Source organism: Natrinema salsiterrestre, assembly GCF_029502005.1.
Taxonomy (GTDB): domain Archaea; phylum Halobacteriota; class Halobacteria; order Halobacteriales; family Natrialbaceae; genus Natrinema; species Natrinema salsiterrestre.
In genome coordinates this window covers 1-55,402 of record NZ_JAMQOT010000012.1, presented here as the reverse complement: position 1 = coordinate 55,402, position 55,402 = coordinate 1, and the positions used below count along the sequence as shown (strand labels likewise).

Genomic DNA, 55,402 nt, shown 5'->3' with positions numbered 1-55,402 from the left:
CGGCGTACTCCCGATGAGCCAGATACCGAGCGAGATGACGGCGTACTGGACCCAGGTCTCCTTTACTGGGTGTTTGAGCATCATCTCGCCCGGCCGCATCGAGTCGCCGTCGTCGCCGTTTCCGTCGCCACCGTCGTTTCCGCCGCTCCCGTTCGAGCCGTCCGCTCCGCTTCCGTCGCCGCCGTCGGGTCGCGAACGGCGCTCTCGCGCGTCGGTCAGTTCGTCGGTCGTGTCGTGGTCTGTGTCGCTCATTGTCTGTCTCTCACTCGTTGTCGTTCGGCTGACGGACGATCTCTGTGCTCGAGTCGATTCCGGCGGCTCCGTCGGTTCCGAGCGGCGCCGGCGACGCGTCGCTCGAGCCGTCCGCGTCGGACAGATAGAGTGCGCTGTTGAGTAGGCCGACATGGCTATACGCCTGCGGGAAATTACCACGCTGTTCACCGGTCTCTGGATCGACTGCCTCGGCCAGTAAGCCGAGTGGATTAGTGCGTTTGAGGACGGATTCGAAGCGGCCAATCGCTTCATCGATTCGCCCCGAGAGTGCAAGCGCAGTGACGAGCCAGAACGAGCAGACGGTAAACGGACTCGCCTTTCCGGGGAGTCCATCATCACCATGGTACCGATAGACGAGTCCGTCGTCGGTGGCCAAGCGATCGATCGTCGCATCAATTGTACCCTGCACGCGGTCGTCATTTGGTGGGAGAAGGCCAACGACTGGAACGAGAAGATTTGCTGCGTCAAGTGCATCGTCGTCGCCGAATGACCGTACGAAGCTGTTTGCGCTCTCGCTCCATCCGCGTTCAAGAATCGCCTCACGAATATCCTCGCGGCATGTCTTCCAGCGCTCGGACGGGGCTGGCACAGCATCCGCCGCGTTAGCGAGCTTGATTCCGCGATCCAGTGCCGCCCAGCACATGACTTTCGAGTAGACGTACTGCCGAGGGTCGTCTCGAGTCTCCCAGATACTGGCATCAGGCTCGTCCCATCCGTCGCAGACGTAGTCGATGAGGTCGCACATCACCGTCCAGTCGTCAGCCGTCACTGGCTCACCATAGCGGACGCTCTCGTATATCGCGAGAACTAGTTCGCCGTAGACATCGAGTTGATGTTGTTCTCGGGCTGAATTGCCGATACGAACAGGGGCTGATCCGCAATATCCCTCAAGGTGATCGAGGACCTGCTCCTCAAGGTCACCACCACCATGGAGACCGTAAACCGGCGGAAGCGCAGCGGGGTCGTGATGCCGGCAGTGGTCGAGACACAACTCGAAGTATGAGCGGGCCTCTTCGAGATGCCCGAGTTCAGACAGCGCTCGAACGGTAAAGGCCGCATCGCGGATCCAGTTGTACCGGTAGTCCCAATTGCGGACGCCGCCGAGGTCCTCGGGCAATGAGGTTGTCGGAGCTGCACATACCGCACCCGTTTCCCGGTGGATGAGGAGTTTAAGGACAAGTGAGGATCGGACTGCGAGATCATGCCATCGATCGTCGACGGGACACTCTGTCCCGTCGCAGTCATGTGCCCACTTCCGCCAGTAGTCGGTGACAGCTGCGAGCGTCTCCTGGTGCTGCGACGGCTTGAGGGGGATCGCCTCGTCATAGCCGAGCACCAACCAGCGCGTTTCGCCTCCCTCGAGCGTCGCCGTCGCATTCACTCCGTGGCCATCGGCTGATGGCGTAAGCGGTAGATCACTTGAGAGGATAGCCTGTTCGTCGCTACCGGCCGCGACGACGCCGTCAGGCGTCGGTTCGATCTCGGGTATGTCTCGCGCATAGTCAAAGCGCGGCTCGAATTCGACATCGAACTCAAGCGGGCCATCCTCGCAATCCACCTTTCGATATACCGCAGGGGGTTGGTCGCCTGATTCGGCAACCTCGGCAACGGGCATGAAATCCGTCACTGTCGCCGCGCCGCTGCCGGTCTGGAACGTCGTCTCGAGGATGTTCGTCCGGTCGCGATACCGCTGCGCTGATTCATACGTCCCCGTCGGCTGAACAGTGAAACGGCCGCCACGGTCAGCATCTAATAGCGCGGCGAAGACACTCGGCGATTCGACGTGGGGCAGCGGACACCAGTCGATCGAGCCGTCACGACCGACGAGGGCAACCGTATTTCCATCACCGATTGCACCGTACTCCTTGAGAGATTTGTACTGCATATCGAGTTAGTCTCGTGATCGCTTGTGTCAGCGGTTGTCGGACGATCCGTTAGTCATCGCCGTATCGAGTTCTCTATTTAGCCGTCATACGAAAGGTCGAGGACGACCAGCAGCAGCTTACGACGCACGTAATGCGACTCCTAAAGCTTGGTACGAGAGCTCTCCGGACGATGTCGTACCTAAACCAAGGCCGAGGATACGTAGTTCCAACAGCCAACTGCCGGTATACCAAGGGCGAATAGAGCCACGACCAGCTGGTAGCCGATCGTACCGTTACAGTCGGTCGTTGCTTTGTCATCGTGTCCCTGATTCGACCTCCGCAAGTCGATCCAGCCAAGAGAAGTCAACGCTCAAGGCTACGAATCGCAGTGAACGAGACCTCAGGCCGAAGCCATGTTTCGGCAGGTCTCTGCACATTCACGGAGGACATCTGCACAGACCTGACAGTGCTCTTCGTCGTGTTGCTCGCATTCGTCGGCACACTCCTCGCAAGCGTCAGCGGTGATCGCAGCGATGTCCGTTCTGTACCCCGAATCGCGGGCCATGAACCGAGCGTGCATAGTCACAAGATCAGCGACATCTCGACAGAGTCGCAGACAGGTAGCCATCTCTTCACCTTCGCCAGCACACTCATCCGCACACCACTCACAGGCCTGGGCGCATTCAAAGCAGCTATCGATACACTTCTGCATTTCCTCATTCTCGCTGACGTGGTCGATTTCTGTTAGTGCCATTTGCAGCCGGTCGCTTGCTGCCGATCCGTTTTGTTATCCACATCCATTGCTAAACCGGCGAAATAGTGAGGTCCAAAACTCCGTTCGGGTATGGCAGGATGTCTAATCGGTGAGGCTCAGTTTGCAGCATATTACTGCTATTGAGAGATGGTTGGTCAACACGAGCTAACTGCCTCCGGACCGTAATACGGGATTGGGTTCGTTCTCGACGGGCCGATCACTGTATCGGTGATATCTCATGCCATGGATTGAGGAGGAGCAGACGTGGAGCTAATAGCATGATCCACTCGGTCGTTCAGATGCTTAGCATTCCGCTTGTGATTATCGCCAGTACTGGGGCGGGGATATTTGCACTTCTCTCGTGGAGCATCTTCCGAAACTCGCCGTTTGGGACGGCGGTCGCCCTCCTCTCGGTCGGATTAGTAGTTTTGGCAGTATATCACGTTATGCTGTTCGCCACAGACCTTGACCCCATGGCCCTCCACGTGCTCCGAAGCGGAGCAAACACGGTTATTGCGATATTCCTCGGTCTGCTCGCACTCCGTCATCGTCAACTCCGACAGGATCGACTGACAGGTGGAAAACCATGAACGGACCTACCACCTTTGTTTGGTATAATTTGGCAGTCGGGATCATCGTTGTTCTTGAATTATACTACCTTCTTTACTTCGAGACGGCAGCGACGGCATACCGGCAGTTCGTACTCACCACTATCAGCGGGTTAGGCCTTGCAGTGATCGGCGGACCGATCACCGAACTGATCGCCCCGTCGCAGGTCCACCTTGTCCATGGGGTCGCCGCATTACTGGTCATCTTCGGACTCTATAACCCTATAACAAATGATGTTCGTACAGGAGATTGGTCTCGAGTATTACTGAATGATCCATCCCGGGTTCGCCAGCAAACTGAATGGATGGCGCCGATGGATGATGAAATTCTCAGTGTGTTCTACGACGCAAATTTGGTTCTCACCCCGTCCATTATCGCGTTCAATATTGGTTTCAGTCAGAAGGAGGTGAATCGTCGTCTGCTCGAATTAGAGGAACACGGCCTCATTGAGCGGGTCAAACGGGGCAAATATCAACTGACGGAACGCGGTGAGCAGTATCTTCATGGCCGACTTCACACTACTGCTTCAAAGCCGAATGATGAAAGTAGGATACACCATTAGCATAAGAAGAATATGGTGTTTCTAGTGTTCTGCGCTACGATTGACGCCGTCGAACTGGGAGAACGCGCGAGCGCGGTCAGGTTCCGGAATACAAGCACGTAATAGACATCTTGAACTTAGTCGAGCAGCGCTCATCCTTGAGCACCTCGAGCGATTCGCATATGGCAGTCGGGAGCCCGCCATTATCTATATATCCTACCATATCGAGATCCGATCGGGTATACTACTGCCGTTTGATGTTGATGACTTCGATCAGAAGGCAGCGTATCTTGATAATGTGACCTTCGATGAGCGTCTGGAATGCGATGTGTGTTACTCGTCGAGTTTGTAGCCGCGCGTCAGAGATTCAGTTCGATTTAGATGCTCCAAACTGACCAGGGGTTCTTGAGGAAAATACGACCACTGGATTTGTCTCTCCAATCCCATCGACCTATTTTCACCAGTCATCGGTTATGATGATGTAGAAGGAAGAAACAGCAACTAGTATACCGCCGAGTAAAGCCGTCATATCTAGTGCTACTGTGTATGCAGCGGTCATGAGCCCAAGGCCGTATCCTGTGAGTAAGATCGCTAGTACGGTGGGAGTCATTGTCCTGTCTGCCCGAACTGGTAGTTTGCTCTAGAAGGGGGATCTCGGAGACACAGATCCCCCACAGTATGCTGGCTCCGGCGAGTCAACTGTTCGAAGACCTCCCTGACCGACAGCTAGCGGCACTCCAATTAGCACTGGAACGCGGCTACTACAAACAACCGCGGAAGACCTCCCTCCGGGACCTGGCCGAACAGACAGCCGTCGCTCGTTCGACCTACGAAGAACACCTCCGGAAGGCCGAGAACAAACTCCTCACGAACGCGGGCCAGTTCTTGCGACTGGTCACTGCAACATCGACAGCTGACCCACTGGACGTAGCTAAGACTCAACAGGCCGAACACGCTGCCGACTAATCTACTAGATTACTCGGGTGGACGTTTGATATCCGAATGAGAACGTTCTAGAACGCATCAAACTATTCGTGTTCACCGCAGAGATCGGTAGATAGAGAGTATGTGGTGAGCAGATGGTGCACCAGTTTGGAATGAAACAAACAGCACTGTCTAGTTTAGCACCTCCGCTGGTGTCTGTCCGTTAAGTGATTGGTGTGGTACTTTGATTTTTCACTTGCTATACTACTGCCCTGGTTCATGATACAGAGTAGAGATGTGACGGGGTCACGAACCGTTGCAAAAGGTGGTTCATGCTACATTCAAATGAGAGTGAAGAAACAACTGTGGCGTCTGCGATTGTACGTGGCTGTATGAGTCTCTTCGAATTGACCCTCCCGCTAATCGTGCTTTTCGTTGTGTTCGGCTTGACCGTCGGTATTCTCTTCGGGTTTTTTGGGATGGGTGGCAGCTTCTTTGTCACTCCTGCGCTTCTCGTTCTTGGTCATTCTGCCCCAACTGCCGTCGGGACTGGACTCGCCTTCGTCTTTTGGACATCCCTTATTGCGACTCTCACTCACCGTGATCTCGGTCATATCGACTATCGACTCGGTCTGCTGTTGATCGTCGGGATGACAGTCGGCATTGAAATCGGGAAACGAGTACTACTGGCACTAGTCGGTTTGGGACTCGCTGATCTCGTAGTGAGCGTATTGTATGTCATACTGCTTGCAGCAGTTGGCGTGTTCGTCATCCATGACGGGCGACATCCCGCACTCGAAGAAGAGAGAACTATCGTGAGCCCATCCTCGAGAGTCCTCGAGCAAATTTCCATACCTCCGACTATTTCTTTTCGAGGAGGCACAGAGATCTCAATCTGGGTCGTGTTACTACTCGCAGTGCTCATTGGAGGCCTCTCTGGATTTCTTGGTGTCGGTGGCGGATTCTTAATGATGCCAGCACTCATGTATGGGTTAGCATTGCCAGGGGCTGTCGCCGTTGGCACAGATATCTTTCAAATCACCATTTCGAGCGCCTATGGGGCGTTCGCATACGGACAACGGGGCGCAATTCATTTCGCCATGTTGCTCCCCCTGCTTATCGGTAGTACAGTCGGAACCCAGCTCGGAGCGACGCTTACTGATCATATCGATGATACAGAACTCAGAGCGGCCTTCGGAATCATGCTACTCATAGGCAGTATTTCGGTTGCAAGTAAGACCATCAGCCATACGTACGGCATTGGACTACTGCATGATCTCAGCCTAACTCTGCTCCTCGGCGGTGCACTGGTGATGAGCATGGCAATTCTCTATTTGGGGGTACAAAACATACGCGAAGAGCGGTCGGCTGCGAGACGATAAGAGTAAATATCGATGCCAAGATAGCTATCGAGAACTTCAGCCGGATGGAACGCTAGGTACGTGACTCGTAGATGTAGCTGGGGAAGGGTAGATTCCGACGTAAATCGTCTCGTCGACGCTACCGCCACTGCCCGGAAGATTCCCAACACATCCAGTGAGACTTGCGATTCCGGCTCCGAGCGCAGTCAAGAATCTCCGACACTGTACCAATGGAGATATGATCGTGCTATGGATACTTCTCGCGGCTTAGGTTCGCACACCGCTCCTCGAACTCCTCATCGGAGAGATCGCCACGGGCGTACGCAGTGCGAACCTCCATCGCGGGATTCCGCGACGACTGCGATTCCGTCACCCGGTGGAAGACGAGGTATCCCCCACCGAGCAGAACGAGGAGGAAGACCAACTGGACGAGCATCCCAACGAGTGGCCACCAGCCACTAGTCGTACCGTACCCCCCCATCATGCCTCCGTACCCCATCATCCCGCCGAATCCCATCCCCATCGTGAGTATCGGCAGGACGATAATCACCCCGAGGATGAGGAAAACGATGGTCGTGGTGTCAATTTGATTCAATGACGACATCTATCTCAGGCCTCCGATGGGGGAGTCGAATTCGTCAGCGACGCTAGCGAGGACGTGCTCGAACCTATCGTGGACCTTGTTCGTGATCGAGCCGAGCGCCTCGTTGTCGGCGATACCGACGAGCTGTCGCGGATCGACTGCACTCACCATGACCTCGCCATCATCGGTTTCGTAGACGATAACGTTACACGGGAGGAGCGCACCGAGTTCGATCTCTTCGTTCAAGCCCTCGTGGGCCAGTCCCGGATTGCACGCCCCGAGGATGCGGTACTGTCGGAACTCCTCGCCGACCTTCTCCTTGAGCGTCGCCTACACGTCGATGTCACAGAGGACGCCGAATTCTTCGCCTTTGAGTGCGTCGATTGTCGTCTCGACTACCTGGTCGAAGTCACCGGATACTGGCTCTTGAATTGTGTACGTCATCCAATATAGTACGCTATTAGCAGACTTAAGAATGGGGCCTGGAGCGGTCGTGGCGGGTGGGTTCACCTGTGCTGGAACGGATTCCCGAAGCGTCATCCGGCCCGTTCCAGTTGCTCGCGCCACCGTTCAAACTCGTCGTCCGAGAGCTCACCGCGTGCGTAGCGGTCTCTGAGGACCGTCAGCGGCCGTTCATCGGTACCATCTCGGCCACGCCTTGCGAGCGCCAAGACGAGATAGAGCGGGATCGCGATGAGCAATTCCATCCAGAGGAGCCCCCAGAGACCCATCGTCCCGCCGAAGAGGCTCCAGCCGCCGCCCATCATGCCGCCGCCGTAGCTACCGCCACCGTGGGCGGCAGCTGTTCCGGTCGCCGCGACGAGCGGGGGGCAGCGAGTAGCGTAAGTCGACGTGCGGTGGCATCCAAGGGCCGTGTATCTCGGCGAGGATACCGCTCTCTTGACGATCAACGGCCTCGTCCACTGCGGGCGAAGTTCGAAACTCCTGCGGGATCTCGTCATCGCGCTCTATCTGTTCTACTGGCGCCGCGTGTATTGACAGGTCGACTGAACCCACCCCCATGGAGACCGCAAATGCCACGACGGCCCCACCGCGAGACGCCGTGAGCCTTTTGGTCGCATGGTTGCAACAGTAATGTGTGGAACATGCAATTGGGGGCGTGACGGTGAGCCGCAACTGGGTCGTCGGCCTCCTGACGCTCGGTGGTGGTCTCGCGGCTGCGGGGTCGAACAGCGCCTGGTTCTGGCTTCTCCCCGCGTTCGTCGTCGGGGCCGGGGCAGTGTGGGCACTGGCCGACAGTGAATCGAACGACCCCTCCGAGGCGTACGGTGATACCTCGAGCGGTTCGACGGACGAATCGGTGGCTCTAGATACTCTCAAACGGCAGTACGCAGTTGGCGAAATCGACGACACGGAGTTCGAACGCCGACTGGAGATACTGCTGGAGAACGATTCGATAGCGGACGTCGAAAAGCGAATCGACGTCGATTCCGAAACGGCGAGCGAGGCCGAACGGACTGAGGAGGAATCCACGAAACGGAGTCCCCATCACCGCCAGAAGTGCCATCGCCGTAGGAAGCACCATCACGGACGACACTGAGTAGTTGGCCAGCAGTTCCATCTCCCCTTTTTCCGTGCAGTCACTGCGAAGCGCTCGGTCTGTAATACTCCTTGAGCCACGTCGCGATTCCATCGAGGCCGGGAATAATGTTCGTTGATTTATATTCGCCTGGTCCAGTTTGTCGCGGAACTCCCGTTTGCACTTGGCGGGAATGACAATCTTCCAGTAGAGTTCCTGATTGTCTTCGAGCCACTCATTCATCCTGGACCGAGGATTGGCCATACTGGAGAAGAGTGCTGCCTAATTGACGATACACTGATCGATGGACGGTGGCTGGAAGAAGACGATGTAGCGTTGACATCAGAAGCCAGCGTCTTCGAAAGGTGTGGATTCACGAGCCGACCTTCGAGACAGCAAGTGGGGTGACCTGGACCGGGAATTATCGAGCGAGTCGGCTCCTGAGAGTCGCCAGTAATCCGGGCTGATCCCTCGCTGTCTGTTCTGTGTCTCGGGTGTCCGGTTCTTCGGTCCCCTCTTCATCCGCTTTGAGCCTCGCCGCTTCGTAGTCCGTTATCAAGTAGGGGACGTGGCGATTACATATGGGGTAGATACGACGCCTAACTACAAAACTGATCGATAGGCGCTAGCAAATGCTAGCTCTGACTCTGCCGCAGGTCGTCACTCGGATAGATACGATACGTTCGCCCCTGACGCTCGCGGTATAACAGTCCACGCTTCTCGAGGGCACTGACCGTCTGACTGACCTTGCTCTTCGAGAAGTCCGAGCGATCTCGTAATTCGATCTGTGTGATGCCGGGCGAGGAGATGACTGGTTCGAGGATACGGCGTTCATCATCCGGCAAGAGTTCCAACACACGAGCCTGTGGCTGAGACTCTGGATTGATAGCCCCGTCTGGTTGGGTGGTTCCCTCTGGCGATTCGTCACCCTCCGGATCGGTCGGATTCGCCATTTCATTCTGTGAGCGGTCGGTTACGTCTCTGCTGATGACCTCATCCCGAATCACGAGATACCCCCCACCGATGACAGCCGAGACGAGGAAGGTTTCGAGGACGTACCAAAGTGGATTTGTTCCGTGAACAGACCCCATCGACGTGCCCATCATCGATCCCATCTGGTCGAAGGCTTGCTGTTGCTGATATGCTTGCCAGCTGAGCACACCGCCGACGACGAGGACGGCGGCGACCAAGCCACCGACCACTGTATCGGCTCGCCGCCGATTCATGTCCCCCACCTTGATCCGCCGAGATACCTGCTCATGCATAAGAGTTCTCGAGACATCGCTGTACCTGTTTTGATTGGCCGAAGCAATACTCTGGGCTACCTGGCCACGATACTTGGTATCGAGACATGACGGTTAGTGATCCTCATGGTTCTGGGAAGCTCCCGTCCCAGAAACCTGTGGGTGCTGATGTGCAAATTTGGATGGGTGCTTCTCGAACGATTGCTTGCACCGGTTCGAACAGAAGTAGTACGTCTCGCCGTCGTGGGTGAGACTCGGCCCGCTATCATCGGTCCGCATCCCACAGACCGGGTCACGATATTGGCCGGGGGCACCCAATCCTCGGCGGTAGACGTAGAGGAGGAAGCCAGAGAGTGCGAACGCGATTATGTTGAGGTAGAAGGTGTAGTTGAGCTCGAAGTACGTCTGTTCGGACGCTGTCTGCCCGCCAGCGAGGTTCGGGATTATGTCGAGCGCCGCGAACAGTTGCTCCATGAGGAAGCCGGTAAAGGCCATCGTGACGAAGAAGACGCCAAGGATGTACAGCATCACTTTCCAGCCGTAGTACTTCCGGTAGACGTTCAGGACTGGAATCGTGATGAGATCGGCGTAGACGAACGCGATGACTCCGGCGAAGCTGACACCGCCGCCCCACAATGCGACGGCAAACGGGACGTTGCCGATGCTCCCAACGAAGCTGATAACGGCGATCGTCACTCCCATGATGGCGTTCTCGGCGCTGACGAGTAGTCCGTCGCCCTGGAGGAACAGCGTGTTCCACACCCGCTGGGGGACGAAGACGATGACGAACCCCGAAATGAGAAAGCCCGCGATGACGTCCGTCCAGATCATCGACCACTCCTTGCGATACTGATTCCCGATTTTGTACCACCCGCCCCACGAGAGGAGTTCATTTTGCCAGCCGCCGCTACTTGCGGCTTCCTGCTGGTAGGTCTCCATACAGCCCTTCGAGCAGAACTTCAGCGTCTCGCTACCGTCGGTCACCAGCGAGTACTCGTCTTTGCCTTCCATTCCGCAGGTCGGGTCCTCGGTGGTTCCCTGCTCGTGGTCGTGTTGATTCAGTTCCTGCCGGACTTGCTCGAACAGATTCTCGGGGAGCGTCAGATGGACGAGCAGTGCCATCACGGCGATGAGGATGACGCCACCGAGGAGTTCTGCGACGAGGAACTCCCACCCGAGGAGAATCAGAATCATCAGACCCAACTCCACGATGAGGTTCGTCGACGCGAACATGAACGCGAGGAAGTTCACTGTATGCGCTCCCTTCTTGAACAATCCTTTCCCGATGGCGACGGCCCCGAAGCTACACCCACTACTCGCAGCGCCGAACAGTGTCGCCTTTGTGAGTCCACTCAGGTTCCCCTCTCCGAGAACGTTGGCCATCCGCTCTTTCGAGACGTAGACCTGGACGAGACTCGTGATGGCGAGCCCCATAATAATCGCCCACGCGGCTGTCCAGAGAAATCCAATACCGATCCGTAGCGATTCGAGAATCCCCTCGACGAGCGCGGCCTGCATATGTACACCATCGCAGGCATCGTCTTTGTCGATTGCGCTTACAAATCAAAAACAGGGGGCGTCACTTACCCATAGAATCAAAATCGTGAGCTGGCTTCGACTGGGTTCGCCGCATCGCACGGGGACAAACGACTGCGAGGGGAGCGTATGCGGTTCACTGTTCGGGTCTAATACTGTCTGAAACCGCTGCCCCCACGAACTCCGGGTTACTCAGAGCGAGCGTGCATACGGGAATACATACCCATCAGATTGAGCAGACCAGCAATCGGGAGTGATGGCCATACTCATTGGTCGGTTTCGATTCGAAGATTTCTCGCCCTGATATCCGCCCCTTAATAAGCACAATTGTAATAAATTATGAATGAATCATTCTAGCTGCACTATGGCAACGACAGAAACCCTCGAAACGGAAATCTGGGGCCGTCCCGTCACGTTCGACTACTCCGAGCACTGGGTCGGATACTCACTGTTCCTCCTTCGCATCGTGATGGGGTGGACGCTCTTTCAGGGCGGCGTCACGAAGCTCGTCACGTATCTGGACGCCAACCCGGAGAACAACTGGACTGCCGCTGGTTTCCTGATGAACGCCGTCCCGGAAGGTAATCCGCTGATGGGATTCTGGGGGAGTATGGCTGGGAACCCACTCATCGACCAGCTCAATATGTGGGGGCTCACGTTGACCGGACTCGCACTTATCTTGGGTGCGTTCGTCCGTTGGAGCGCCTTCTGGGGTGCGGTGATGATGCTGTTCTACTGGCTCGCGTCGCTGACCGGCGGGCTTCTGGCAGGGCTTCCTGTCGCCCACGGGTGGGTCGTCGACGACCACATCGTGTACGCCGTCCTCCTGTTCGGGCTGGGCGCGTTCGGTGCTGGGCGGATTCTCGGGCTGGATGCCTATCTCGAAGACCTTGAGATCGTGCAGTCCAATCCGTGGCTCCGGTACTTGCTCGGGTGATTCGAAAGGAAGCCTCGAAAACGTCCTCCTGTACCGTTTTCGTATGTCGACGAAACGTCGGTGGTCCCCTTCGACGGGCGTTTGCTTTCGAATCGTAACGACAATCGCATTGAACCATGCCGACGTATTACTAGACATGAGCACGACTACCAGCAACACCGCAAACCGTACTGACCAAGCTGAGGATGCAGTCCGAGAACTGAACGCGATTGCACTCGGGGCATCCGGAGCGATCGTCGCAGCAGCCGTGATGCTACTGCTCGGTGTCTTCGGTGCTGTCGGAGTGTACGAGGGTGCGGTAGCGATGATGGAACAGTGGCACCTGTTCTTCGAACCGACCGTCGTCGGAACGGTGGCGGGCATGGTCGAGGCAACTGTCATTAGCTTCGTTCTCGTGTACGCCTTCGCGTGGTTGTACAACGCGCTCGCACGGTGAGCGAAGGAAAAATGAGAGCGTGGAGAGACCACCATGTATGTCACTGACAAAGCCGAAATCGTCATCGACGCATCGCCCGAGGAGATCTGGGACTACGTAACTGACCCCGTCCACTGGACGGCATCGAACCCCGAGGAACACTACGGACTCGAATACGACACACCCGATAATCGCCCACAAGAGGGGGCGACATTCCACCAGGCGGAAGAAGTCGCTGGGATGTACGCCGATCTGCACGGCCGATTTCAGTACATCGATCATCCACACGTGGCGGTCTGGACTGGGACAGCGTACTATCCACTCCTTCGTGGACTTGTCACCGTTCGAATCCCCGAAGGTGGTACGATTCGGCTCGAAGAGACTGAGGATGGAACCCGGATGTCACACGCCGTCTGGATGGACTTCCCGAATAACCGCCGGGGCCGGTTGCTAAAGCGGCTCTTTACCACCGTTCTTGACGGGAAGGCCAAGCTCTACGACCACACCAACAAGGAGCTCGTCTTCTTCAAGGAACGCATCGAGTCGACAGCCCATAAGCCCCCAAAACCGACGGACGAGAGTCCGTAGCAACATCAACGCACTCATCCAACCATGTATACCGACATCCTCATCCCGACTGATGGCAGCGATAACGTCGAGCCCGCAATCCAATACGGACTTGAGCTCGCTCGCCGATACGACGCAACTGTCCACGCGCTCCACGTCGTCGACAGTTCGCCCATCGAGCGAAAGCTGGAACTGACCACGCTGGAAACCGACCTGGAGACACTCCCAGACATGTGGTATGATGCTGGCGATGCCGCCACCCAGCAGATCGAAACTCGAGCTGCAGAACATGGTCTCGACGCAGTAACTGAGGTTCGCCGTGGCATTCCAGCGCGTGAAATTCGCTCCTACATCACCGATATCGGGATCGACCTCGTCTGTATGGGAACCCGAGGACACACCGGTCTCGACCGAGTCCTGCTCGGCAGTGTAACGACCCGAATCGTCCGTACTGTCGATATCCCCGTGCTTAGTGTCAAAGCGAAGCCGGCGCTATCAGAATCTGAAACCCAGGGCGGCTTTGAGCATATTCTCGTCCCGACTGATGGGAGTAAGCCCGCACGAGAGGCAGTCGCTCACGCTCTTGATTTGGCTTGGACGTACGATGCGACACTTCATGTCCTCTACGTTGTGGATAGAGGTGCCTACGCGTCTCGTCCGGGATGGACGTGGGACGAACTGCAGCAAGTACTGGAGCAAAACGGAGAGACTATCGTCGAAGACGTCCAGTCCCGGGCAGCTGCCGACGGTGTTTCAGTCGCTGCTGAGATCACTCACGGCGTTCCTCACCAGGCAATAGAAGAATACTGCAATCAAAACGGGATAGATCTCGTCGTGATGGGAACACACGGACGGTCCGGTCTTTCACGACGGCTCATCGGGAGTGTGACCGAGCGGGTTCTCCGGAACTCGGATGAGCCAGTGTTGACTATTCGAGGAGTGTAGACGCGGCTTGAGCTACCGGCGAAGCGAGATGAGGAGGACCACGAATCCGAGCCCGATGGCGACCGATTCGATGATGTGGACAAGAGCGAGATCAAGCCCCCCGAACTCGAACAATACTCCTTCAATGAACACACCAAGAGTGATGATTCCAAAGCCAATTGCAGCATTTCGCATATAGTACGCACCCGTTCGTCGATACGCCTCGAAACTGTAGTACGTGATCAGGATACCGAGTGCGAGTACGAGCAAGCGGACGCCGATCAGAACCGCCGTCGTTGTCGCGACCACCCGATTACTCCTCCACTTCCTTGGTGTCGCGTCCGTATAGCGCGTACAGGACACAGAGCATACCGACAGCCACGATGATGGTCGCTACCGTACCCGAGTCTGAGAGTGTGAGTCCGACCACGTCGAACAAGAGACCCTCGATGACGGCCCCGAAACTGATGAAGACGAAGCCAATCGCGACATAGAGCAGTGGTCGGCTGTTGTTCCGACGGTAGCCCCGGTACGCCTGATAGGCGATCAGGAATCCCAGAACCATTGTAACGAGCTTTGCAACGATGAGTCCAGGGTGCATGGTTATTCGTTCCTCATATTATCCCAAATGCGCGTAAAGCGGTCGGCGGCGTCTTCTCGAAGTTCGATACGGACGTCGAAGCCAGACTCGAGAAGTCGGACGTCAACGCGATCGAGCTGGGCCTCATATTCGCTGTAGTGGTGACCGTCCGGATCGATATGCGTTCGCTCGATAAGCAGGTCGTACTCCAGTAATGTGTTGACCCGTCTGGAAACCGTCGAGACAGACATATCGCACACTTCGCTGAGTTCCTTGGCGGACATCTGTTTCTGGCGAGTCGCCTCGAGGATTGCGCGTGCATAGTCGTCGTCAAGGATTTCGAGGATCCCCGAGATGTCTCGCTCCTCACTCACAGTCCGTGATGTTGTGAAAGAGTATATAAAGAAACGCCGATTTGCTGACCCAGCAAATCTGCTTTCCGGTCTATATCCACCGAGTGTGTAGGTTCACGTGTAAGGTGACCGATTCCATGACCGACTCACTCACGCGTCGACGGATGCTTCAGCTGACTGGCGGTACGGCAGTCGTTGGGCTTGCCGGTTGCACCGGAACGCAGAATAACGACGGCGGAGGGGCGAACGGAACGCCGACCGAGAGCGGACAAGACGACACCAGCACGGAGTCCGGCCATAGCGACGAGGAGGATGGCCACGACGAGGCGGTCGGGGCGCCGTCCGATACGGCCGAAGTGAACATGATTACCGAGGACGGGGGCTACCACTTCGAGCCACACGTCGTGCGGGTGAACGTCGGTGGGACCGTGACCTGGCACAACGAGAGCGGGAGCCACTCGACGACCGCGTACCACTCCGACAATGACCAGCCCCAGCTCGTCCCCGATGGAGCGGCGGCCTGGGACAGTGGTCTCTATACCGAACAGGGCGCAACGTTCGAACACACGTTCGAGACCGAGGGCGTCTACCACTACTACTGTACGCCCCACGAGAGCCTCGGCATGATTGGGAGCGTCATCGTCGGCGAACCGGATCCCCACGAGCAGGTCGCCTTGGAAGACCCGCCGGCTGACAAGCCCGAGCGCGTTCGCGAGAAGCTCGAAGAACTGAACGGGATGGTCAGCACAGCTCTCGGCGACGACCACGAGTGAACACGCGTCGTTCCGTCGATGAGTGATCGGTAGCTGACACGCGATTTTCGTCCCCTAAATCCTCCTCGTGTTTCTGTTTGTACGACTAGGCGAGTATATTGTAGCCGACGTGTGCAAGTGCGAGGCCGAGATAGCCGAGGACGAGCAGCGCCACGGTTCGCCGAGAGAGCGACGGGATTCCAATCGGTTCGTTTCCGTGAATCCGTTCTCCGAGCGCGTACACGAACCGCCCGGCGAGCAGCGCAAACGGGATATGTACGAACACCAGCGGAAGGAATAGCGAATCGAATCGGACCGTCGCCTCTAGCTGCGCCAAGTACTCGAGTTTGAGCAGTACTTCGAGTCCAGCGACAGTGAATCCGGACGCCACGGTAGCAAGCAATCCCTCGGTTTTCGAGAGGAGTCGTCCCCGCCAGTAACTCCAGCCGTAGAACGTGAGAATCAGTGGGAGGAAGCGAACGAGTGCTTCCTCGATGAGCCCAACCAGTAGTGGCCACGTCATGTTCGTCGTCGCCTGAAGCAGAGCGAGTTCGAGCAGATAGGCGAGCCAGACGCCGACACCGGTCACGATAGCACTCACGACTGTAATGCCAAGGAGTGACCGATATCGATACGTCATATTTCACGAGAGGCGTATTCTGATACTCGGGGAGCAATCGGCATAGGCGTACCCGTTCTGGGAGGACATTGTTCCTCGAAGAGGCTTTATTACTGTGTGACTGTTAATCAATACCACGACGTTCGATAGGCCCATAGTACAGTATCATGGCTTCCGATGACTCCACCGCGACCCAGCTCCCTTCCGATTCGGAAAGCGATGTCATTGGTCGGATCGAAGACGAGATTCTGTCACGGCGCGGATTCCTTGTCGGACTCGCCACCGGTGGTGTCGGAGGTGCTGGAGCAGTTCTCGGTCTCACACGCTCCGACGAGGGGTTTCAATCGCTGGCGACGCTTGCCGGTGGGGCGACGCTTCCCGCCATGGTACAGTATTATCTTCCAGCAGTCGATTCGTCTGGCGAGGGCCTCATACTCCCGGTCAAGTTTGCGTTTTCGGAGGGTGATGGTGAGTTGTTTGTCGATGTGGGCGACGTTGAGGTCCGTCACGATTTACAGCTCGCACTCCGGGAGGCGACGGAGACGGCGACGCGTCTCACTGGCCGTTCGCTCGCGGGAACGTCGATACGAGTCACGTTCGATCCTCCCGACTCAGAGGTACTCGCACTCGGCGGGAAAAGCTGGGAAGCGGGCCTCACGGTCGCACTAGTCGCTAGCCTCCGGAGACAGTCCCCTCCACGAACGAAGCTGATAACCGGCGTTGTGAACGACGAAGGAGTGTTGCTTCCTGTCGGTAAAATCGGAGCGAAGGCCCGTGCAGCACGAGCATTGGGAGCGACGGAACTGATCGTTTCTGACGACACACCGTCAGACGTGACGGTTCAGGGGATTCGAGTCGTTGAAGTCGCGTCGATCGGGGATGCACTCGATCGTATTTTGTAACCTTCCACATCGTCACCCCGTCCAAGGAGGAGACAATTCAAGAGCCAGGTCACCGTAGCAAGAGGTATGAACGAAGAGTCTCCATTCGATGCAATCCGCGAATTCGAGTTCGACGGCACCTCCTACAAGATGGCCGACCTCACAGTCCTCGAAGAGGAGAGTCTCTGTGAACTTGATCAGCTCCCCGTCAGCATCCGAGTGCTGCTTGAATCCGTCCTCCGGAACGCCGACGGAGAAACCATCACCGCCGAGGACGTTCAGAACGTCGCGTCATGGCAACCTGACGTGCCGGATGTCGAACTCCCGTTCACACCCTCGCGGGTCGTTCTTCAGGACCTCACCGGTGTCCCTGCCGTCGTCGACCTCGCTGCGCTCCGCTCAGCGGTTGACCGGAAAGGCAAGGATCCCGCGATCGTCGAGCCAGAGATTCCAATTGACCTCGTAATCGACCACAGCGTCCAGGTCGACTATTTCGGCTCCGAGGATGCCTACGAGAAGAACGTCGAACTGGAGTACGAGCGCAACGGCGAGCGGTATCGAGCGCTCAAGTGGGCTCAGCAGGCCTTCGACGACTTCCGCGTCGTCCCGCCGGGAACGGGAATCGTCCACCAAGTAAACCTCGAATATCTCGGCCAAGTGGTCCACGCTCGTGAGCGTGACGGCGAGAACTGGCTGCTTCCGGACACGCTCGTCGGCACGGACAGCCACACGCCGATGATCGGCGGCATCGGCGTCGTCGGTTGGGGCGTCGGCGGCATCGAAGCCGAGGCCGCCATGCTCGGCCAGCCCATCACGATGAAGCTTCCCGAGGTGGTCGGCGTTCGACTTACTGGCGAACTCCCGGAGGGAGCGACCGCGACCGACCTCGTCCTCCACGTCACCGAGCAGCTCCGAGAGGTGGGTGTGGTCGACCGCTTCGTCGAGTTCTTCGGCCCCGGCGTGGCAAACCTCACGGTCCCTGACCGGGCGACCATCGCGAACATGGCTCCCGAGCAGGGCTCGACCATCTCGATGTTCGGCGTCGACGAAGCGACGCTCGACTACCTCGAACTCACGGGCCGCGACGAGAAACACATCGAACTCGTTCGCGAGTACCTCGACGCCCAGGGGCTGTTCGGCGAACAGAATCCTGAGTACACGGAGACGGTCGAACTCGACCTCTCGACGATCACGCCGAGTCTCGCCGGCCCGAAACGCCCCCAGGATCGTGTCCCGATGGACGATATGAAGACCCACTTCCGGGGGCTGGTCCACGGCGAGTTCGAGGACGAACTCGACGACGTCGACGAGGACGCACTCACCCGCTGGCTGGGCGAGAGCAGCGTCGCCGCCGACCGCCCCGACGCCGACCTCCCGGAACCGGACGTGGGCGAACTAAACGACACGGTCGACGTCGACCTCGACGGCGAGACGACCGAAATCAGGCATGGGAGCGTCGTCGTCAGCGCCATCACCAGCTGTACGAACACGTCGAACCCCTCGGTGATGCTCGCCGCAGGCCTGCTCGCCCGCAACGCCGTCGAGTGCGGCCTGGATGTCCCCGAGTACGTCAAGACTAGTCTCGCGCCCGGGAGCCGCGTCGTCACCGAATACCTCGAAGCCTCGGGATTACTGCCGTATCTCGAAGACCTCGGCTACAACGTCGTCGGCTACGGCTGTACGACCTGCATCGGGAACGCCGGGCCACTCCCCGAACCCATCGAGCGCGCCATCGACGCCGAGGACCTCTGGACGGCGAGCGTCCTCTCGGGCAATCGGAACTTCGAGGCGCGCATCCACCCGAAGGTCAGAGCGAACTACCTCGCCAGTCCGCCGCTGGTGGTCGCTTACGGGCTGGCCGGTCGGATGGACATCGACCTCGAAACGGACCCACTCGGGACGGACGATAACGGGGACCCGGTCTACCTCGCCGACATCTGGCCGGACGCCGACGAAATCCACACGGCGATCCATGAGAGCGTGGACGCTTCGATGTTCGAGGAGAAGTACGCCGAAGTGTTCGAGGGTGACGAACGGTGGGAGGCACTCGACGCGCCGACCGGTGACGTCTACGAGTGGGACGATTCTTCGACGTACATCCGCGAGCCGCCCTTTTTCAAGGACTTCCCGCTGGAGGAGCCCGGTGTCAGCGACATCGCCGACGCTCGCACCCTGATGCTGCTCGGGGACACCGTCACCACCGACCACATCAGCCCGGCCGGACCGTTCTCTCGGGAGCAGCCCGCCGGCGAGTGGCTCGTCGACCAGGGTGTCGAACCTCACGAGTTCAACACCTACGGTGCCCGCCGGGGCAACCACGAGGTGATGATGCGCGGCACCTTCGCCAACGTTCGCATCGAGAACGAGATGCTCGACGACGTCGAGGGCGGCTACACGATTCACCAGCCGACGGGCGAGCAGACGACCGTCTTCGAGGCGAGCCGCCGCTATCGGGAAGATGATACGCCGCTGGTGGTGTTCGCCGGCGAAGAACTCGGCACCGGGTCGAGCCGCGATTGGGCCGCAAAAGGGACTGACCTCTTGGGCGTTCGCGCAACCATCGCGGAGAGCTACGAGCGCATCTTCCGTGACAACCTCGTCGGCATGGGTGTCCTCCCGCTGCAGTTCGCTGACGGTGACTCGTGGGAATCCCTCGGTCTCGACGGGTCGGCGCGGATTGAGATTCGTGGATTGGACGACGGCCTAGACGTGAACGACGAGTTGACCGTCGTCGCAGAGCGGGACGACGGCTCGAGAGTCGAGTTCCCGGTCACGGCACAAGTTGGGACGCCCGCAGCCGTTCGATACGTTGAGAACGGCGGAATCCTGCATCTAGTACTCCGCCGACTGCTCACCGAGGACTAATAAGGGGCAACTATCCTGAGTGACAAATGGTATTAGAGACAACTACTTCACGATCTGAAAGTTTCCGCTCTCGCTCACAGCAGTCGTCTGAACCGTTACCGCGAATCCAACGCGTGGCAGTACTCGGTGGGGCAGTCGGCGGTCTCGCCGCTGCTGAAGGCTTTTCCAAGCGAGGTTTCGAAGTAGACCTTTTCGAACGTCAGTCGTACGACGACAAACGAGTCAACTGTGGGGAAGCGATGACGGCCGTCTCGAAGATTCCACTCCGTTCGATGTCGGCGAATGGGTTCGTCAATGCTCTTCCGGAGTTACGTGTGGATATCTACGACGGAACGACATCCAGCAGACAGCACACCGGGAGTGGGAGATTCCCGGCCTCCGATACGTACATCACCGACCGAAACATCGTTGAACGACGATGGTCCGAACGCCTCGCTGAAAAGGGCGTTTCGATTCACGAAAACCACCAGATCACGAAGGCGGAGTTCCGGACGTTGGCCGATAAATACGACCTCTTGGTCGACGCGACTGGCCAACCGTCGATTACCAGCAAAGTTCGAGGGAGAACGGACGAGTACGCGGGTCGGATGATCGCCCTCAATGCTGACGTGGAGGGCGACTTTTCAGATCTCTACCCGAATAGCCAGATCGTTCTTGAGGGCTATACCGGGTACGCGTGGGCGTTCTCGAAATCGCCCGAGCGGGCAAACGTCGGCATCGGGTGGACTGAGAGCGAACGCCCAGCCGATTACATAGCCGCATTTGAGGCGGCGTGTGAACGAAACGGCTGGCCGATACCATCTCGGAGTCAGACGAATATCGCTATCATCCCCGAAGGACCGAGTCTCGATCCTGCGCTGACCTATCTACCTGAGTGGCCCGTCGTTCGTGTCGGGGATGCGGCTGGACTCGCGAATCGGCTGACCGGGAAGGGGATCTCGCAAGCAATTCAGTCGTCGTATCTCGCAGCCAAGTTGACGGCGGAGGGAAGCCTTCAGGAGTATCCAGACCGACTCTATCGGACGATGAAAGGGGAGTACCTGCTCGCCCGGATTATGCGGCACCTCGTCGAGACGCGTCAGATGACCGTTCTCGGTGATGCCGTCCAAGTGGTGTCTGGAATCGACATCGAAGACATCGATCGATCCCCACGGGCGGTTCTTCGTCGCTTCTTGGGGCATCCACGGGTGGCTGCTCGGATCTTCTCCAACCCGGCTGTAATCAAGCAGACGTATGCCGCCGTCACAGACGCCTGGGAATACGATACTATTCAGCCAGTATGACGGTATCGGAGAGATCACCCCGAAAAGGGCTCTCTATTCCGGTATGGCGAGATCCCAACGCGATTTTATAACACCTTCCCGGGAATTAGCACGATATGGCATCTCAAGAAGTTCAATTAGAAAGTACGATCGGGGGGTTCACCGCAAGCGGTCGACTACACACGTTGAGTGTCTGGTTTATCTTTGCGCTTCGGTTGATGATGGGACTGGCGTTCTTCCAGAGTGGTCTCGACAAGGTCCTCTCGGGAAGTTTTAGTGCCGGTGGATATCTCACCGGGGCCGTTCCGAATAGCGGGAGTCCACTCGCTGATCTGTTCGTCGCGATGGGGAACACGCCGTGGTTTGTTGACTTCGTGAACGTTGCAGTACCGTGGGGAGAGCTGCTTATCGGCCTCGGGTTGTTGTTCGGTGCCCTCACTCGGCTCGCTGCGTTCTGGGGGGCATTTATGATGCTCATGTTCTATTTCGGCAACTGGGATGTCACACATGGCTACATCAACGGTGATTTCGCGTACATGCTCGTGTTCCTCTCAGTCGCCGCGTTCGGTGCGGGACGGATACTCGGCCTTACGCGTACATTGAACAGTACGAGGTTGGTGGAGTGCCGCTTGTCGAACGGCATCCCTGGACTCAGTATCTACTCGGGTAAGTAAGCGTGTCATCAATAGATACCACTATTACGAATCCCGGTGCTTGGGGCCTCGCGATTATCTTCATTGTCGTCGTTTCTTGGTTCTTCTATCGGTACTTCGCTCCTGACAGCTGGCGGGAGTGGGTCGGCGCAGGAGTGGTACAGGCGTTCATCATCGCATTATATGCGGAGATGTACGGGTTTCCACTGACGATCTATCTGCTGGTCCGGTTTTTCGGTCTGGACCGCGAGTACGTCAGTACCAATCTCTGGTCTACACTGATCGGGTTTGGCGAAACGGGTATGTTCGTATCAATGCTCCTCGGCTACGCTGTGGCGTTTGTCGGCATCGGCCTGTTTGCTCAGGGATGGCGACAAGTCTATCGTGCCCGACAGGACGACCGACTGGTCACAGACGGGCTTTACAGGTACGTCCGCCATCCACAATACACCGGTCTGTTCATCGCTCTGTTTGGCGAGGGCATCATTCACTGGCCGACAATCTTCTCTGTCGCTCTATTTCCGTTCGTCGTTGTGATTTTTACGTGGCTTGCACGGAGAGAAGAGCGTGATATGATCGATACATTCGGTGAGGACTACCGCACTTATCAGCGCAAAGTGCCGATGTTTATCCCCCGCTGGGAGCAGTGGCGCGATCTCGTGGCTGAGTCTCGTAGCAGCAGTGACGATCTCAAAGACCCATGACTTCGACGAGACCGCTCTGGAATGAATGGTATTCGTATCGAAACTGTGGTTGGGCAGTGGAAGGGAGTCAGGGATTAATTGCCCGACACCGTAGATGTTCCTTGTCTGTGTCGTCGAATTATTGATAGACGAAATTCAGATTGTGAACTACGTGAGCAGGTAGATACCCGTCAGTCCGTCATTGCCGCATGTCTCTCGTCACCGCGTTCCCCACCAGCCACCGAATCCTGTTTGTGGAGCCAGTAGAGGAACGCGAAGAACGCCGTCGCGAGGACGTTCAACACGAGCTTGTAGTTGAGCTCGATGGACACTTCGGCGATCTGCGCGGAGGCTCGTGAGGGGATGAGGCCCAGGCCCAGGAACAGGAAGTGGACCACGAACCCGGCGATAACGGCGGTGACGAAGATCATCAGACTGAGTACCGCCGCGAAGGTCGTCCCGTAGTACTCGTCGTAGGCTTTCATGATCGGCGGGACGATGAGGTCCGCGAAGATGTACGAGAGCACCGACCCGAAGGGGAGCCCGCGCGTCCAGAGGACGGTCCCGAACGGGACGTTCCCGACCGAACAGACGAAGGTGACGACGCCGATGATCGCACCCAGCGCGGCCGTCCAGAGGACGTACACCGGCAAACCGAATACGGCGCCAGAGAAGACGCTCGTCCAGACGGCTTCGGGAATGAACCCGGCAATGAGGCCGGCGAAAATGAACCCGATAGCGATCTCGTCCCACAGCATCGCCCACTCCTTCCACTGTTTGTCCGCGAGCGATTTCCACCCGGACCACGAGGTCGCCTTCTCCGGAATCGACGTGTTCGCTTCCTCCGGGTCGAAGGAGTCCTTGCAGGACTGCGAGCAGAAGTAATACGTCTGGCCCTCGTGCTCGATGGAGTAGTCGGTTTCCTCAGGATCGACCTCCATTCCACAGACCGGGTCTTGGACAGTGATGCCCTCGTCGTCGGTGACGTTCTCGCGTGCTTCATCGAGAATCTTGTCGGGGACGACGTAGACGAAGCCAACCGACATCAGGCCGATGAGGAGCAGGCCACCGACCACGTCGGCCAGCAGGAACTCCCAGCCCAGCAGCAGCCAGATGACGATGCCGATCTCGATGACAAGGTTCGTCGAGGCGAACTGGAACGCCGCCAGCGCCGCCGCAGCCGACGCCCCCTTCTTGTAGAGGTTCTTCGCCGTGGCGATGGCCGAGTACGAACACGACGAGGAGACGAACCCGAAGAACGTGGCGAGGCCGATGGAGCGAGGCCCGTGTCCCTCGAGCAGCTCCGAAATCTGCTGGGTCGAGACCCACGCCTCGACGCCGCCGGCGATGGCGAACCCGATGACGAGCGCCCACCAGGTGATCCACGCCATCGCGGCGGTCGTCGTCGCGGCCTGCCTCGTGCTCTCCACGACGAACGTCCCGAGCGGTTTTGTCGTCGTGACGATGCCGATGGCGACGGTGATTACGGCGATAACCGAGAGGATCGCGTAATCTGATCTGTCCATTGTCTTGGTGGCCTACATCTAGGGGCTGCTCTCCTAATGCGGTTGTGGCTACATCTGTGGGATATATCGTTTGTGAGCCTTTGGATACCAGCATCACAACCCTAGCAGAATTTAGAATCAAGGGGTATGCCACTTCGGGTGCGGAGTAATTGACTTGTGGCTGGCTGGGGAGGATAGTCGTATGCTTACGTCCTACAGCGAACTTCTCGTGACGGGTATCATTCTCGCGAGCACCGCGTACACGGTGAGCAAAACGCCCGCTATCTGGCACCAGTACGAGGGAATATATGGGTACCTACTCGTTGGCATACCGCTCGTTGGGTTACTGTTCGGGATCGCCCATCTCGGGATGCTCACGCCGCTTCCGCATGGTCTGCTCGCTGCAGTGGAAACCGGTGCTCTCCTTAGTCTCGTGGCCGTACTCGGCGCACTCGGATATATTCACCCGCGACTTGGGTATTCTGGAGGAGAATCCCGATGACTACGCTCCTCTTCTCGTTACTCTCGGCAGTCGTCGCTAGTGGGCTTGCGTCCCTTTGTTACATCCTGCTCTACGGGGACACTGTGTTGGTGATTCAGCGGCCGTTCTTTTTCAGAATCGGCGTTGGAGCGCTCTGTGCTGCCGTCCTCGGGGCGAGTGCGGTAGTGGTCGGGTGGGTTCCGACACATCTTCTTCACGCTATCTTCGCAGTATCAATCGCTGCGGCGGTCCGGACAGTCCATAACGGTCTCCATCCGGACACTGAAGCGTGGTTCTACTCGCTCTTCCGAACTTGAGCATCGAGGCAGACGATTTCTACTTCTCGGGCTGAGGTGGTTTGGATTCGTAACGACAAGAAGCCTAAAGATGGCATCCCAACGGAGAGACGATGAGCGAGAAGCTGGGCCGTCTCGGTGCAGTCTCGATTGCGCTCGGTGGTATGATCGGAGGTGGGATCTTCGCCGTACTTGGCGTCGTTGCGGAAATGTCGGGGCCTGCGGCGTGGCTCGCCTTTACCGGCGGCGGTGTCGTCGCGTTCTGCGCTGGCTACTCGTACGTTCGTCTCCAGCGGCTTGGCGACGTGTCCGGCGGCTCGGTCAGTTTCTTACAGGAGTTCGGTGAGTCGACGACGGTCGCTGGGATGGTCGGGTGGACGCTTCTGTTTGGCTATATCGGGTCGATGGGGATGTACGCGTTCGCATTCGGTAGTTTCGCGACGAAACTTCTCGGCGTCGAAACAGCCCTCGGGGTTCCACTCCGCCCCGTCGTGTCGGTTCTCAGCGTCCTGGGGTTTGTACTGCTGAACGTCCTCGGCGCCCGGGCGAGTGGCGTGACCGAGGTGCTCCTCGTCGCGGCAAAGGTCGGGATTCTCCTCATTTTCGGTGTGTGGGGGTTCTATTTTGGAGCGCGGACAGGACAGCTGACGACCGGGTTCTCCTCCGTCGCGACGGGCGGGTTGCTCATGTCCGCCGCCCTCTCGTTCGTCGCCTTTCAGGGCTGGCAGCTACTCTTTTACGACGAGGGAAGTCTTCGGAACGCCCGGACGACCATCCCGCAGGCGATCTACCTCTCAATTCCCGCGTCTCTCGGGCTGTACGTCCTCGTAGCAGTCGTCACGACGGGTCTACTTCAGCCCGAAACGATCGCCGCGAACCCCGAGGTGTCACTCGCCATCGCGGCCGAACCGTTCATGGGGCAGATGGGGTTCATCCTCATTTCCGTGGCGGCGCTGTTCTCGACTGGGAGCGCGATCAACGCCACGCTGTTCTCGGCGGCCCACTTTGCGACGGGAATGCTTGAAGACGACCTACTTCCCGACCGGATCGGAGATGCCGATGCCGACGGTGCTCCGACGCGAACACTTCTCATCTTGGGCCTGATAACGGCCGCGTTCACCGCCTACGGTAGTCTTCAGGGAATCACGTCGTTCGCGTCGCTTGCCTTCATCACCGTCTTTGGGTCGATGAGTTTCCTCGCGTTCAGGCATCGAGCGGGGCTTCGAACAGGTATCCTCCCCGCCGTCGGCGTGGTGGGTGCAGTACTGTTCTTCCCGTCGTTAGTGTACCACCTCGCCGTGATGGAACCCGCCGTCTTTAGTGTGGTTCTCGTTGTGACGGTTGTCCTCCTGGGACTGGAAATCCTCTACTTCGAGCGCGAGACTATTCGCTCCGAAATCGATGGCGTGTGATGCTGACGGGGCAGCAGTGCGTGAACGGTTTACGTAACCTGGACAGTATTGTCGAGTGTGCTCTTTTGGGTCCACGCTGCAGTCGCGTATCTCGTTTACCGAGGCATTTTTGGTGGCCCTACTGACCGATGTGACGATGTCCCGATCATCGCCCTGTTCGGAGGTGCGTTGCTCCCGGATCTCGTCGACAAACCACTCGCGTTTGTACTTCCATCGCTCCCGAGTCGGTCGGTCGCGCACTCAGTGTTCGCCGCGGCACTCGTCGTCCTGATTGTCTTCTACGTCACGAAACACAGAGACCGGTGGGAGGTCGGCGCGGCGTACGCGCTCGGATATGGATCACACCTCGCTGCGGACCTCGTGGATTACCTGTTCGTCCCCGAGGAGACGCTACTGTTTCTGTTTTGGCCGGTCGTAACTGACTATCACCACGTCGAGACGATCGGAGATCTGCTCGCGCTGTTGTCTCCGACCCCGTATGTACTCGGGCAAACCGTCGTCACGGTACTGGGGCTCTGGCTATGGATAGCTGATGGAATGCCGGGATACCCATCGACCCACCGTCAGTGATCGGGTGAGGTCGACTCTCGTGGTCATTCGACGATGACACGTCTGACCATCCCGCTTTCCTCGTGTGGCAGGCAGAAATACTGGTACGTCCCCGTGACGTCGAACGTGTAACTGTAGGTTTCGCCCCGTTCGAGAAACCCTCTCGCTGACGTACTCAACCGGACAGCCTGCTCGGACTCGTAGCCGCCGCTTGCGAAGTACGACGCCTCGTCGGGAATCCCTTCTTCGTATGCCGATGCGGTATGGGGGACTCCACTCTCGTTCACCCAGGTGACCTGCTGACCGGGGTCGATTGCGACTTCGCCCGGATCGAATCGGAGGTCGCCCGTCATCGTGACCGTCGGACCCGACGGGCCGCTACCTCCGAGACAGCCAGCAATCGCGGTTGCCCCGACTGCTAGCACACTCCGGCTCCGGCGAAGTACCGACCGTCGTGAATAGCCGTTCATCGGCGCACCCCTCGTGCGGAGGACTCCTCAGTTGTTTCGAGCTTCTTCACCCGTGTCGCTAGTGCGAGAAACGCCGCGGCGAGCGTCAGCGTCACGGCCGCGGCCGCTGCGAGGTCGTGCGCTCGCACCGAGTGATCGAGTGCGCCGTTGACGAGTTCGGCCCGCAGGAACGTGTGGTGAAACTCCCCGACGAGCGGCGCGAAGTAGTCCACGATGTCGTTGAGGCCGTACCAGACGGTGGTGACGGCGACCGCACCGACCGTGAACTCGGCGTAGCGATAGATCAGGAACGACTGGAGGCTCATCGCGAGATGGCTTACGATGAGGAACCAGTAGAGCCAGGGTTCGATACCGCCCGGTCCGTTGAGAACCAGCTGGACGAACGGCGTCCAGAGACCGAGTTTGATGTTGCCGAAGAAGGCGAGCATATGGAGCCACTCGACGTCGTAATCCAGTTTCCACGCGGCGAGACTGAGCGCGACGAACAGCGTCGCGGCGGGGCTGTCGGGGACGAACGGCCACATCACTATCGGGGTTTGGGCCAGCTGGAAGCGGTAGTACCAGAACCCGAACGCAGTCCCGGCCAGATTTATCGCGACGATGACCCACGCGTACCGAAGTGCGAAGTCCTCGACGCGCCGGGGGAGTGGGGCAAGGTAGCTGGGCAGTCGATTCGTGGTCGCTGTAGGTGCGGATGTCATTCGTCTCGCCGAATTACATCCCTGTGCTGTCGTTTCGTCGGTTCGTCATAATCACGCCGCTGATCAACATCAGGACTGCGAGCGCGACCATTCCGAGGTCCCAGCCCATCCCGGCAGTCATCGACGACCCCATGCCGCCGCTCATCCCGCCGTTCATACCGGACCCCATCCCGCTACCCATTCCCCAGTTCACACTCCCGGTGACGCCGACCAGCGCCTGGTTGAGCAACATCACGAGCGAGTAGCCGATCATCAGGGGACCACTCGCGTTCCCGAGCCGATCCGCATAGGGCGTCAGCAGAACGACGCCGTGGACGACCACGACGACGCCGAGGAGCGCCATGAGGAGCCCGCTGTTCGAGCCCATCATCCCGGTGCCACCTGTCGCGGAGAGCAGCGAGTAGACTCCCGAGACGAGTGCGATTGCCGCGCCGTACTGTCGTGTCGTACCGTTTGTGTTCATCGTCTCCATTGTCAGACTCCGAGCATCATCCGAAGCGATCCACGGACGCCCATCGGGAGCCCAATCGCTCCGATGAAGAACGTCATGAGCCACCACCAGGTGTGGTTCATTTCGTCTTTCGCGTCCGCGAGGTACCACACGATACCGCCGGTCACGAGGAGTTTGAGGACGAACGTCGACCCCGAGAAGCCGGTCGCCTGGTACACGAGATTCGTCACGACCAGCTTGGGTGAATAGCCGAGGAACGTGACGCCGATGAGATTCTGCGCCGCATCCCACATCTGGCCGAAGACGGCCAGCAGGAACAACGGGTGTCGAAGGTGTGCGACATCGACGAGACTCGCTCCCCAGTAGTAGAGCGCGGTCACACCGAGGGCGATCCCCGTCGTCGCGACCGGCACCCACACGCGGAGTGGAGCCGACGTCGAGAGCCCGTGCCAGAGCGCCCACCCGACGGCACCGATCGCCCAGACCGTTCCAACGAGACCGACTATCGACGGGATGGACCCGATATTCCGGTTACGCGCGAGTGCGCCGACGCCGAGTGAGAGGACGGTGACGGCGGTGACGACGAAGTAGATCGACGGCGTGATGAACAGCACGGCGTAGTCACCGAGCAGGCCGATATCCTCGAGGGCGCGCATCGCTCCGCCAGCAACGATGATTGGCGCGAACCCGTACGCGAGTCGAGCGTCGTACGTGACATTGAGGGAGTCGAGATACGCTCGGAGCCCGGGGAGACTGTACACGACGGCCGCGAGGTACGTCACCGTGTTCACGGCGTTGTATCCGCGGACGGCCCGTATTCCCTCGTGCGTGACTGGCTGGCCGGCAGCGTCAGCGACGACCGGGCCCCAGAGATACTGCCAGACGAATCGGTCGTAGACGAGCGTCGGGAATGCGAGGAGTGCTGCACCGACGAGGACGACCGGGGCGAGCAGATACAGGACCCACCACTCCCGAGTTCCAGTGGCGGGGAGGGCGGATTCGACGCGGCGAGTGACGGTGCTCACGACTCGCTCACCTCCAGTCGCCACGTCGTGCTCTTCGAGCGTCCCCACTGTTCGAGCGACACGTCGGTGAGGTCGTCCTGGAGCTGGCTCAGATACTGTGCGACGGCTTTCGGCGATCCGTCGAGGTCGCTAGCGATATCCCGAGCCCGAAGGTACGTGGGCTCAGTATCGGCCGTCTCGACGAGGTACGCGTGCACCTTGCGGCGGGAAATAGAGGACATGGATCAAGTGGCTTTGGTATTCAGCGCAGCTTCCCGAGCAGTTTGTAGTCGTGATCGGGGGTGTACCGTCGGAACAGCAGGCTGTTCGACAGCACCGACACGCTGGAGAACGCCATCGCACCGGCAGCGAGCACCGGTTGGAGTAGGCCCAGCGACGCCAGCGGGATCATCGCGGTGTTGTACCCGAGCGCCCAGACGAGGTTCTGCTTGATCTTCGCGAGCGTCGCGTCCGAGATGCGGATGGCCTTCACGACGTCGAGGGGGTCGTCGCGCATCAGCGTCACGTCCGCCGCCTCAATGGCCACGTCCGTCCCCGAGCCGATGGCGGTCCCCACGTACGCGACGGCGAGGGCGGGCGCATCGTTGACGCCGTCGCCCACCATCATCGCCTTCCGGCCTTCGTCCTGAATGCTCTCGACGGCATCGGATTTGTCCTCGGGGAGAACCCCCGCGCGGACGTTCTCGGGAGCGATGCCGACCTGCTCGGCGACCGCGCGGGCGGTCCGCTCGTTGTCGCCGGTGATCATCATCACGTCGACACCACGTTCTTGGAGCTGACTTATAGCGTCCTTCGCGCTCTCTTTGATTGTGTCGGCATCGGCGACCACACCCACGAGTTCGCCCTCGTAGGCGACGAGCATTGCCGTCTTCCCCTCGTTCTCGAGGCGCTCCATCGTGTCCTGCGCGGGCGAGGGGTCGATCCCGTTGTCACGGAGGAGCTTCCGATTCCCGACCAGGACCTCACTGTTGCCGACAGTCGCTCTGATGCCGTGGCCGGGGACGTTCTCGAAGTGGTCCGGGTCGCTCACGTCGATCCCCCGCTCTTCGGCGCCGTCGACAATGGCACGGGCGAGCGGGTGTTCGCTCGCATGTTCGGCCGTGGCCGCGAGCCGAAGGACATCTTCCTCACCGAGACGGTCACGAGCGGTCAGTTGGCCACCATCTGCAGCAGTATCGCCGCCATCCGTGAGAGGCTGTCCGTCACCGTCGAACACGACGATGTCGGTGAGCTCCATTTCGCCTTTCGTCAACGTCCCTGTCTTGTCGAAGACGACCGTGTCGACGTCCTTCGCGCGTTCGAGGATGTCACCGCCCTTGAACAGGACGCCGTTCTGTGCACCGATAGTCGTCCCGACCATCGTCGCGGCAGGCGTCGCAAGGCCCAGCGCACAGGGACAGGCGATCAGTACGGCCGACGCGAACACGATGATCGAGAACTCGAAGACGGTGACGGTCCCTCCAGCGATTGCAGGTCCACCTGCCACGGCACCCCACAGCGGGAGCCACTCGACGAAGCTCGCGAGCGCTCCGGGGAACAGGTACCAGACGACACCCCAGAGAACGGCGTTGGCGATGACTGCCGGCACGAAATACGCCGAGATGCGGTCGGCGAGGTTCTGGATGTCGGGCTGGCGCGACTGGGCGTCCTTGACCGTCTGAACGATCTGCTGAAGCGCCGTGTCCTTCCCGACCTTCGTCGCCTCCACGACGAGCACGCCGTTCTCGTTGATAGTCGAGCCGACGACCTCGTCACCCTCGCTCTTCTCGACGGGGACAGACTCGCCGGTGACCATCGACTCGTCGACCGCTGACTGGCCATCGACGACGACCCCGTCGGTCGGGATCTGCTCGCCAGGCCGAACCTTCATCCGATCGCCGACCTCGACGTCCTCAAGTGGGATCTCCTCCTCGTTGCCGGCCTCATCGACGACGGTGGCGGTCTCGGCCTCCATCTCCAGCAGCTTGCGGAGCGCCTCGCCGGCTTGGCCCTTCGAGCGGGCTTCAAGGTAGTTCCCGAGGGTGATGAACACGAGGATGAGCGCGGCGGTGTCGAAGTACAGGCCGCCCGCGATGAGCCCTGAGAGGACTGCGACAGAGTAGACGTACGCAGTGGTCGAGCCCAGCGCGATCAGGACGTCCATGTTGGCGCGCTTGTTGTTCACCAGCGCATTGTACGAGTTCTTGTAGAACGGCCAACCGAGCACCAGCTGGACGGGCGTCGCCAGCAGGAACTCTGCCCAGCCGAACTCGATTCCGAGAATGGTCTCCGGGAGGACGCCACCGCCGAGGAGGAACTTCTCGGCGAGGAAAAAGAGGAGAGGTGCCGACAGCACCGCACCAAACAGGGTCAGTCGAAGCTGCTTACGGATTTCAGCCTGTCGCGCGGCGTCGCGCGCGTCCTCGCCAGAGTCGCTGTCGTCGCCGTCCTCTCGGACGGGCGAGTAGCCCGCGCTCTCGATGGCATCGTAGAGTGCATCCAGCGACGTGTCCGCGGGGTTGTACCGGACCTGGGCTTCGTCGGTGGCGAAGTTCGCCTCGGCCGCGATGACACCGGGTGTGTTCTCTAGGGCAGTCTCATTGGTCTGTACACAGTTGGCACAGGTCATATCGGAGATGCCGATGGTCACTGTGTCAGACACCGCACCATACCCGGCATCTTCGATCGCCTCGTATATCTCTTCGAGCGATACCTCGTCAGGATCGTACTCGACGGAGCCTTCATCCGTGGCGAAGTTCGCGTTCGCCTCAACGACGCCGTCGAGGGACCCTAGCGCGTCGCCAACTGTCGCCGAACAGTTAGCACAGGTCATCCCTGTGATGTCGAGATGTGCAGTTCGCGTTCCCATTCTTGTCCTATACTACGTAGTCCTTCCTTAGTGCAGTTACTGTTTCGAGACCAGTGCTTTAGACCAGTATAGAATTTAGATTCAAAGGCCTAGTTCCGTTCCACTACCGAAGGATGCCAATATCGACTCCGCCGATCTGGAGCGGAAATCGCGGCTACAACTAGACTCCGTCTTCGAGACGTTGATACTGGTCTTCGAAGCGGCCACGGCACGACGGACAACAGAAGTGATAGATGTCTCCGTCGATTCGAGCGGATTCGCCCTCGCTATCGACCGTATTTCCACACTCGGCGCACGTGATTGCGAACTCGGTGCGGTCGAGTGAGGGTGTCCATTCGAGGTCGTCGACGAGCGTCACCGAGTACTCCGTTGATGGCGCGTCTTCGAGGAGACCCTCGACCCACCGGCGAACGTTCTGTCCTTCCGCACGACCGTAGAACCATATTTTCCCCTCGGCAGTGACGAAGAGGTGTTCGATACCATCCGCGTCGTGGAGCCGGCTTCGAAGTGACTCGATGGCAGCGGTATCGTTTTCGAGCTGGACGAACACCGGAACGCCAGCTCGCAGTTGTGCGCGATTCACGTCGACGGTGAAGCCGTTGATGATGTCGGCCTCCTCTAACCGTTTCACGCGGTCTGATACGGCTGGCCCCGAGAGATCCACCTCCTCACCGATGCTGCTGAACGGGCGTCGCGCGTCCTCTGCTAGTAGCGAGAGGATCTCCATGTCTGTCTCGTCTAAATCACGCATATCTCCCCATTGAACCCCCGAACCACAATATTGTTTCCCAGCGCCAAGATTTGAATGCCATCCCACTTCCAAGATAGACTTTGGATTCGAAGCAGAAACTGACAAAGATTCCCCTCCCGTATGTACCAGTGTATGACGCAGACCATCACTGTCGAAGGAATGACCTGCGGTCACTGTGAACAGACAGTCGAAGACGCGCTTCGAGAAGTGAGCGGCGTGACCGACGCGACTGCCGATCGCGAGGCCAAACAGGCGAGCGTCGATGGCGATGCTGACGTCACGTCACTCGTTCAAGCCGTCGAGGACGCTGGATACACCGCCCACGCCTGAGAACCGCCGGAACGCACGTCCACAAGTGCCCCGCCGTTCTCGTTCGACACCGGCCCTCTTGACGGTACCGCGCCGTATCAGGGTCTGGACAGCATAATAAGGGACGGCACCAATACCCACGCCATGAGCAACAATCCAGACCACGAGACATCCGAAAATCCCTCTAAAGAGGGGCACCCCTCGCATCAATCCGAAGGACCCGTCTACTGTTGTCGAATTTGCCGATTGAAAGCAGAGTCGGAACCACGAGCATCAGCCCACGCGTCATCCGAGCCGGAGTCCAAACTCCCGAAGGACGACACTCACACTGCGGCAGACGCCACCACGGAGTCCGAATCCACGGACGAACACGCACATAACGACCACGAAGCCGAACACCCGCACCGCCACGCTGCGGCCGAGCACGCTCACTCTACAGAAGCAGAGCACGTACACGACGAGCACGACCATGGTGGTAACGCCCACGAGAAGGGACACGGGGGTGGAAACGGGGATCACAGCGATCACACGGATCACTCGGGCCACGAGGCGATGTTTCGGCGGCGGTTCTGGGTGTCGCTCGTCCTCTCGATTCCGGTCATCGTCTTCAGCGAATTCATTCAGGACGTCTTCGGCTATACGGCCCCTACGTTCCCCGGGAGTACGTGGATAACGCCGGTACTTGCGGTCGTGATCTTCGCGTACGGTGGCGTGCCCTTCCTCTCGATGGCCCGGACGGAACTGAAAAACCGCGAGCCGGGGATGATGATGCTCATCTCGCTGGCGATATCGGTGGCGTTCGTCTACTCGATCGCGAGTCTGTTTCTCGAAGGGACGACACCGTTTTTCTGGGAACTCGTCACGCTGATCGACATCATGCTGCTGGGCCACTGGGTGGAGATGCGGTCGGTCCGGGCGGCCTCGGGGGCGCTGGACGAACTCGCGAAGCTCATGCCCGATACCGCCGAGCGTATCACCGAGAGTGGAGATACCGAGGAAGTGCCCGTCTCCGAACTCGGCGAGGACGACGTCGTGCTCGTTCGCCCGGGCGCGAGCGTGCCTGCCGACGGCGAAGTCGTCGAGGGCGAGTCGTCCGTTGACGAGTCGATGATTACCGGCGAATCCAGACCAGTTGGGAAGGAGCCCGGATCAGAGGTGGTCGCCGGGACGGTCAACCAGGACGGGAGTCTCCGCGTCAAAATCACGAAGACCGGCGACGAGACGACGCTGGCGGGCATCATGCGACTGGTCGACGAGGCCCAGCAGTCCAAATCTCGAACCCAGTTGCTCGCCGACAAGGCAGCTGGCTGGCTGTTCTATATTGCACTCGGCGTCGCGGCGATTACTGCCGTCGCGTGGGTCGTCGCGGTCGGGTACAACATCACCGTCCTCGAGCGCGTCGTGACGGTCCTGGTCATCGCGTGTCCCCACGCACTTGGACTTGCCGTCCCGCTCGTGGTCGCGATCAACACTTCCACGGCTGCCCAAAACGGGATGCTCATCCGCGACCGCATCGCCATGGAGGAATCTCGAAATCTGGACACGGTGATGTTTGACAAGACCGGGACCCTCACGAAGGGCGAACAGGGCGTCGTCGGTGTTGAGACGGCAGGCGACTGGACTGAAGAGCGAGCATTCGAAGTCGCCGCTGGTGTCGAGGGTGACTCCGAGCATATGATCGCTCGCGCCATCCGAGACGCCGCCGAGGAACGGGATATCCAGCGAGCGAAGGTTTCGAACTTTGAGAATTTCCGCGGTCTCGGCGTCAGAGCCACTGTGGACGGCGAGACGGTTCATATCGGTGGACCGAACCTGATTGAGAAATTCGGTATCGAGCGGTCCAACGAAATCGCTGCCTTCGCGGAGGAAGCTGGCTCGAACGCAGAGACGGTTATCTACCTGGTTCACGACGAATCCGAAGTTGTCGCAGCATTCGCGCTGGCGGACGTTATTCGGGAAGAAAGCCGGCAGGCCATCGAGGCGCTACACGCGATGGATATCGAGGTGGCGATGCTGACCGGTGACTCGGAGGACGTCGCACGGGCTGTCTCGGAGGAACTCGGCATCGACCAGTACTTCGCGGAGGTACTCCCCGACGAAAAGGACACGAAAGTCGAAGCGCTCCAGTCCGAGGGGAAACTGGTCGCGATGGTCGGCGACGGCGTCAACGACGCGCCGGCGCTCACGCGAGCAGATGTCGGTATTGCCATCGGTTCAGGGACCGACGTCGCCATCGAGTCGGGCGATATCATCCTCGTCGACAACAATCCCCTGGATGTCGTCCGTCTCATCAAGCTCTCGAAGGCGAGCTACCGGAAGATGCAGGAGAATCTGGTCTGGGCGACCGGCTACAACGTCTTCGCGCTCCCACTCGCTGCCGGAGTCCTCGCGCCTATCGGTATCCTGCTGTCGCCGGCGATCGGCGCGGTGTTCATGTCTCTCTCGACAATCATCGTCGCTATCAACGCCCGTCGTCTCCGCAGCGCCGATATTTCCGTGCCCGACATTGGTGCGTGATCCCTATGGCACTCCAGGCGACACAGACATTGTTCAGCGTCAGTCTCCTATCCGGGGGACTCCTACTGGGTGGCCTCCTTGCCACCATCGTCAGTCCGACATTCCGGTTCTGGCCGCACGGGACGCGGAACTGGACGTTCTGGGTCAGCTGGACAGCCTGGACGCTATACGTCGTGGGTCTGGTCGGCATTGCATACCTCGACTGGTGGCACTGGTACGAACCACCGGTGGTGGTGCAACTCGTCAGTGTGCTTGTTTTCGTAGCAGGCACAGCGCTGTCTATCTGGGCGATGTGGACACTCGGATTCTGGGAGAGCAGTGGTCTCGAAGGCCACCTTCAAACTGAGGGACCGTATCGCTTCTCTCGCAATCCACAGTACGTGGGGTTCATCACCATGCTCGCCAGCGGAGGCCTCCTCGCAGGTTCGATTCAAACGGTCATTCTCGCTATCGGTGGAATCGTGTGGTTCCTGCTCGCACCACTCGCCGAAGAGCCGTGGCTCCGCGAGCAGTACGGGGGCGAATACGAGTCATACTGCGAGGCGGTTCCACGATTCCTTGGTAAACCCAGTAGACGTGCAGCGCAGACACATTCAGAGCAGTCCGAGAGTGATTCTCAATGACTGGATCCGCGACACAACCGATTGAGGTCGGCGGCCGAACCATCTCACCCGGAGAGAAGCGCCAGTTCCGCTATTCGGTGGGAACAAGTTTCCACGGCGACCCGATCGACATTCCGGTCACGGTCGTCAACGGAGAGAATGATGGCCCGGCGATGTTCCTCAGTGCTGCCGTGCACGGCGACGAACTGAACGGCATCAAGATCGTCCAAGAGGTCGCAGAAACCTACGGTCCCCCGGACATCCACGGGGCACTCGTCTGCCTCCACGTACTGAACGTCCCGGGATTCATGGCCCAACAGCGCTACATCCCGATCTATGACGAGGACCTCAACCGGTCGTTCCCCGGGAATCCACAGGGAACGATGGCGAAACGTCTCGCCCATACTATCTTCGAGGAATTCGTCTCGAAGTGCGACCTAGGGCTGGATTTCCACACCTCGACGCGCAACAGGACGACGATGTATCACGTTCGGGCAGATATGCGCGACTCTGACGTCGAACGCATCGCCCGTGCATTCGGAACGAGCGTGATTCTCGACGGTGAAGGCTCAAACGGGACGCTCCGAAAGGCAGCATCGAAGACGGGGGTTCCGACCGTAACTGTGGAGATGGGGCGCGCCCACCGGTTCCAATCGACGCATCTCGAACGCGCCCTTCACTGCGTGGCGAGTGTCCTCGCTGAACACGAGGTTCTGCCAGACCGGCCGGTCTCTTGGCCTGGGTGGACGCGTGTGGTCGCACGCGACGGTGAGAAGACGTGGCTTCGTGCTGCCACCGGCGGACTCGTCGATATGAAGTGGGGCCCACAGCCGCTCGTCGAGGACGGGGAGCAGCTGTTCACTATCTCCGATCACTTCAAAGATGAGGTCGAAGTCGTTCGTGCACCGTCAACTGGCCTCGTCGTCGGTGTACTCGAGAACGCAGTCGCGTACCCGGGGCATCCGCTGTGTCACTTCGTGAGCGTCGACGAAACGACCGCAGACATCATCCGGGACGACATCGAGCGGGGTGAGTTCGATGTCTACCGTGAGGGTGGTTTCCAGCGGCCGGAATATGGTGAGAGCGGTGAGTATGAAGGACGAGATCCGCTCTCTTGACGGGCCAGCGTCTGCTGACAGGCTCTTCATCGGTTCGAAGAGCCCCCCATAATTGCCTACTGGATCGTTCTTCGGCCAATAACCGTTCCAAGTTCTAATTCGTACGGTATGATGGTCGGCTTTTATCGAACATCGTCGAGATCACCTCAGCAAGATCGTGCCCTCTCAACTACAGACTCGCCGGGTACCAGTGTGTAAAATGTACAGATCTGCTAGGTGATGCCCGGTATAGTAACGCTCACCCCAACTTTTTCGCGACCTATTGCGCGTTTTCAACCGCTTTCCTTACGTCAACCCAGACTTCATCAGGAGACTGTTTTCCGTCGACACGTTCCAGTTGACCTCGTTCTTCGTAGTATTCAATAACTGGTTCAGTGGTCTCACGAAATACACGTAGACGTTCACGGACTGTCTCCTCGGTATCGTCATCCCGCTGCTCAAGTCGTCTTTCAACTTCAGGATCTTCAGGCGGACTATATTTTATATGATAAGTGTCCCCTGTTTTTGGGTCTATACGGCGACCCGTGAGTCGTTGAACAAGTTCCTCCTCGTCTACGTCAAGATATAGAATAACGTCAACGTCGGTCATATTATTGAGTTCCTCAGCCTGTTCTACGTTGCGGGGATACCCATCCAGAACAAAGCCATTGACTTGCGATAGAGCCTCTTTAACGAGCAGAGTGACAACCTCGTCCGGAACAAGCTCACCTTGATCCATATATGTGCGCGGGACATCATACTCTGATTCAAATTCTGAAATATCCCTGTCCTTATTTGCCCGAAGGAGCTCCCCGGTAGTGATATGCTTTACATTAAACTCCTCAGAAGCCTTTCTACTCTGCGTCCCCTTTCCTGCGCCTGGTCCACCGAGGATTAGAATCCGTGGTTCGGCCATGTCTCTCTTTTGATGTCAGTCACGAAAAAGACACGTATCGAGAGTCTCAGATGCGGAGGTTACTTTCTCTGGGACTCTGACCGGATGATCCCGGAGAGATTGTCCATCTGTGCGGAGACATGGGCAGCTTCTCCCGCGAGGTGAGTGATGAGATCGTCAAGGGTGACGATCCCCACAACTGAGCCATCTTCGACAACGGGAACATGGCGGGCAGCCGCCTCGTTCATTTGTCGCAGTACCCTCGGTACCTCCGCCTCAGGCGTTACGGTGAGGGGGTCGGAGGTCATCACATCTCCGGCGGTTATGTTGGATTCGCTCTGATCCGTTGCGAGAACGTTGAACTCACTATCTGGCGTGAGGAGCGCGCCAATCAAATCTCGATCTGTAATGATGCCCACGAGCTGGTCGTTTTCTTCCACAACGACGTAGCGGGCACATTTGGTTTGCGCGACCATCGTTTGGGCGACCTCTGCTACCGACGTATCCGGAATAACGCGACCAACTGACTCGTCGGCGATACTCCCAACACGTAGTGTGAGATCGGATCGATTCTGTTCCATACTGGGGGATTGGTTAGAGAGACTAAATAATATGGCGGCAGTTCCTCACTTCATAGAAGCATCTCAGGGAGTTACGGTGCTTGCCTTCGGTAGATAGTAGCACGTTTTGCGCTGCTACTATCCGACTGGTCTCCCGCGTAATGTTGGAACCAAGTGTGGTGAATGTGCGACCGTAGTTACTAGTGGGCAGTCCAGCCTCCGTCGACAGGAATGTTTGTGCCTGTGATGTACGTCGCCTCATCAGAGGCGAGAAACATCGCAATGCCGCCGATCTCCTCGGGTTCGGCCACTCGCTGCATGGGTGTCTCGTCTCGGACGAACTCGTAGAACTGTTCCTGGTCGAGGTAGTCGTCTGTCATCGGCGTTTCAACGAATCCAGGGCAGATACTATTGACACGTATCCCTTCTGTGGCGTAGTCGATGGCGAGCTCTCGTGTGAAATTCACGACACCACCTTTTGCTGCCGAATAGGCAGGTGATCCAGGACCACCAACGAGGCCATAAATCGACGCGACATTAATGATGCACCCCTCACTGTCTTTGAGATACGGGATCGCCGCTCGCGAGCCGTACATAACCCCTGTGAGATTAATTTGAATGACCGTATCCCACTCTTCGAGCGACATTTCTTCGATGGACCCTACTTGGCCAATTCCAGCGTTGTTTACGATTGCGTCAAGCTGTCCGTATTCGTCAACCGTACTGTTGACGAGGGTCTCTACCTGCTCATACTCCGTGACGTCACATTGGTGGAATTCACAGCCGAGTTCTTCGGCAGTCTCTCGGCCGGTTTCTTCCGTGCGACCTGCGATAACGACTTCGGCTCCGTAATCAATGTACTTCGAAGCAATTGCTTTGCCGATCCCGGTTGCACCACCAGTGATGATCGCAACTTTATCTTTGAGCATATCAGGTACTTCGCATAGACGCCACAAAATAGTTTGAGGCGTCGTGGGGGTACTCCGTATTCGAGATACCAGTTATCGACGCTGTTGCCTTGATGAATGAATGAATAAAATGGTGAAGCCGAGTGCGACGACGATCCCAACAGTAGCAGAGATCTGACTTACGGATAATGCGAGACCACTCGCTACAAATGTTCCTCCTGCGAGGATGGCGTACCCGATCGAACGAGTCTGCCGTCGTTGGCTCTGTGCGATCTCCTGAGGTATCACTGTGCGTTCCTGTTCTCGTGCGTCCAGTTCACGATCCAATTTCGTGGGTAGCCGGAGGAGGGCCCAGAGGGAGGTTTCGATGTCGGACTGAGCTTCGGCGAGTTTCATCCGGGCTGCTCGCTGGAGGAAGCCGTGTTCACGGAGGAACGCCTGCGCAGCTGCGAGGATATTGAACTCGGGATCGAGCTGTCTAAGAACACCTTCACCGATCGATCCCACCCGAATGACTAACATCACGTCTGGCGGGATACGAAACGGAAACTCTCGGAGCATTCCGACGACCACGTCGATTATCTGCTGCCAGTTCACATCACCACTCCCTTCGAGGTCATCGATAACTAACTCGAGAACGTGGCCGACGGCGGCCCTGTCGGCGTCGGGATCGAGTGCACCAAGGGCGACAAGTTCGTCGATGATGGATTCGACATCCCGGTTGACAGCGGCCAGATAGAGGTTGATCACGCTCGCTTGCATCGCCGGCGTGAACCGACCGCTCATCCCGAAGTCGTAGAATACGATGCGGCCATCATCGTCGACAGCGAGATTTCCAGGATGGGGATCGCCGTGGTACACACCGTGATCGAGTCCCATCGTGAAGTAGGCATTCGCCACTCGTCGGGCGACGTTCTCCGGATCGTAGCCCTTCGCTTCGAGTTCCTCGAGGTCAGTAACCTTCGTTCCCTCGGCGTACTCCATGGTGAGGACACGTTCGGAGCAGACGTCACGAAATACGCGTGGGATCGTAACGGTCTCATTCTCGTCGGCAGCGAAATTTTCCCGAATCTCCTCCATCATCTGGGCCTCTCGCTCGAAGTCCAGTTCCTCCAGAATGATGCGCTCAAAGTCGTCCGCCATGTTCCGGAGTGAGAAACTGAACCGATCAGGTGCGAGAAACAGTGCAAGGGGAACGAGGCGACGAATAATGCGCAGATCGGTCTCGATGAGGTCCTTGATTCCGGGGCGTCTTACTTTCACGACCACCTGTTTTCCCTGATAGGTCGCCCGATAGACCTGTGCTAGCGATCCGCCGGCGATGGGTTCGGGATCGAAGTCGTCGTACGAGTGATACCCGACGTCTTCGGCGAGAGCCGGAATCATCTCTCGATACGGACCCGCCGGGATCGCATCTTGGAGCACTGCGAACTCCTCCGCGTACACTTGCGGAACGAGATCTGGGCGCGTCGAGAGAACTTGGCCGATCTTTACGAACGTCGGCCCAAGGTTGAGCATCGCCTCCCGTAGACGGCGGGCACGCTGCTCGTGCTGGTCCCGTGGCACAGTGCGTGACCCACCGACGATCAGAAACCGATGCCGATCACGGAGAAAGCGTAGGATGAACGGGGTGAACGTCCCAAGAATACGAATTAGACGGAGAAGAAATCGAACCATGGGCGTTGTCATAGAGTTCTTCCGACGGCCCTTAATACGTGCCCGTCGACCTACTTCGAAATACCCAATCGGCTTGGAGACGGATCTGTGAACAGAATGCCGAGGGATCCCGTCTGCGGTATGCAACTCAGAGTTGACGAAGCGGTAGCTTCAGTCCGGCACGACCAGGTGACGTACTATCTCTGTAGCGAAGAATGTCGACAGCGCTTCGAGAAACAGCCCGCAGTATACACCGAGTAGGGAGCCTACGCACAGTAGCAAATGGCCGACTGACGTTTATGGAAGGGCGAGGCGTACTGCCAGTATGCCAGTTGAGCCGGTCTGCGGTATGGAAGCCAGCGACTCAAGCGAAATCACCGCCGATTTCGAGGGGACGACGTTCTACTTCTGTTCGTCCGACTGTCGTGATTTCTTCGAAGAGCACCCGAAGCGATTCGTCGACGAGCCACGACCCCACCTCTGTGATGCGAGTGGCGTAATGGTACCGCGCTTGCACTACGGCCGCGCCGTCGGTGAGTTCAACCTGACGGTCGCCGACCCGGAATTGCTGAGCGTCGGTCTCGAGGACGACACCGACCTTCAGTTCGATCTCGAACGGGCGAATAAAGCTGCAGAACGATCCTGATTCCTTAGCGAACTTCGGATACTTCGCTACCGTTTTCGTCGACCGATTCTCGAACCGTCATTTCCAAATCCCGGTCCTCTCGAACCGTCTTGATGAGTGCTTCAAGCAGACTGTTATACGCATTCGGGCGCTCTATCATAGCGACGTGACCGGTACGCTGTAGCCTGCAGAAAACGCTCTCGGGAATCCGCCTCGCGGTTCCGCGTGCCACCTCGATGGGAACAATACCGTCGGCTGGTCCGTGGATGACGAGCGTTGGGGCATCGACTCGCTCAATATCGGGGCGACCGTCGTACCCCCAGAAGGCCTCGGTGACAGTCGTCCACGCTGAGCGACGGTGGGGAAGCGGGTTCGATTGCAGGAAGTCCTCAACCACGACCGATGGCGTCTCCTCGTGGAAGCCGACGCTGTAGGCTAACTGCCGGATGAGCGCGTCGTTCGCGGGTATCTTATAGAGTCGGAGTGCCAGAAATAGTCGCAAAAGCGGTTTCTCCCCCGCGGGGGTGAGATCATGATCGCCCCCTGCGTGTAACACGAGCCCGGCTGTGGGATGGCGCTTCGCGTACTCGATAGCGAGGGCGGTACCGTAACTGTGGCCGTGGATGATCGGATTCGTGATACCGAGTTCATCAAGGAGATTCAGGAGGTCAGCTACATGCCCGGAGAGGGACTGCTCCTGCCGCATGGTCGAGTTTCCGTTGCCGGCGAGCGCATACGTGACCAACTCGTGGGGCCCCTCGAACGCGTCTAGTTGTGGATACGGGTTCCAAAGCGACCCGAGACCACCGTGGACGAACACGATCGCCGGGTCCGGCCCGGGGAGGTGAAGCGTCTCCAGTTCAACTGATTCCGACACCGGAACGGGTGTCGGTTCAGGAAGCGTTTCGGAAACGTCGTCGAACCGGACGTATCCCGGTGGAAAAGATGGTGACGCCATACTGAGTTAGAGATACCCCCTGCGGTGGTGTCGAATAGACGGTCCATCTGAGAGCCTGCTCCGAGGATCGTCTCGGTGGACACTAACCATCCTTGACAGTTATCGGTTGAGGGCGATTGTCTGGATGACCGGGTTACCCGTCATCGTGGATCTCATGCCGATTCCAGAGCAGGGCGAACAACCCGCCCATGAGATATCCTGCAACTAACGCGATCATGAGGCCGGCACCAGCCAGAGAGAGGTCGAAATCGACCGTGTCCTCGTACTCAACGAAGTTGGTCCGGGCGACAGTGGCGACCGCTGTTTCAGAGACGCCCGAGACGACGAATCCGATCCATGCAGCGTGCGACGCTGCGAAGATGGCACCGAATATGAGTCCTGCCCGGTTGGCGGAGATTTCCTCGCTCATGGTTCCGCCTCTCCTATCGAGTCATGAGCTGGTCGCTCTTCAGGGGCGGTTTCATCAGCGAACAAACCCAGCATGTCTGTCATACTTGTAGCACCGGCTACGGTCGCCTATTTCACTACGATTGTGGTTTCGATACTGGCATGACAGAACACCTCTCGTTAGAATGTGAAACCGATCCGTGGCTGTAGTGACGATGACCCCAACCTGTCGAATCAAATTTCGGAGTTCTCTGGTAATCGAGCGTCCAGAGCGAACGCTCGGTCGTCCTTTAGAATTGTAAGCGTAATCGACTGAAACGAGGGGAACGACAACCAACATGAAAACGTAGGTGACCATATGGAACTGGCACTCTTCGGTGCGACAGGCGGGACCGGACGTGAACTGACGGCACAAGCGACCGAAGTGAATCACTCGATTCGCGCGCTCACTCGAAGCCCTGCAAAACTCCCACCGAACCAGGCAGTCACCGCCGTAGAGGGGGATGTACTCGATCCGGACGCGGTCGAAGCCACCGTAAACGGATCAGATGCGGTCATCTGTCTTCTCGGTCGAACGTCGGACAATCCCTCCGACGTGGTCTCTCGCGGGACCGCGAACATTATCGATGCAATGCAGGAACGGGGGATCGAACGCCTGGTCGTCCTGACATCGATGGGGTTAGGATCGAGCGTCCAGCAGGTTCCGTGGTACGTCCGCCTTGCGAACGTGACGGTGCTCTATGACCTGATGGCCGACAAAGCCAGACAGGAGGAACTCGTCGCTGGGAGCGGTCTCGACTGGACGATCGTCCGCCCCGGCGGTCTTACAGATGGACCCAAAACCGGGGAGTACGAACACGGCGTCGACATTGACGCCACGGCTGGTCCGATTTCACGCGCTGACGTTGCGGACTTCCTCCTTGAGATCCTTCAGACGGACTCCTATCTCCGTGACGTGCCAGTCGTAACGACGAACCAGAGCGTTGACGCCGAATTCCTCTGGGACCAAGTCACGGCTGTCGCGCAACGTCTACGAGGATGAGTGAATAACCGTCTCACTAATTCACGATTCCAAGATACTTTGCTGAATCGGGAATTCAGGGGTTCGGCGCATAGAGCGCGTACAAGATAGAAAGCATTCCCGCCGCCGCGACTAGTGCAGCCACGAGACCTGCCTGGAAGATTGACACCTGGAGCAGTTCGAATAGAACTCCTTCGAGGAGTCCACCGAGGCCAATTAGTGCGAACCCAAGGGCGACGTAGAGCATCAGCTGTGTTCCGTGGCGTTGGTAGCCGCGATAGGCTTGGTACGCGATAACCAGAGCCAACGCGGTCATGAACAACTTGGCGATGACGAATAATGTGTGTTTCATGAATCAGTCTCCCCGCATGTTTTCGAAGATGGATGTAATCCGGTCCGCGGGATCCGGCCGGACATCGATCTGGATGTCAAACCCCTCGTCTTGGAGGAGGACTTCGATACGTTCGAGACGTGCCTCATACTCCCGATAGTGCCGACCAGCGGGATCGACATGCGTGTACTCTTCGAGAAGTCCTTGCTCAACGAGTGTGTTGACGCGACGAGAGACGGTTGGGCGTGACATATCGCATTCCTCGCTGAGTTCTTTTGCAGAGAGTCGGTCCGTGTTCGTCGCCACGAGAATATCGCGAGCGTACTCGTCGTCGAGTGTGGCAAAGACGGCTGGTGGGCTCAACTCCTCAGTCACACTCGCATACTCGTCCTAGTGGGGTAAAATAGCCGCCCGGTTTTCTGACTCAGAACACTGGCGTACCGGTATATCGTCTCTCCCTGCGTACTCTCACTCGGTGAAGTAACAATGTCTACGATCAACTCTGGCGTCAACCAACTTGAGAGCAAGGTCGGCGGCCTGACCGTCGGTGGACGTGTCCACAGCCTGAGCGCGTGGTTCGTGCTCGCGCTGCGTCTCATGATGGGCTACGCGTTCGCGTACTCCGGGTTCACGAAGATCACGGGTGAATTCGCGGCGGGTGGCTATCTGGCGAACGTCGCGGCGACCAACGGCAACCCCCTCGCGGGACTATTCGCGTGGATGGGTTCGACCCCGTGGTTCGTCGAGTTCGCGAACGTCGCCGTGCCGTACGGCGAGCTGTTCATCGGTCTCGGACTGCTCGTCGGCGCGTTCGTCCGCCTCGCGGCGTTCTTCGGCGCGCTCATGATGGTCATGTTCTACTTCGGGAACTGGGACATCGCTCACGGCGTCATCAACGGTGACTTCGCGTACATGCTCGTGTTCCTCGCGGTTGCGGCGTTCGGTGCGGGCCGCATCCTCGGGCTCGACAAGTACATCGAACAGTACGAGGTCGGCGGCGAGGCACTCGTCGAGCGCTACCCCGTCCTCGAGTACATCCTCGGCTAACCACGCCGAACCATTTCAGGAGAAATATACATGACAAACTCAATTCAACCACGCGGTACTCGTTCCCTCGGACTGATCGTCGTCGGTGCGCTGACGGTCGCGGTTATCGGGGGTATGGCCCTAACGCACGCAGCCGTCCCGGACGCGGTGATGTGGGACTGGCACTACGGAATGTGGGACGACGGCCACATGACCGGCTGGGGGCTATGGGGATGGGGCATGATGCTGTTCGGCCTCCTCTGGATGGCCCTCATCATTGGTCTACCCATCTATCTCGTCTATTGGTTGGCTACCCGATCTCAGACTGACGGGCCCGCCGAGGATAGAGCCCTCGTGACTCTCCGTGAGCAGTACGCCCGCGGTGAGATCGACGACGAAGAATTCGAACGCCGCCGTGGCCGCCTCACGACGAATCGCTAACATACGTCGCTACCGAAGAGGAGAGCTACTACCGACATCATCCGAGATGGAAATCACACCCATCGCGGATTTTCAGATAATTCATGGACAATGGAGTAGCTGATCTGTACGAGAGAACCTACGCAGGCGCAGACTCTCCAATCTCGATGTACTGATGCTCCCACTCACGGCGGGCTTCGATTTCACGGCGGCCGCGCCGCGTGAGCGTATAGACGTTCGTCCGCTGGTCTTTCTCGCCTTTCTCGACGAGGCCCTTCTCGACGAGCGTATCGAGATTCGGGTAAAGTCGTCCGTGATGGATCTCTTTCTCGTAGTAATCCTCGAGTTCCTCCTTGATGGCGAGGCCGTGGGGTTCCTGGAGGCCAGCGATCACGTACAGGAGGTCGCGCTGGAAGCCGGTCAGGTCGTACATCGTCCCGCTCACTGATACGAAGCACTATCGCATACGTCTGTTGCCCCTCAAAGCGCAGTAAAACCCCACAGATACTGAATCAGATACCTGTATGTTTATACAGAGGACGGGAGAAATGTCGCTGCGTATGGCAGACCTGATCGTCAAATCGGCCGTGAAAGAAGCGCTCAATGACCACAACGTCTCGGCGGATTTCTACGAGGCGCTGGACGATGAGGTAACTGAAGTGCTCCAAGATGCAGCCCGGCGTGCCGAGGCAAACGATCGGAAAACTGTCCAGCCCCGCGATCTCTAGGTCGCTCGGAACGAACTATCCCTCTGCTCGAATTCACTCCCTGTTTTAAGATGTTCGTGACTGGAAGGTACAGCTATGAGTGTCACAACCGAGTCAATTCAAGTTGAGAACGTGGTTGCATCGTCCGATATCGGCCAGGAACTCGATCTTGAAACGCTCTCCGAAGACCTAGGGGCGACCGACTACGATCCCGATAACTTCCCTGGTCTCGTGTATCGGATGCACGATCCAAAAGCCGCAGCACTCATCTTCCGCTCGGGGAAAGTCGTCTGTACAGGTGCGAAAAGCGTTGACGACGTTACGACCGCCCTTGAGCACGTCTTCGACGAACTCCGCGAGTTGGGCGTCGATGTCGCTGCTTCTCCGGCGATTGAAATCCAGAATATCGTCTCAAGTGGCGACCTCGACCACACACTCAATTTGAATGCCATCGCTATCGGCTTGGGGCTCGAACACATCGAATACGAACCCGAACAGTTCCCCGGACTCGTCTACCGGCTCGACAATCCGGACGTCGTCGCGCTCCTCTTTGGCAGTGGGAAGCTCGTCATCACTGGCGGCAAGCAACTTGATGACGCCGAACAAGCCCTCACGAAGATCGAAGACCAGCTCAACGATCTCGGGCTACTGGACTGATTTGGGGACTCAAACCAGGTCGTCGGAGGCGCCGCCACTGGGAGTACATTTTTGTCTCTCCTACTCACTTTTTAAGTCGGATCGATGGCTGATGCTGAACGCGAGGGAGATGAAGTTCGCTCCGGGGATGTTCTTTCAGTGCAGGAGCTGAACGAGCGGATTGCATCGGCTATCGAAGAAACGTCTGCCCTCCACAGTGTCCGCTGTATCGGAGAAGTTACCGATCTCCACCAAAACAGTACTGCGCTCTATTTTACGCTCACGGATGGCGAAGCCGAGCTCCCCTGTATGATCTGGGCGAACCGCTACCGGGATATGGACGCCGAACTCGAAGACGGAACCGAGGTCATCCTCGAGGGCGATATCGAGTACTGGGTCGAAGGTGGGAAAATCGACCTCAAACCGTGGGAAGTGATCGTCGTCGGCGACGGCGACCAGGCGGCTGCCGTGGAGCGACTACGAAGCGAACTCGAAGAGCGTGGCTGGTTCGACGACGAACAGAAACAGCGCCCGTCGGCGTTCCCGGAGCGAGTCGGTGTTGTCACTTCTCTCCGAGGAGACGCCCGGTACGACATCCAGAACGCGATCCACGAGCAGGATCCAACCGTCGACATCCTAGTGAAGGACGCAACCGTCCAGGGATCGGAGGCGCCGACGTCCATCGCGAACGGCATCCACCATCTGGACCGCTCGGAGGACGTCGACGCGATCATCGTCGGCCGCGGCGGTGGGAGTGATTCCAACCTCCAAGCCTTCAACACCGAGCGGGTCGCGGAGGCGATCTTCACCGCCAATACCCCCGTAGTCACCGCGATTGGACACACCGATGACCGGCTCATCGCGGACCAGGTGGCGGACGTCGCGACGATCACGCCGACCGCCGCCGGCGAGTATATCGTGAGTTCTCGCGAGGAGTTCCTTGCGAGTGAGGTCGAACCGCTGGAGCAGCAACTCGAGGCTGCGTACGAAACTTTCCAGCAGGAGCACGAACACGAACAGGAACTCGTCGAAGCTGTCGACGAGGCGGCCGCACCCGAGGGCCTCCCGCCGGTCTACTACAAGACCGCAATCGCTGTGCTGCTGTTGCTGTTGTTGGTCATCACTGGGCTTTGGCTGGGGGTGATCTAAGCGTGGCAAACGATCAAGAGATCCATGACCGGCTGACCCGTGTCGAAGAAATCATTGAGCAGCTCGATGCGGACGAGTGTGGCCTCGATGAAGGTACAAGGCTCCACGAGGAAGGTCGGGAACTCTTGGCCGAGGTGCGAGAAATCCTCGACAACGGGCGTGGAGACGTCGTGGAACTCGAGTAGAATCCCATACCAATATTAACCAACAGCCAACGGCATCTAACTCCATTGTTGGTTAACGGAACCCTTGCAAGGTGAACGAGCTCTCGGATTATAATTTACTTTAGATTTTTGCGCCAGTTGGTGGCCAGAAAGCATATACCGATCTTCTAGCTATCGCACCACCATGGACCGGGGCTCAACCGGTGCATACCCACCCCGCACATATGATCACACGGGCAGTCACCATCGAAGACATCGATGATCTGTATCTGACGTGGAACAGCCATATCAACGGTTCCGCCCTCTATCGCCGCGCCCTCCGAGACGAGATGGAGCTTCGCGACGTCGACCCTGACGAGCTTCGAGATCTCTTCGAACGGGCCCGCGAACAGGGCTACACGAAAGAAGAAATCGTCGAAGAGACCAATCGCTACGCCGATCTCAAAGCACTCGTCGACGACGCAGAGGAGTAACCCGCTATGTCACAGGACAATACGCCCTCCGAGACAGCTTCGAATCGCGCCGACAGCCAGTCCACGGCGGCGAGTAGGATCCCCAGACAGGCCACGCTCATCGTGGTCTTCTTGAGCCTGTTCGCTGTGGAACCCGCCGCCGCACAGACGAACGCCGTCTGTAGCGCGGACAACCTCCCGGGTATGATTGAGGGCTTCTTCCAGCTTACCACAGCGCTGGGTATTGTCGGCCTCGCAGTCGTGTGGCAGGCCGACTCCCTCATCGAGATGTTCACGATCACGCCCGACCAGAAGAAGGGACTCAAGCGCCACAAGCGCTCCGCGATGAAGTCTGCGGTCGTCCTCGTCGCCCTCGGACCACTCTACACCGTCGCTGGGTCGATGATGAACCTCCCGCTGGCGCAGTGCGTCGACCTCGCCCCCTGGTAGACGACTACCATCCCCGTCGCGAGCCCCCATGAAACAACGAGAGCTCTCCGTGCTAATGGCCGCCCTGTTCGTGACGAGCCTAGTCACGGGTCTCGTTACTGCAAGCCCGCCACGGCCAGGCACGGAGGGGAATGGACTCACTGAGAATGAATCAGCGACGCTGTGGTCTCGCGACGCGGACAACTACATCAGCCAGGAGGAGTACCAGCAGCGCTACGGCGAGAGCCGGACCGCGATGCACCAACTCGCAAACGGGACAGACATCACGTTCACGCGCCCGCCGGAGACAGCTGCAACGTGGACGCGAAACGATTTCGCTGATCTCGAACCCGGTGGGTCGGATACGTCTGTGCATCCGCGCCACGCGTCGCTCGAAGACGGGGTGTTCATCGAGGACGCCCACGCCACGGTGTTCGCAGTGCAGCCGTCGACGCGAGGTCACTTGGAGTCGGGTGAAACCCCGCTCTATATCGCGCCGAACGGCACGATGCGGGGGTTCGTCGACTATCGCGTTCGCGTCCCGAACGGAAGCTCTTCGGGGAACACGACGATCGAGTGGTCGCTCACGAGCTACGAGGTCGAGGAGGTTCGATTGAAGAAGGACAGCGAAACCATCGTCGAGCGTGACGGCTCGCACACGCCGGCCCTCGACTACCAGATTGAGGATGACTGGAGTGCAAACCTTACGCTTGAAGCCGAAATCAGCGTCCGGCTGAAGAAGACCACGCGAATCGACCGAGGCGACGAGACCGATGTCGAGGTCACGTATCGTACCGAATCGCTCAACGTCTCGGATTCGATCGCCGTCGAGATCTACGACCTCTCTGCGTACCCCTACTACGCCGAGTATCCCAATGGTGACGCTGGTGTCGCCATTTTCCAGTCCCGGCCGTGGCAGGGGTACACGCTGACGGAGAATGGAAGCGCACGAGTGCGTGGCGTCTGGCGGTTCTACACCGCCCGGAACACCAACTGGGATACACTCGTCAGGTCAAACCGGACCGACAGCGCCACCGTCGAGTCGGATGCGATCCCTGTGTACGTCCATGCATATCCATCACGGATCGGCCCGCGTGCCGAACCAGTTCGCGATGGCCCAGAAATCATCGACACCTGGGGCACTGACCGACCGTCTCCGGACGGCACTCTCGGTGAGAACATCAACATCGACCTCGTCAACCAGTCGTACACGACGACGTACGGCGTCGCAGTTCGCGCGGAGACCGTCGACCGCAACGCGCTCCAGGTAGCGGGGATCGTACGGGGTGTGAACGCCTCGATTGTGGCACCTGACGCTGGCTCTGAGCGGCAGCTCCGGCGCAGTAATCTGACTGTTGAGGTGATCCAGCAGAACGAAAGTCAGGCCACACTCCGCATCGAACTCCGGGATAACGAGACCGGCGCCCCGATCGTGCTCAGCGATCCCGACCGACGATATCCAATCGGCGGGACCACTCGCAACGGCTACATCACCATCGCGGAGCAACGCGTCGAGACCAACGCCTCCGGGGTGGCGATTGTGACGATCGACGAGCCGGGTATCTACACGGCTCGGTACCATCCAGGTTCGTGGCTCGGGCACGACCCCGCGTATGTGAGTGCGACGGCTACTGCTCGCTGGCATCCGCTCGGCACCATCGACGGTTGGTTCGCGTTCATTTTCGAGGTTGGCTGGCAGCTCATCCCGTTCATTGTGATGTTCTACGCTGGCAAGCGGCTCCTCCGAATGCTCGGTCCAGAAGACATCTTCCAACGGAACCCATAGTCATGACTAGAAACCACCCACACATCAGTCGGCGAACCGCCCTCCGAACAGTCGCAGGTGCTGCCCTCATGAGCGTCGCTGGCTGTCTGAACGACAATGGCGGTTCTGGGACGCCTGGTGACGGAACGACCTCTCCAGATGGCAAAGGCCCACTCACGCGTATCGCTGTCGAGGGAACCACACTCGTCGTCGAACTCTCCGGAGAGGCCGACATCGACCAAGTCAATCTTATCCAACCGAACGGCGAGCTATTCGGGAAGCGTGACGTAGCCGCAGGTGCTCAGCAGGTCTCATTCGAGATTGGCACCGCGTATGCGCCCGGTGAGTACCGCGTACTCGCGTTGAAAGGCGAGGAGACAGTAGTTGAGACCACGACTGAACTCCGTCCAGAGATTCAGATACAGGATGTCGGACTCTATCGGAATAATCCAGATAAGCCGTGGGACGAAGTCTATGGTGAATCCGAGACAGACCGGATCAAGAATGGCGAGGCATTCGTCACGGTAGAGAACACAGGAAGCGGTCCGGAAGCGATAACTGAACTAATCTTCTCCGGGGACGTTCCCAATCCAATTGAGAACCCCAGAGGCAATGGAATGCACGAAACCGACCGGGTAGTAGTCTCCCCTGGTGAGACGGCCGACCTGTTCAGTAGTTCGTTTCCGTTCGGTACAGAAACTGAGGACGGGATGGGATGTTCCCCAGACGGGAATAGTGGCCAGTTTACTGTTATCGTTGAGACAGGGGTCGGTGGAAATCAGGTCTCAAGCACCTACAACGTTCAATACACTGGTTCCGACGATATGACTGATTGTGAGGTCACGATCACTGAGGTATAACGATGGTCGATCTCATTGATGTCGTCCTTGAGGGTATCAAGGGCGTCGTTGAGTGGTTCATTGGGCTGTTCATGGACGGTCTCAGATCAGGGTATGAAACTCTGACTGAGGGAATGTTCGGGACACCTACTCCAGAGACGAACGGAGCTTTTGTTTTCGGTGAACCAACCAATGCACCCTGGCCAGCGATTCACGATGCTCTCATCGGCGGCGAAATCATGCTGGTTGCCCTCTTGCTCCTCGTGATGAGCGTTCAGGGCCGTCACACGGTTCGGATCTTCAATATTGGAAGTACCTACGAAGCCCGAAAAACGAAGAAGACGGCCTGGGTCGGTGCTTTTCTAATCATTACGTGGTATTGGGTTGGCACTCTTGCACTCTACCTCGTTGACGGATTCACTATCGCCCTGATGCCGGAGCTTTCCTCGGTTACGGAGGCGATGATTGGATTCTTGGAAGTATCCATCACAAACCCCGGACTGGGGCTATTGTTCGCCGTGATTGGTGGAATCTCGATGTGGGCGCTGGAGGCGCTGTTCTACATCCGGATGATTCTGCTCTATGTCTACCTGTACGGAATGCCGATTGCATTTGCACTGGCCTACGGAAACATTCCGGTCGTATCCGATATCGCGATGGGGTTCTGCAAACGGTTTGTCCCGTTGGCTGTCCTCCCGCTTCCCGCAGCGATGGTCCTCAAGGGGTACGACTTGATCTACTCCGGTGGGACGCTCACACCGGGAACAGCGTTCCTCAAATATCTCGTCGCGGCGTCCCTCCCACTGGTCGCCCTCTACATCACGTGGAAGACGTTCAAATACGCGACTCCGCTGACGGCCAAAGTCGTCGGCGGTGCGACGAAAGGCGCAGCACTCGTCGGCGGTGTCGCCGCCGGTGGGTACCTTGCTGGCTCCGGCGTCGCGACGACCGCCGCTCGGTGGGGGCCGAAAGCCGCCGCTGGCCACGCCGTCGCGCAAAAAGCGGCTGCCCGCGGTGGACATGGAGGAGACGATGGCGGGACGCCGTCGTACCGTCGAACAGAGAATGACCCAGGTGGAGCGACAGCGGAATCGGCGAGTGACGACAGCGGGATGGAGTTTGACCGAGGGATTCACTAACTATGTCAGCAGATCAAGACGCGGCCGCACGGCGCATCATGGATCAGTTCGGCGAGGAGAGTCGCATCCCGTATCTCAATATCGAGGAAGGGGACGTCGGTATGCTCATCGCCTTCCCCATTATTGGGCTGTTTATCGCGGGGCTCACCGGGATCGAATCACTGGCCCTCCCGTTCGTTGCTGGCGGGCTTGGCTTTGGCGTTGCCGTCATCTACGTCTCACCAACCCACCTGAACGCCTGGACGTGGACCAAAGACGTCTATCGGTACCTCAAACGGCCTCAGGTCACGTTCAGTGCGCCCGCCGACGCCGACACGAGTACCAACGAGTCAGAGCGCAACGAGGGCGGACTCGCGAACTACACGCCATTCAAGCCCGACGAGCGAACGCAAGACCTCACGAACATCAAGCGAGCGTGGCCGGGCGCTGGTGCCATCCAGCGTGAAGACGGCTCGATGGAGGCGTTCATCGAGATCGATCCGGCCAACATGGACTTCGCGATGTCCGACGACTGGGCGCAGCTCCAGGACGCTGGCGAGGAGTTCGCCAACAAAGAGCTGGACTCGAAGCTCAAACTCCACGCCACAACCCGTTCATTTCCGGTGGAGCAGATCACCGAGACCATCGAGGAGCGCCTCACTGACGAAGACGTCACGGAGAACCCGATCTTCCGGGAACTCCTCGAAGAATATCGGGAAACACGGCCGAAGGAGATGCGTGACCGGGGCATTCAGCAGGTCCGGTACTACATCGGCGTTGAAGTCAGCCCGATAGAAGTATACGACCGCTTCCGTGACGAGGGCACCCCTGCCGAGAAGCTGACGCAGTTCCCCGTCATCGGGTTCCTGTTCAACCCGTTCGTCACCCGCCGCGAGGACCTCACCGACGTCGAAAGACGTGCGCAGATGTTCGAGAAGCTCGACAGTCGCGTGAACGACGTGCGATCCGAACTCATACAGCAGGCGTCGGGGTGGTCCGCACGCCGCCTCAGCACGGTCGAGCTGTTCGTCCTGAATATGGACTTCTGGAACGGCCGCGAACACGACTACGACGAGGCGGAGCGTGTGGTTCGCAACCAATCGATCATCGGCCACTCGCGCCGGGAGGACCCACACGATGCGTAACGTGCTCCTCCAGACTGGTGGTGGCGCGCTTGGCTCCGTCGCCGGGTGGCTCCAGAATCTGACGCCAGCAGAGAGTGCAGTACTTGCCCTTGCAGTGGGTCTCGGCCTTGGCGTCGGCAGTAAGTACCTCTGGGACCGCTTCACTGCGGATGATGAACCAGACGTGGACTTTACCGATGTCCTCGACGAGGAGACACTCGAAGAAGGCGAGGCCGAACGCAAGCTCCTCGACGACATCTCCGAGTCGCACAAGACCGTCACCGCGCCCGGAGCTGTCGAGTGGGAAACGCGAGCCGCACGGGTCGGCGAGCAGTGGACGACGACACTTTACATCGCTAACTATGCCGACCATCTGTATTCGGTTAAGCTTCTGAGCCTGCATAGAGATCAGCACACACCTCCTCTAAGAGCGTCATTCGTGCCGGAGACGGCTGTTTAGCTTCTTGATACAGCAGCTCAGGGATGTTCGGCGAAGG

At 58.5% G+C, this 55,402-nt stretch carries 64 protein-coding genes and 4 pseudogenes (1 of these 68 cut by a window edge); 39 read left to right on the top strand and 29 right to left on the bottom strand.

The window, feature by feature from the left end; all coding sequences use genetic code 11:
• The 3 genes from NDI89_RS21570 to NDI89_RS21560 all read right to left on the bottom strand — a co-directional run.
• A protein-coding gene (locus NDI89_RS21570) for a vitamin K epoxide reductase family protein (RefSeq protein ID WP_277524718.1) crosses the window boundary here: on the bottom strand, positions 1-252 show its beginning. 1,248 nt of this gene lie to the left of the window's left edge; only the first 252 of its 1,500 coding nucleotides appear in the window; its start codon is at positions 250-252; its stop codon lies off the left edge, out of view.
• 10 nt (positions 253-262) lie between these two features.
• Entirely contained in the window at positions 263-2,158 is a 1,896-nt protein-coding gene (locus NDI89_RS21565) for a glycoside hydrolase family 15 protein (protein ID WP_277524717.1), read from the bottom strand.
• Between the two features lie 380 nt (positions 2,159-2,538).
• Positions 2,539-2,892 carry a four-helix bundle copper-binding protein gene (locus NDI89_RS21560; RefSeq protein WP_277524716.1) on the bottom strand — a complete coding sequence of 118 codons (354 nt, stop codon included), beginning with the start codon at positions 2,890-2,892 and terminating at the stop codon, positions 2,539-2,541.
• 278 nt (positions 2,893-3,170) lie between these two features.
• On the opposite strand from NDI89_RS21560, the gene NDI89_RS21555 reads away from it, so the two are divergent.
• From NDI89_RS21555 to NDI89_RS21540, 4 genes and pseudogenes are all read left to right on the top strand, one after another.
• Complete coding sequence (locus tag NDI89_RS21555) at positions 3,171-3,482, top strand: hypothetical protein (protein WP_277524715.1); 312 nt, start codon at positions 3,171-3,173, stop codon at positions 3,480-3,482.
• Positions 3,479-4,063, top strand: coding sequence for a winged-helix domain-containing protein (locus tag NDI89_RS21550; protein WP_277524714.1), 585 nt, complete (start codon positions 3,479-3,481; stop codon positions 4,061-4,063). Before NDI89_RS21555 ends, NDI89_RS21550 begins: the two co-directional genes overlap by 4 nt.
• A 630-nt stretch (positions 4,064-4,693) precedes the next feature.
• Positions 4,694-5,008 (top strand): annotated as a pseudogene (locus NDI89_RS21545) (helix-turn-helix domain-containing protein); the annotation flags it as partial.
• A gap of 350 nt (positions 5,009-5,358) precedes the next feature.
• Positions 5,359-6,348 carry a sulfite exporter TauE/SafE family protein gene (locus NDI89_RS21540; protein ID WP_277524713.1) on the top strand — a complete coding sequence of 330 codons (990 nt, stop codon included), beginning with the start codon at positions 5,359-5,361 and terminating at the stop codon, positions 6,346-6,348.
• A gap of 226 nt (positions 6,349-6,574) precedes the next feature.
• On the opposite strand, the gene NDI89_RS21535 is transcribed toward NDI89_RS21540, so the two are convergent.
• From NDI89_RS21535 to NDI89_RS21525, 3 genes and pseudogenes are all read right to left on the bottom strand, one after another.
• Positions 6,575-6,931: an SHOCT domain-containing protein gene (locus NDI89_RS21535; protein ID WP_277524712.1), complete on the bottom strand. Its 357-nt coding sequence runs from the start codon at positions 6,929-6,931 to the stop codon at positions 6,575-6,577.
• Positions 6,932-7,354: pseudogene (locus tag NDI89_RS21530) on the bottom strand (DUF302 domain-containing protein).
• A gap of 92 nt (positions 7,355-7,446) precedes the next feature.
• A complete protein-coding gene (locus tag NDI89_RS21525; protein WP_277524711.1) occupies positions 7,447-7,677 on the bottom strand; it encodes an SHOCT domain-containing protein in 231 nt (76 codons plus the stop codon).
• A gap of 85 nt (positions 7,678-7,762) precedes the next feature.
• Between NDI89_RS21525 and NDI89_RS21520 the strand changes: the two genes are divergently transcribed.
• Positions 7,763-7,909, top strand: a complete 147-nt coding sequence (locus NDI89_RS21520) for a hypothetical protein (RefSeq protein WP_277524710.1) — start codon at positions 7,763-7,765, stop codon at positions 7,907-7,909.
• A gap of 100 nt (positions 7,910-8,009) precedes the next feature.
• Entirely contained in the window at positions 8,010-8,471 is a 462-nt protein-coding gene (locus tag NDI89_RS21515; protein ID WP_277524709.1) for an SHOCT domain-containing protein, read from the top strand.
• 614 nt (positions 8,472-9,085) lie between these two features.
• On the opposite strand, the gene NDI89_RS21510 is transcribed toward NDI89_RS21515, so the two are convergent.
• Entirely contained in the window at positions 9,086-9,676 is a 591-nt protein-coding gene (locus NDI89_RS21510; protein ID WP_345781987.1) for a helix-turn-helix transcriptional regulator, read from the bottom strand.
• A 132-nt stretch (positions 9,677-9,808) separates the two neighbouring features.
• The gene (locus NDI89_RS21505) at positions 9,809-11,212 is read right to left on the bottom strand and encodes a permease (RefSeq protein ID WP_277524707.1); all 1,404 of its coding nucleotides are present in this window, start codon (positions 11,210-11,212) and stop codon (positions 9,809-9,811) included.
• 382 nt (positions 11,213-11,594) lie between these two features.
• On the opposite strand from NDI89_RS21505, the gene NDI89_RS21500 reads away from it, so the two are divergent.
• The 4 genes from NDI89_RS21500 (at position 11,595) to NDI89_RS21485 (ending at position 14,094) form a co-directional block, all read left to right on the top strand.
• Positions 11,595-12,167: a DoxX family protein gene (locus NDI89_RS21500; RefSeq protein ID WP_103428182.1), complete on the top strand. Its 573-nt coding sequence runs from the start codon at positions 11,595-11,597 to the stop codon at positions 12,165-12,167.
• A 136-nt stretch (positions 12,168-12,303) separates the two neighbouring features.
• Positions 12,304-12,603, top strand: coding sequence for a hypothetical protein (locus NDI89_RS21495; protein WP_246058030.1), 300 nt, complete (start codon positions 12,304-12,306; stop codon positions 12,601-12,603).
• 33 nt (positions 12,604-12,636) lie between these two features.
• Entirely contained in the window at positions 12,637-13,170 is a 534-nt protein-coding gene (locus NDI89_RS21490; RefSeq protein WP_142980802.1) for an SRPBCC family protein, read from the top strand.
• A gap of 24 nt (positions 13,171-13,194) precedes the next feature.
• Positions 13,195-14,094: a universal stress protein gene (locus NDI89_RS21485; RefSeq protein WP_277524706.1), complete on the top strand. Its 900-nt coding sequence runs from the start codon at positions 13,195-13,197 to the stop codon at positions 14,092-14,094.
• 12 nt (positions 14,095-14,106) lie between these two features.
• Here the strand turns inward: NDI89_RS21485 and NDI89_RS21480 are convergent, their stop codons facing one another.
• The 3 genes from NDI89_RS21480 to NDI89_RS21470 are packed head-to-tail and all read right to left on the bottom strand — an operon-like array spanning position 14,107 to position 15,027.
• Positions 14,107-14,382 (bottom strand): DUF7521 family protein, encoded by a 276-nt coding sequence (locus NDI89_RS21480; RefSeq protein WP_277524705.1) that lies wholly within the window; start codon positions 14,380-14,382, stop codon positions 14,107-14,109.
• Positions 14,383-14,386: 4 nt separating this feature from the next.
• Entirely contained in the window at positions 14,387-14,674 is a 288-nt protein-coding gene (locus NDI89_RS21475) for a DUF7521 family protein (RefSeq protein ID WP_277524704.1), read from the bottom strand.
• A 2-nt stretch (positions 14,675-14,676) separates the two neighbouring features.
• Positions 14,677-15,027, bottom strand: a complete 351-nt coding sequence (locus tag NDI89_RS21470) for an ArsR/SmtB family transcription factor (protein WP_277524703.1) — start codon at positions 15,025-15,027, stop codon at positions 14,677-14,679.
• A 116-nt stretch (positions 15,028-15,143) separates the two neighbouring features.
• Here NDI89_RS21470 and NDI89_RS21465 point away from each other — a divergent pair, with 116 nt between their 5' ends.
• Complete coding sequence (locus NDI89_RS21465) at positions 15,144-15,779, top strand: cupredoxin domain-containing protein (protein ID WP_277524702.1); 636 nt, start codon at positions 15,144-15,146, stop codon at positions 15,777-15,779.
• A gap of 85 nt (positions 15,780-15,864) precedes the next feature.
• Here NDI89_RS21465 and NDI89_RS21460 read toward each other — a convergent pair whose 3' ends face one another.
• Positions 15,865-16,359 (bottom strand): hypothetical protein, encoded by a 495-nt coding sequence (locus tag NDI89_RS21460; protein ID WP_245781401.1) that lies wholly within the window; start codon positions 16,357-16,359, stop codon positions 15,865-15,867.
• Positions 16,360-16,544: 185 nt separating this feature from the next.
• On the opposite strand from NDI89_RS21460, the gene NDI89_RS21455 reads away from it, so the two are divergent.
• The 5 genes and pseudogenes from NDI89_RS21455 to NDI89_RS21435 all read left to right on the top strand — a co-directional run bounded on the left by NDI89_RS21455 (position 16,545) and on the right by NDI89_RS21435 (position 22,742).
• Positions 16,545-17,279 carry a twin-arginine translocation signal domain-containing protein gene (locus NDI89_RS21455; protein ID WP_115819524.1) on the top strand — a complete coding sequence of 245 codons (735 nt, stop codon included), beginning with the start codon at positions 16,545-16,547 and terminating at the stop codon, positions 17,277-17,279.
• Positions 17,280-17,345: 66 nt separating this feature from the next.
• Positions 17,346-20,123, top strand: coding sequence for an aconitate hydratase AcnA (gene acnA / locus NDI89_RS21450; RefSeq protein ID WP_277524701.1), 2,778 nt, complete (start codon positions 17,346-17,348; stop codon positions 20,121-20,123).
• A gap of 113 nt (positions 20,124-20,236) precedes the next feature.
• Positions 20,237-21,406, top strand: a complete 1,170-nt coding sequence (locus tag NDI89_RS21445; protein WP_277524700.1) for an NAD(P)/FAD-dependent oxidoreductase — start codon at positions 20,237-20,239, stop codon at positions 21,404-21,406.
• A 95-nt stretch (positions 21,407-21,501) separates the two neighbouring features.
• A pseudogene (locus NDI89_RS21440) lies at positions 21,502-22,055 on the top strand (DoxX family membrane protein).
• 6 nt (positions 22,056-22,061) lie between these two features.
• On the top strand, positions 22,062-22,742 hold the full coding sequence (locus NDI89_RS21435; protein ID WP_199519517.1) for a methyltransferase family protein: 681 nt from the start codon (positions 22,062-22,064) through the stop codon (positions 22,740-22,742).
• A gap of 170 nt (positions 22,743-22,912) precedes the next feature.
• Here NDI89_RS21435 and NDI89_RS21430 read toward each other — a convergent pair whose 3' ends face one another.
• Complete coding sequence (locus NDI89_RS21430) at positions 22,913-24,247, bottom strand: permease (RefSeq protein ID WP_277524699.1); 1,335 nt, start codon at positions 24,245-24,247, stop codon at positions 22,913-22,915.
• 181 nt (positions 24,248-24,428) lie between these two features.
• Here NDI89_RS21430 and NDI89_RS21425 point away from each other — a divergent pair, with 181 nt between their 5' ends.
• From NDI89_RS21425 to NDI89_RS21410, 4 genes are all read left to right on the top strand, one after another.
• Entirely contained in the window at positions 24,429-24,728 is a 300-nt protein-coding gene (locus tag NDI89_RS21425; protein WP_277524698.1) for a hypothetical protein, read from the top strand.
• Positions 24,725-25,024 (top strand): hypothetical protein, encoded by a 300-nt coding sequence (locus NDI89_RS21420; protein WP_115819521.1) that lies wholly within the window; start codon positions 24,725-24,727, stop codon positions 25,022-25,024. The genes NDI89_RS21425 and NDI89_RS21420 overlap by 4 nt, the downstream gene beginning before the upstream one ends.
• Before the next feature lie 92 nt (positions 25,025-25,116).
• Positions 25,117-26,415, top strand: a complete 1,299-nt coding sequence (locus NDI89_RS21415) for an APC family permease (protein WP_277524697.1) — start codon at positions 25,117-25,119, stop codon at positions 26,413-26,415.
• 57 nt (positions 26,416-26,472) lie between these two features.
• Complete coding sequence (locus tag NDI89_RS21410) at positions 26,473-26,985, top strand: metal-dependent hydrolase (protein WP_277524696.1); 513 nt, start codon at positions 26,473-26,475, stop codon at positions 26,983-26,985.
• A gap of 23 nt (positions 26,986-27,008) precedes the next feature.
• On the opposite strand, the gene NDI89_RS21405 is transcribed toward NDI89_RS21410, so the two are convergent.
• The 7 genes from NDI89_RS21405 to NDI89_RS21375 all read right to left on the bottom strand — a co-directional run bounded on the left by NDI89_RS21405 (position 27,009) and on the right by NDI89_RS21375 (position 33,210).
• Complete coding sequence (locus NDI89_RS21405) at positions 27,009-27,317, bottom strand: plastocyanin/azurin family copper-binding protein (RefSeq protein ID WP_277524695.1); 309 nt, start codon at positions 27,315-27,317, stop codon at positions 27,009-27,011.
• Positions 27,318-27,430: 113 nt separating this feature from the next.
• A complete protein-coding gene (locus tag NDI89_RS21400; protein ID WP_115819517.1) occupies positions 27,431-28,135 on the bottom strand; it encodes a DUF1405 domain-containing protein in 705 nt (234 codons plus the stop codon).
• Positions 28,136-28,148: 13 nt separating this feature from the next.
• Positions 28,149-28,607, bottom strand: a complete 459-nt coding sequence (locus tag NDI89_RS21395; protein ID WP_115819516.1) for a hypothetical protein — start codon at positions 28,605-28,607, stop codon at positions 28,149-28,151.
• A 2-nt stretch (positions 28,608-28,609) separates the two neighbouring features.
• Positions 28,610-29,611 (bottom strand): DUF63 family protein, encoded by a 1,002-nt coding sequence (locus NDI89_RS21390; RefSeq protein WP_277524694.1) that lies wholly within the window; start codon positions 29,609-29,611, stop codon positions 28,610-28,612.
• Complete coding sequence (locus tag NDI89_RS21385; protein ID WP_220619845.1) at positions 29,608-29,832, bottom strand: DUF7123 family protein; 225 nt, start codon at positions 29,830-29,832, stop codon at positions 29,608-29,610. Before NDI89_RS21385 ends, NDI89_RS21390 begins: the two co-directional genes overlap by 4 nt.
• A gap of 20 nt (positions 29,833-29,852) precedes the next feature.
• Positions 29,853-32,459, bottom strand: coding sequence for a heavy metal translocating P-type ATPase (locus NDI89_RS21380; RefSeq protein WP_277524693.1), 2,607 nt, complete (start codon positions 32,457-32,459; stop codon positions 29,853-29,855).
• 160 nt (positions 32,460-32,619) lie between these two features.
• On the bottom strand, positions 32,620-33,210 hold the full coding sequence (locus NDI89_RS21375) for an AsnC family transcriptional regulator (protein ID WP_277524692.1): 591 nt from the start codon (positions 33,208-33,210) through the stop codon (positions 32,620-32,622).
• A 132-nt stretch (positions 33,211-33,342) separates the two neighbouring features.
• On the opposite strand from NDI89_RS21375, the gene NDI89_RS21370 reads away from it, so the two are divergent.
• The 4 genes from NDI89_RS21370 (at position 33,343) to NDI89_RS21350 (ending at position 37,756) form a co-directional block, all read left to right on the top strand.
• Complete coding sequence (locus NDI89_RS21370) at positions 33,343-33,540, top strand: heavy-metal-associated domain-containing protein (protein ID WP_115819795.1); 198 nt, start codon at positions 33,343-33,345, stop codon at positions 33,538-33,540.
• Positions 33,541-33,663: 123 nt separating this feature from the next.
• On the top strand, positions 33,664-36,036 hold the full coding sequence (locus NDI89_RS21360; RefSeq protein WP_425607773.1) for a copper-translocating P-type ATPase: 2,373 nt from the start codon (positions 33,664-33,666) through the stop codon (positions 36,034-36,036).
• Between the two features lie 5 nt (positions 36,037-36,041).
• Positions 36,042-36,659, top strand: a complete 618-nt coding sequence (locus tag NDI89_RS21355) for a methyltransferase family protein (RefSeq protein ID WP_092893792.1) — start codon at positions 36,042-36,044, stop codon at positions 36,657-36,659.
• Positions 36,656-37,756, top strand: a complete 1,101-nt coding sequence (locus NDI89_RS21350) for a succinylglutamate desuccinylase/aspartoacylase family protein (RefSeq protein WP_058365807.1) — start codon at positions 36,656-36,658, stop codon at positions 37,754-37,756. Before NDI89_RS21355 ends, NDI89_RS21350 begins: the two co-directional genes overlap by 4 nt.
• Before the next feature lie 259 nt (positions 37,757-38,015).
• On the opposite strand, the gene NDI89_RS21345 is transcribed toward NDI89_RS21350, so the two are convergent.
• The 4 genes from NDI89_RS21345 to NDI89_RS21330 form a co-directional block, all read right to left on the bottom strand.
• Positions 38,016-38,651 carry an adenylate kinase gene (locus NDI89_RS21345; protein WP_080508370.1) on the bottom strand — a complete coding sequence of 212 codons (636 nt, stop codon included), beginning with the start codon at positions 38,649-38,651 and terminating at the stop codon, positions 38,016-38,018.
• A gap of 59 nt (positions 38,652-38,710) precedes the next feature.
• Positions 38,711-39,211, bottom strand: a complete 501-nt coding sequence (locus NDI89_RS21340) for a CBS domain-containing protein (protein ID WP_058365806.1) — start codon at positions 39,209-39,211, stop codon at positions 38,711-38,713.
• A 179-nt stretch (positions 39,212-39,390) separates the two neighbouring features.
• Positions 39,391-40,119 (bottom strand): meso-2,3-butanediol dehydrogenase, encoded by a 729-nt coding sequence (gene budC, locus NDI89_RS21335; RefSeq protein ID WP_119713009.1) that lies wholly within the window; start codon positions 40,117-40,119, stop codon positions 39,391-39,393.
• Between the two features lie 72 nt (positions 40,120-40,191).
• Positions 40,192-41,901, bottom strand: a complete 1,710-nt coding sequence (locus NDI89_RS21330) for an ABC1 kinase family protein (RefSeq protein WP_277524687.1) — start codon at positions 41,899-41,901, stop codon at positions 40,192-40,194.
• A gap of 178 nt (positions 41,902-42,079) precedes the next feature.
• On the opposite strand from NDI89_RS21330, the gene NDI89_RS21320 reads away from it, so the two are divergent.
• Positions 42,080-42,400 (top strand): YHS domain-containing protein, encoded by a 321-nt coding sequence (locus tag NDI89_RS21320; RefSeq protein WP_119712794.1) that lies wholly within the window; start codon positions 42,080-42,082, stop codon positions 42,398-42,400.
• 4 nt (positions 42,401-42,404) lie between these two features.
• Here NDI89_RS21320 and NDI89_RS21315 read toward each other — a convergent pair whose 3' ends face one another.
• Positions 42,405-43,256 carry an alpha/beta fold hydrolase gene (locus tag NDI89_RS21315; protein ID WP_277524681.1) on the bottom strand — a complete coding sequence of 284 codons (852 nt, stop codon included), beginning with the start codon at positions 43,254-43,256 and terminating at the stop codon, positions 42,405-42,407.
• A gap of 214 nt (positions 43,257-43,470) precedes the next feature.
• Positions 43,471-43,746, bottom strand: coding sequence for a hypothetical protein (locus tag NDI89_RS21310; RefSeq protein WP_119712796.1), 276 nt, complete (start codon positions 43,744-43,746; stop codon positions 43,471-43,473).
• Positions 43,747-44,082: 336 nt separating this feature from the next.
• Between NDI89_RS21310 and NDI89_RS21305 the strand changes: the two genes are divergently transcribed.
• Positions 44,083-44,766, top strand: a complete 684-nt coding sequence (locus NDI89_RS21305; RefSeq protein ID WP_119712797.1) for an NAD(P)-dependent oxidoreductase — start codon at positions 44,083-44,085, stop codon at positions 44,764-44,766.
• 55 nt (positions 44,767-44,821) lie between these two features.
• Here NDI89_RS21305 and NDI89_RS21300 read toward each other — a convergent pair whose 3' ends face one another.
• Both NDI89_RS21300 and NDI89_RS21295 read right to left on the bottom strand, forming a co-directional pair.
• Entirely contained in the window at positions 44,822-45,097 is a 276-nt protein-coding gene (locus NDI89_RS21300) for a DUF7521 family protein (RefSeq protein WP_119712798.1), read from the bottom strand.
• A gap of 3 nt (positions 45,098-45,100) precedes the next feature.
• The gene (locus tag NDI89_RS21295) at positions 45,101-45,451 is read right to left on the bottom strand and encodes an ArsR/SmtB family transcription factor (RefSeq protein ID WP_144927678.1); all 351 of its coding nucleotides are present in this window, start codon (positions 45,449-45,451) and stop codon (positions 45,101-45,103) included.
• Positions 45,452-45,562: 111 nt separating this feature from the next.
• Here NDI89_RS21295 and NDI89_RS21290 point away from each other — a divergent pair, with 111 nt between their 5' ends.
• Positions 45,563-46,123 (top strand): DoxX family protein, encoded by a 561-nt coding sequence (locus NDI89_RS21290; RefSeq protein WP_277524673.1) that lies wholly within the window; start codon positions 45,563-45,565, stop codon positions 46,121-46,123.
• A gap of 30 nt (positions 46,124-46,153) precedes the next feature.
• Positions 46,154-46,543 (top strand): SHOCT domain-containing protein, encoded by a 390-nt coding sequence (locus NDI89_RS21285; RefSeq protein WP_277524671.1) that lies wholly within the window; start codon positions 46,154-46,156, stop codon positions 46,541-46,543.
• A 118-nt stretch (positions 46,544-46,661) separates the two neighbouring features.
• On the opposite strand, the gene NDI89_RS21280 is transcribed toward NDI89_RS21285, so the two are convergent.
• Entirely contained in the window at positions 46,662-46,955 is a 294-nt protein-coding gene (locus NDI89_RS21280) for a PadR family transcriptional regulator (protein WP_277524667.1), read from the bottom strand.
• A gap of 127 nt (positions 46,956-47,082) precedes the next feature.
• On the opposite strand from NDI89_RS21280, the gene NDI89_RS21275 reads away from it, so the two are divergent.
• From NDI89_RS21275 to NDI89_RS21225, 11 genes and pseudogenes are all read left to right on the top strand, one after another.
• On the top strand, positions 47,083-47,250 hold the full coding sequence (locus NDI89_RS21275; RefSeq protein WP_277524665.1) for a DUF1931 domain-containing protein: 168 nt from the start codon (positions 47,083-47,085) through the stop codon (positions 47,248-47,250).
• A gap of 75 nt (positions 47,251-47,325) precedes the next feature.
• Positions 47,326-47,886, top strand: coding sequence for a TATA-box-binding protein (locus NDI89_RS21270; protein WP_277524661.1), 561 nt, complete (start codon positions 47,326-47,328; stop codon positions 47,884-47,886).
• Positions 47,887-47,970: 84 nt separating this feature from the next.
• The gene (xseA, locus tag NDI89_RS21265; protein WP_277524659.1) at positions 47,971-49,014 is read left to right on the top strand and encodes an exodeoxyribonuclease VII large subunit; all 1,044 of its coding nucleotides are present in this window, start codon (positions 47,971-47,973) and stop codon (positions 49,012-49,014) included.
• A 2-nt stretch (positions 49,015-49,016) separates the two neighbouring features.
• Positions 49,017-49,199: an exodeoxyribonuclease VII small subunit gene (gene xseB / locus NDI89_RS21260; RefSeq protein ID WP_277524657.1), complete on the top strand. Its 183-nt coding sequence runs from the start codon at positions 49,017-49,019 to the stop codon at positions 49,197-49,199.
• A 203-nt stretch (positions 49,200-49,402) separates the two neighbouring features.
• On the top strand, positions 49,403-49,651 hold the full coding sequence (locus NDI89_RS21255) for a hypothetical protein (RefSeq protein ID WP_095637961.1): 249 nt from the start codon (positions 49,403-49,405) through the stop codon (positions 49,649-49,651).
• A gap of 6 nt (positions 49,652-49,657) precedes the next feature.
• Positions 49,658-50,080, top strand: coding sequence for a DUF7985 family protein (locus NDI89_RS21250; protein WP_277524655.1), 423 nt, complete (start codon positions 49,658-49,660; stop codon positions 50,078-50,080).
• Between the two features lie 28 nt (positions 50,081-50,108).
• Positions 50,109-51,845 carry a DUF8186 domain-containing protein gene (locus NDI89_RS21245; RefSeq protein ID WP_277524653.1) on the top strand — a complete coding sequence of 579 codons (1,737 nt, stop codon included), beginning with the start codon at positions 50,109-50,111 and terminating at the stop codon, positions 51,843-51,845.
• A 2-nt stretch (positions 51,846-51,847) separates the two neighbouring features.
• Entirely contained in the window at positions 51,848-52,684 is an 837-nt protein-coding gene (locus tag NDI89_RS21240; protein WP_277524651.1) for a hypothetical protein, read from the top strand.
• A gap of 2 nt (positions 52,685-52,686) precedes the next feature.
• Positions 52,687-53,802, top strand: a complete 1,116-nt coding sequence (locus NDI89_RS21235; protein ID WP_277524649.1) for a TrbL/VirB6 family protein — start codon at positions 52,687-52,689, stop codon at positions 53,800-53,802.
• A 2-nt stretch (positions 53,803-53,804) separates the two neighbouring features.
• Complete coding sequence (locus NDI89_RS21230) at positions 53,805-54,926, top strand: TraC-like domain-containing protein (RefSeq protein WP_277524646.1); 1,122 nt, start codon at positions 53,805-53,807, stop codon at positions 54,924-54,926.
• Positions 54,919-55,278: pseudogene (locus NDI89_RS21225) on the top strand (VirB4 family type IV secretion system protein); the annotation flags it as partial. The gene NDI89_RS21230 and the pseudogene NDI89_RS21225, both read left to right, overlap by 8 nt.
• Positions 55,279-55,402: the final 124 nt, after the last annotated feature.

Excerpts from the sequence above, each read along its gene's own strand:
- NDI89_RS21565 (WP_277524717.1), bottom strand. The coding sequence starts at position 2,158 with ATGCAGTACAAATCTCTCAAGGAGTACGGTGCAATCGGTGATGGAAAT.
- NDI89_RS21560 (WP_277524716.1), bottom strand. The coding sequence starts at position 2,892 with ATGGCACTAACAGAAATCGACCACGTCAGCGAGAATGAGGAAATGCAG.
- NDI89_RS21555 (WP_277524715.1), top strand. The coding sequence starts at position 3,171 with ATGATCCACTCGGTCGTTCAGATGCTTAGCATTCCGCTTGTGATTATC.
- NDI89_RS21550 (WP_277524714.1), top strand. The coding sequence starts at position 3,479 with ATGAACGGACCTACCACCTTTGTTTGGTATAATTTGGCAGTCGGGATC.
- NDI89_RS21540 (WP_277524713.1), top strand. The coding sequence starts at position 5,359 with ATGAGTCTCTTCGAATTGACCCTCCCGCTAATCGTGCTTTTCGTTGTG.
- NDI89_RS21535 (WP_277524712.1), bottom strand. The coding sequence starts at position 6,931 with ATGTCGTCATTGAATCAAATTGACACCACGACCATCGTTTTCCTCATC.
- NDI89_RS21525 (WP_277524711.1), bottom strand. The coding sequence starts at position 7,677 with ATGATGGGCGGCGGCTGGAGCCTCTTCGGCGGGACGATGGGTCTCTGG.
- NDI89_RS21510 (WP_345781987.1), bottom strand. The coding sequence starts at position 9,676 with ATGAATCGGCGGCGAGCCGATACAGTGGTCGGTGGCTTGGTCGCCGCC.
- NDI89_RS21505 (WP_277524707.1), bottom strand. The coding sequence starts at position 11,212 with ATGCAGGCCGCGCTCGTCGAGGGGATTCTCGAATCGCTACGGATCGGT.
- NDI89_RS21500 (WP_103428182.1), top strand. The coding sequence starts at position 11,595 with ATGGCAACGACAGAAACCCTCGAAACGGAAATCTGGGGCCGTCCCGTC.
- NDI89_RS21495 (WP_246058030.1), top strand. The coding sequence starts at position 12,304 with ATGAGCACGACTACCAGCAACACCGCAAACCGTACTGACCAAGCTGAG.
- NDI89_RS21490 (WP_142980802.1), top strand. The coding sequence starts at position 12,637 with ATGTATGTCACTGACAAAGCCGAAATCGTCATCGACGCATCGCCCGAG.
- NDI89_RS21485 (WP_277524706.1), top strand. The coding sequence starts at position 13,195 with ATGTATACCGACATCCTCATCCCGACTGATGGCAGCGATAACGTCGAG.
- NDI89_RS21475 (WP_277524704.1), bottom strand. The coding sequence starts at position 14,674 with ATGCACCCTGGACTCATCGTTGCAAAGCTCGTTACAATGGTTCTGGGA.
- NDI89_RS21465 (WP_277524702.1), top strand. The coding sequence starts at position 15,144 with ATGACCGACTCACTCACGCGTCGACGGATGCTTCAGCTGACTGGCGGT.
- NDI89_RS21455 (WP_115819524.1), top strand. The coding sequence starts at position 16,545 with ATGGCTTCCGATGACTCCACCGCGACCCAGCTCCCTTCCGATTCGGAA.
- acnA (WP_277524701.1), top strand. The coding sequence starts at position 17,346 with ATGAACGAAGAGTCTCCATTCGATGCAATCCGCGAATTCGAGTTCGAC.
- NDI89_RS21430 (WP_277524699.1), bottom strand. The coding sequence starts at position 24,247 with ATGGACAGATCAGATTACGCGATCCTCTCGGTTATCGCCGTAATCACC.
- NDI89_RS21425 (WP_277524698.1), top strand. The coding sequence starts at position 24,429 with ATGCTTACGTCCTACAGCGAACTTCTCGTGACGGGTATCATTCTCGCG.
- NDI89_RS21420 (WP_115819521.1), top strand. The coding sequence starts at position 24,725 with ATGACTACGCTCCTCTTCTCGTTACTCTCGGCAGTCGTCGCTAGTGGG.
- NDI89_RS21415 (WP_277524697.1), top strand. The coding sequence starts at position 25,117 with ATGAGCGAGAAGCTGGGCCGTCTCGGTGCAGTCTCGATTGCGCTCGGT.
- NDI89_RS21405 (WP_277524695.1), bottom strand. The coding sequence starts at position 27,317 with ATGACGGGCGACCTCCGATTCGATCCGGGCGAAGTCGCAATCGACCCC.
- NDI89_RS21400 (WP_115819517.1), bottom strand. The coding sequence starts at position 28,135 with ATGACATCCGCACCTACAGCGACCACGAATCGACTGCCCAGCTACCTT.
- NDI89_RS21395 (WP_115819516.1), bottom strand. The coding sequence starts at position 28,607 with ATGGAGACGATGAACACAAACGGTACGACACGACAGTACGGCGCGGCA.
- NDI89_RS21385 (WP_220619845.1), bottom strand. The coding sequence starts at position 29,832 with ATGTCCTCTATTTCCCGCCGCAAGGTGCACGCGTACCTCGTCGAGACG.
- NDI89_RS21380 (WP_277524693.1), bottom strand. The coding sequence starts at position 32,459 with ATGGGAACGCGAACTGCACATCTCGACATCACAGGGATGACCTGTGCT.
- NDI89_RS21375 (WP_277524692.1), bottom strand. The coding sequence starts at position 33,210 with ATGCGTGATTTAGACGAGACAGACATGGAGATCCTCTCGCTACTAGCA.
- NDI89_RS21370 (WP_115819795.1), top strand. The coding sequence starts at position 33,343 with ATGACGCAGACCATCACTGTCGAAGGAATGACCTGCGGTCACTGTGAA.
- NDI89_RS21360 (WP_425607773.1), top strand. The coding sequence starts at position 33,664 with ATGAGCAACAATCCAGACCACGAGACATCCGAAAATCCCTCTAAAGAG.
- NDI89_RS21355 (WP_092893792.1), top strand. The coding sequence starts at position 36,042 with ATGGCACTCCAGGCGACACAGACATTGTTCAGCGTCAGTCTCCTATCC.
- NDI89_RS21350 (WP_058365807.1), top strand. The coding sequence starts at position 36,656 with ATGACTGGATCCGCGACACAACCGATTGAGGTCGGCGGCCGAACCATC.
- NDI89_RS21345 (WP_080508370.1), bottom strand. The coding sequence starts at position 38,651 with ATGGCCGAACCACGGATTCTAATCCTCGGTGGACCAGGCGCAGGAAAG.
- NDI89_RS21340 (WP_058365806.1), bottom strand. The coding sequence starts at position 39,211 with ATGGAACAGAATCGATCCGATCTCACACTACGTGTTGGGAGTATCGCC.
- budC (WP_119713009.1), bottom strand. The coding sequence starts at position 40,119 with ATGCTCAAAGATAAAGTTGCGATCATCACTGGTGGTGCAACCGGGATC.
- NDI89_RS21320 (WP_119712794.1), top strand. The coding sequence starts at position 42,080 with ATGCCAGTTGAGCCGGTCTGCGGTATGGAAGCCAGCGACTCAAGCGAA.
- NDI89_RS21310 (WP_119712796.1), bottom strand. The coding sequence starts at position 43,746 with ATGAGCGAGGAAATCTCCGCCAACCGGGCAGGACTCATATTCGGTGCC.
- NDI89_RS21305 (WP_119712797.1), top strand. The coding sequence starts at position 44,083 with ATGGAACTGGCACTCTTCGGTGCGACAGGCGGGACCGGACGTGAACTG.
- NDI89_RS21300 (WP_119712798.1), bottom strand. The coding sequence starts at position 45,097 with ATGAAACACACATTATTCGTCATCGCCAAGTTGTTCATGACCGCGTTG.
- NDI89_RS21290 (WP_277524673.1), top strand. The coding sequence starts at position 45,563 with ATGTCTACGATCAACTCTGGCGTCAACCAACTTGAGAGCAAGGTCGGC.
- NDI89_RS21285 (WP_277524671.1), top strand. The coding sequence starts at position 46,154 with ATGACAAACTCAATTCAACCACGCGGTACTCGTTCCCTCGGACTGATC.
- NDI89_RS21280 (WP_277524667.1), bottom strand. The coding sequence starts at position 46,955 with ATGTACGACCTGACCGGCTTCCAGCGCGACCTCCTGTACGTGATCGCT.
- NDI89_RS21275 (WP_277524665.1), top strand. The coding sequence starts at position 47,083 with ATGGCAGACCTGATCGTCAAATCGGCCGTGAAAGAAGCGCTCAATGAC.
- NDI89_RS21270 (WP_277524661.1), top strand. The coding sequence starts at position 47,326 with ATGAGTGTCACAACCGAGTCAATTCAAGTTGAGAACGTGGTTGCATCG.
- xseA (WP_277524659.1), top strand. The coding sequence starts at position 47,971 with ATGGCTGATGCTGAACGCGAGGGAGATGAAGTTCGCTCCGGGGATGTT.
- NDI89_RS21255 (WP_095637961.1), top strand. The coding sequence starts at position 49,403 with ATGATCACACGGGCAGTCACCATCGAAGACATCGATGATCTGTATCTG.
- NDI89_RS21250 (WP_277524655.1), top strand. The coding sequence starts at position 49,658 with ATGTCACAGGACAATACGCCCTCCGAGACAGCTTCGAATCGCGCCGAC.
- NDI89_RS21245 (WP_277524653.1), top strand. The coding sequence starts at position 50,109 with ATGAAACAACGAGAGCTCTCCGTGCTAATGGCCGCCCTGTTCGTGACG.
- NDI89_RS21240 (WP_277524651.1), top strand. The coding sequence starts at position 51,848 with ATGACTAGAAACCACCCACACATCAGTCGGCGAACCGCCCTCCGAACA.
- NDI89_RS21235 (WP_277524649.1), top strand. The coding sequence starts at position 52,687 with ATGGTCGATCTCATTGATGTCGTCCTTGAGGGTATCAAGGGCGTCGTT.
- NDI89_RS21230 (WP_277524646.1), top strand. The coding sequence starts at position 53,805 with ATGTCAGCAGATCAAGACGCGGCCGCACGGCGCATCATGGATCAGTTC.